Raw genomic sequence first — 56,519 nt, forward strand, 5'->3', positions numbered from 1 at the left:
CTCACCGAAATCTGTGCAGCTATCGGTGTCGCGGAGCGAACGCTTCGCGCCTCCTGCGAAGAGCATCTGGGCATGGGACCGATCCGTTTTCTCACGCTCCGTCGAATGCACCTCGTGCATCGCGCGTTGCTGAGCGCGGTTCCATCGACGTCAACCGTCACTCGGATAGCTACCGACCATGGCTTTTGCGAGCTTGGCCGCTTTGCGGTGGCCTATCGCGCCGCGTTCGGAGAGTCGCCGTCGGAGACCTTGAAGCGCCCCGCGAAGCAGATTGCGATCCGCCTCAATCGCCCATCATCACTCGTGGCGGCCGACGCCAACGCATAATCTTGCAAATGGAGGCCTCGTTGCTGAGTCTGCTTGTGGCCCGGAGCCGTCTGTGAGGGCAGCGCAGAGCACGTCTGCTCTGCCCCCGAAGTCAGACGTCAACTTGTTCTGCTATCGCGAGGGCGTCGTCGACCTCGATGCCGAGATATCGAACGGTACTCTCGATCTTCGTGTGCCCCAGAAGGAGCTGTACGGCTCGTAGGTTGCCGGTTCGGCGATAGATCAAGGTCGCCTTCGTCCGACGAAGGGAATGCGTCCCGAACAGGTGCGGGTCCAGTCCGATGTCGGCGATCCGGTGAGATAGTAGTCGGGCATACTGGCGGGTCGTCATATGTCCAGTCCGCCGCCGGCCAGTGAACAGGTATTCTCCTGACTTCTTGCCAGTAACCCGCATGTAATCATCGATTGCCTGCCGGGCTGATTCCGTCAGTTCAAATCAGCCGCGCAGCTTGCTGTCGATGGCCACGTTGAATAGCGCCAGATCGCGCATTCGGCCTTCGACCTGGAGCTTGGTTCGGATTGACCAGACGTGCTTCGGAGGGAGCGGCGGCTTTGCGCCGACCATCTTCCCCTTGTTCCAAGGAGCGTGTTTCGAGACGGCAGGATAGTGCTTGGGCTATCGGTCATGTTGACCTCCTCAGCTAGTGAGGCTGGTCATTTTCAGCCCGGAGCCCTTCCAATCCCGCGTCCGCTTCGAGATCATTGGAGACGTACTTGCGTCCAATTCGAGCGATGACAGGACCGATTTTGACCCGCACCGGACCTCGTCAAGATTTCAATGCCCGCAGCGGCGGGTCTCCGATACGACACAGGATATAGTTACATTTCTTGTTTGAACTGCTTAACTCTCTAATCAACTAATAAATATTTCAAAAAAATCATAGGAGCCGCAATGTCCTCTCCAGAAGAAGACGATCGGCACGAGTTTTTAAGATCCTGCGGCAGGTTCGCCTACGTAACACCTCCGAAGATCACAGCCTTGCTTTCGACCTCACTTACTAGCAGCGCAATTACCACCTCCGAAGGCCGGGGTCGTGTATGCCTAATAACCGGCGAACTTGCTTCGGCAGAACGATCGGATCAATGCATTGCTGAAGCAAAGCGATACCGCGACAAGGCTGCCGAGGCAGAACAACTGGCTGAACTCGCGGTAACGGCGGCCCGTCGCCAAACACTGACCATCATCGCTCGCACTTATCTCCGGACGGCGGCGCAGCTGGAGAGCGTCGCGGAAGCGGAGCGGTTGCAGAAGTGAAGCGGAGCGATTGCAAAGGTAAAGTCAAGTAGCTGACGATAGCTGCGGGCGCATCTGCGAAGTTGCGTCGCGTCTGGCCGGAAGGCCCGCTCGGCGCGGCAGCGGACCTGTTTGGTCAACCCGAGTCTTCGCCTTTTGACCCATTGCGGAAATTCCGTCGTTCGGCGAATGCGGTCCCTGAGGGAGTTGACATCCCTTGTTTGTGACCCTGAGGGGCCATGGAACCCGACGGGGAACTCTCAACGTCGTATTTGCGTTGATCGGAAGATATTTCGCCCGGAGTGGAGCATGGCAGTCTCGGACATGTCCTCACATCCCGACCTTTATCCAATGATCTATCGGGCGTCAGTATGGCGGGATCGCCTCGCAGTCGAACAAACCAGGGCGGCCCATAATAAGAAGCGCAACAGGTGCTTCGCCAGTGTCCAGAACCGGACACGTTCCTTGGCCGAAAGACCCAAGAACCCTTCCCGCAGGACGAGGAGTGAGCTTGATCCACGTCAAGACAGGTTGCGCAAACCGGTGTAGCGGTCTGGAATGGACCTCGGGATGCAGCTGCGCCATTTGCGGGAGGCCGAACGGCACGTAGCCGAAGGCGAGCGCCATATCGCGGATCAGGAAGAGCGCATCGCTGTCATGGATCGCGCCGGTCATGAGACACAGCTTGCGCTAGAACTGCTAGCCACCTACCAAACCGCCTTGGCTTCGCACATCGCACATCGGGATCTCATCATCTATGAGATCAGTCGACGAAGCTGAGCTAAGAGGGATGGCCCACATCCCTACGAGGAGAGGACGGCAGCTTCACATAATTAAATGCCCGAACGGCTTGGCTGGCTAAGTTTGCGCCATGGAGAGCAAACTTCGGCATCTTGAAGGCGTCGCGCTCGACCAGGCAGCCCAAACGGGCGAGCCGGATTGGGCGCACCGCGCGAACAATGAGGTGCAGCAGAATGACCTTCGCCGTCTCATCGAAGAGTATGCTGCCGACCTCCGCGCGATCATCAGGGAGCTCCGCCAGAAGATGAATTGAGGCCGGCGGTTGCAGCCCTGAGAGGAGCGAACCGTTACCCCGAGGGAGTACCGAAGAGCGAACAACGAGCCGAAAACCTACGGTTTGACGAATTAACAAGTTTAATTTATTTAATTCTATTTAATGTATTTTGATATTTTCGCCTCCCCCGGAGAGCCCCCATACCTGACCAGGACGATGACCGCCGTCCGTGAATTTCTGAAGACCTGCGGAAAGTTCGCCGCCGTGACACCTCCAGCGATCACGCTACTGCTCTCGACCTCCCTCACGTCCAGTGCAATTGCCAAGTCTGGCGCCGGAGCGGTTCACCATCATCACCACGGCAACAATGGCTGGGGCAACGGCGGCGGCGACAGCAGCCCCAACGGCAAGGACGACGGAGGCCGATGAGGCCACAGACCCAAACAGACGCGCGGAACGCTTCGACGATTGCCAGCTCTGCACCCATCTTTCCCTGCTACTCGGCTGCCCTTTGCCCCGGAGGCAGCTTAAGAGGCCCCAGCTCCGCCGCCCTGGAGTTGGGGCCTTTTTGCAAGCTCCGCAGAAGAAGAATGAAGGAGCGATTCCCACAACCTGCGAACGACAACCAGGCCTGTTGGACTTTGCTGGAGCCATTTCCTGACGGATGGTGGGCGTCGCCTTGAAGGCTGTGGAAGAGCGGAGGCGGGTGAACGGCTGCTCTTGGCCCGTACCGAACCTTCACGGTGATGGCTGTTGAGGGCCGCTTGTGACCCATCGCCGACGCAGGCGCGGGCTCTCTGGTTGCCGGTGTAGCCTCAATGGCCGAGTTGAATTCTGCGGCGGCCTAAATCGCTTAGGGAACTTATTAACTTATGATACATTGCTGCCTAATCGACGAAGGCAACAGCTATGTGCGCAAGGTGCGTTCAGCTGGACGAGAAGCTCCAGCACTACCGCAGAATTTCTGACCGGGTAAGCGACAAGCTTACCACCGCAGCCCTCGATAATCTGGCCGAGCAATACGCGGCCCAAAAATTGGCGATGCACCCGAGGGCCAAGGAAGCGACATAACCGTTCTTAGGTAGGCGGAACATTTGGACCGAATGTACATTAATCGACATGAACGGACCAATTCTGGGGATTGGCGTCATGGGTATCAAGCGTATGCACCCGCCGCGCTACTGGCAGATGCGAGCGGAGAAGTTTCGAACCAAGGCGGACAATTGCGAGTATCCTGAGACAAGGAAAAGCTTGCGCAACGTCGCCAAGACCTACGAGGAACTCGCCCGCCGCGCTGCCCAAATCCGCACCGTCCAAGACGCAGTAGAGCAGCCGTTAACGGCCTCGTCGTATTTCAGGCGTTGAGCCAGACCTCAATAACGTTATGAGGCAACATGACACCTGAGGGAATTTTCATTTTCCGGCCGGACGGCCTGACCGACAAGAGAGCCATAGAGGAAGCCCGCCGGGTCATCGCTGAATCACTTAGGGTCCTGAAAGCTCATCCGCCCCCGGACACATTTTTGGGCAGCCAGACCCACGAGCCGGTGCCCTTGCCCGGCGACGAAGAGAAATGAATTTGTAACTGGCATACTTTCATTTCTGAGCGCACGCTGGTTCCAGGCAGGAACCGGCAATGACGCTGGACGAGAAGATCGCCCAAGCACAGCGCCACGTTGAGAGTGGCAGGCTGATCATTGAGCGTCAGCGAGCGATTGTTGCCCGCCACGGAATGCAAACCTCAATCGACCTCCTTAAACTGTTCGAGCAAACACAGCAGATTTTCGAGTTGGACTTAGCCAATTTGCTCGAGAGGAAGTAAGACTGTCTCAGTTGACAGACCCTTTGATATTCGTGCCGAGCAATTCCGACCTGGCCCTTAGCCGAACAAGGCCGAGGCCATTGTGTGTTGGCTATCCGCGGCAGACCGGACGCGGGCCGTGCCCACTTCGAGGGGCCGCTGGTGATCCATATCAGACGTCTCGGCTATTTTTTCTTCGTTCCAACGTCGCGAGCCGGCGAGGCTTGATCCAGCTGGTCTGCTGTACGCCGGTAGCTCTCCACCATACTCATAATAGCTTCACGTCTCGATGCCGTCACTGCCAGTTCGGCTAACTGTTCGGCTTCCTCGGCTTTGGCGCGAAGTCGCCTTGCTTCTCGGGCAGCGTGAGAAGCAGCGTCGCGTCCAGCATTCTGATCTGCCGAGTTAGGGCTGCGCAGGTCGTTCAAGGCAATCTGAACGTGGAGAGCAGCTATTGGGTGACCAGTCTTCTCAATCTCTTCCAACGCCCACGTCAAATATTGCGTGGCGGCTTTTGAATCGGGCTTGGGGCTCTCGGCCATAATGTGCCCTGCACCGCTGCCGGGGGAGGAGCGCGGCAGCTTAATAACCCTTTGATCTTAGCACGGATGAACGATGAATGCTCAAAACCTGACCGGCACAATGTCGGCTCGTGGCCCCGTAGCGGACCTTCACGGTGATGGCCGTTGAGGGCCGCTTGTGACCCAGAGCTGACATCGGCTCACGAGTGCTGAGGGTCTCCACCTTTCTTGCTCCGCTCCCGTCGTAAGGTGCTAATTTGAGTGGTCGATCAGGTTTTCCCGTCAGGGGGGCACATGCGACGGCGTGAGTTCATTACGCTTTTCGTGAGCATGGCGGCGACGCCACTCGCGGCGCAAGCGCAGCAACGGGCGAGAGTAAAGCGGATCGCATTCGTTAGCCCGGCTCTCAAAGTCAGTGAAATGGGCCTGAGCGGTCCACCGCAATACCGCGCCTTTTTCGAGGAGCTGAGCCGCTTTGGCTACGTCAAGGGCCAAAACCTCGTGATTGATCGCTACTCGGGAGAAGGTCGGCCAGAACGCTATTCCGAATTGGTTCGAGATGTGATCAGCACACATCCCGACTTGATTTTAGCAGTGGCCGCGCGTCTATCGCTGGATTTTAAAATGGCGACGACGACAATTCCGATTGTGACAATAGTCAACGACCCGGTTGCCTTGGGACTTGTGGCCAGCATCGCGCGGCCGGCCGGCAACATCACAGGCGTCACCATCGGGACGGAATTGGAGCTCATTGGAAAGCGTATCGAGCTACTGGTCGAGGCGATGCCGGGACTGTCCACCCTCAGTTACCTTGTGTCGCGATCGTACTGGGAAGACATGAGAGGTGCGGCAGCGCGCGAGGCAGCGAAACGAGCGGGTGTTTCGCTGAAGGCAGCCCTTCTGGACAGCGGCTTTTACCTGACAGAGTACCAGCGAGTCTTCAGCTCAATGGAAGGAGCAGATGCGCTCATGGTGTCAGATGAGGCCGAGCATCTCGCCACTGGCGCGGCTATTGTTGAATTAGCGGCGGCGGGCCGCATTCCCACAATGTACGCTTACGGCGAGTACGTGCGACTGGGTGGACTGATGGCTTATTCGATTGATCTACCAGAGACCTTTCGGCGCCTCGCCAACCTCATCGACAAGGTTCTTAAAGGCACCAGTCCCGGAGATATCCCCTTCTACCGACCGACCAAATTCGAGCTGAGTATCAATCTCAAGACTGCGAAGTCGCTCGGGCTCGCACTGCCGGCGATGCTGCTCGTCCGCGCCAATCAAGTTGTCGAGTGACGTCGCCTATTGGCCCTTAGCCGAAGGTCTCGGCAGCCGTCGGCACGTCCGTTGTTGGGGGTAGAGCGGAAGTCGCGAAGATCGGCCGCCATCGGCGGCTTGTGACCCAATCCAGTCTTTAGGCATCCCGCAGTCCGATAAAGCTCCCTTCACGCCACGACCTGCAAAACCTATCTATGGTTTGTCTTGAGTATATCATCGTTGGCGAGGTGTCTTCCGATGACCATCACCCTCAACCACATCATCGTCCCCGCCCGCGACAAGCGCGCAGCGGCGCAGTTTTTTTGCGCGCATTTTTGGCCCCCAGGCCGATCCGAAAGGTGGACATTTCGCGCCGGTATGTATCAACGACACGCTCACGCTCCTTTTCGACGACGACGAGGAGTTCGAGAGCCACCACTACGCCTTCCACGTAAGCGATGCCGAGTTCGATGCCATGTTCGGCCGCATTCGCGAGGCGAAGCTCGCCTATGGCAGCACACCATTGAGTCTCGACGATGGTAAGCTCAACGACTGGAACGGCGGTCGCGGCGTCTATTTTGGCGATCCTGACGGCCATGTGCTCGAACTCATGACCGTACCGCAGTGAGCTTCCCTCCGCTGCAGCCGCACTCGCGGCCGGTCATTCAAGGGCGTCCGACAAGCAATGGCAGCACGTTTGCACCGCCTGCCATGAGGGGGTTCGACGGCTCGAAATGCTCCCGCAATTCTCGCTCCCGGATGAGTGAGCGCGCATCGAGAAACGCCTCCTTTAGGCTGACGGCCTGCCGCAGCGCGACGTTGAAAAAAGCGTCGCCGAAATAGGTCCACTTGGCCTTGTCCTCACAGCCGAAAGATGGATGGCTGGCATCGGCCGCGGTGATGACCAGCACATTGGCATTCGCTAGACGCGGGATGAAGACCCCGGAATAACATGCCGAGATGACCACCACTTTGTGTCGCACACCCGTCTTCGCCAGCATGTCGGCGAGACGAGCTGGCGTGAGCGTTTGTGTGACCCGCCCCGCCTTGATTGCAAGGCCGTCCGGAGAGCCATGCGAGGTAAGAATCAAAAAGAGAACATCTTTCTCGGCATCCAAGCGGTTGGCTGTCACTTGCAACGACCGGGCAAGAGCTTCGATCGTTGCGCTTCCGCCTTTCTTGGAATTGTACTGCACGTTGATCGGGCCAGTCTCGAAACGGCCGGCTACGATCTGAGCTGCGCCAGTCGCCTCGGATCTAAACACGCCTTGATCGCCGAACAGGCCAAAGGACACCACGCCGACCTTTCCAGCATCCTCAACAGCATGTACCGGCGAAAAAGACGGCCCGATGATCAAAACAAAAGCGACGAGCGGCGCGCCGAGCCGCCTGATCCAGGACACGGAGGTCATGGGCGAACCTCGTTTCGAGATCACCGCTGCAGAATTGCAGCTGAATACAAAATAGCGGAACATCAGCGAATTTCCATGCTTCGGAATGACAGTTCGTCAGCGATGCGCACGCTTTGCAGTTTCGGGCTCACCACCATGCCGATGCGCGGCAAAAGTGCCGCGCGATCTCTCCATTCCGTTGCCGCCGCTCGGCCGCGCAGATGAGGTGATCGAATATGACTCTCGTTTGTTGCGGCGCATGAGTCCGGAAATGGCCCTTAGCGCAAATGTCCCGGCCGGTCGCTCGAAGGCAGCCTTTGATCCAAAATCTGACCATAGCAAGCACCAAGGGACAGCACGGCAAGGCCGTCCCGAAGGCCAGGGGAGCCGTCCGAGCGAAGCTACAGGACGCCGGCCCAACGGTCGCGCCAGCGCTCAGGCCGGGTCGTAGAGCGAAGGGCACCGGGGCCGGGCCTGCGCCTGCGCCATTTGAAACTAGGGCCTATTAGGGCCCGGCCGGTTCAGGCGGGCCGTTCGCTAGCCAGGCGGCAGCCGAAATATTCCTTTATTTTCCGTCACTTCCGGCGATTTCAACAGGCCTAAAATAGTGCTTGCAGCAAGGACCACACGGTTTTGCCGTACGCGCTCAGCGCCGCTCGTCCGCACGAAGCCTCGGGCTCACAGGGACTACCCGCCCTGCCCGCGCCTCTCGCGCACGACGCTGCCGCGTCCACCGCAACCCGGCCCGCGTTTCGAACGACTCGCGAACCGCCCCTCTTCGTCGGGCTGGGCTGCTTCGATCTATGCCGCAATTCCGAATTTCGGTAAAGTGGAATATTTTTGCGAGGAGGGGTTGACGGGCTGCGACACAGCCACCTCGTGGGACAAGCTAGCTTCGTAGGATGGGTAGAGCGTAGCGAAACCCATCATCTTGCCGCGCTGGCTGAGGCGCGATGGGTTTCGCTGCGCTCTACCCATCCTACGGCTACTTCAACTGCGCTCTCCGAACTTTGCACCGTCGTCGCATTGCGACAGATCGCCAGCCCAATCTGGCGGATAGTTACCGAGCGCCACGTGGCGATGGAACGACGATGGCGCCCAGTCGCAGACGCGATCGACCAAGCCGTGCTTCACGGGATTGATGTGCACATAGTCGATATGCCGCGCGTAATCCTCTTCGTCGCGGATGGTGTGCTCCCAATAGCGGCGCTGCCAGACGCCGCGCTCCGCTTTACCAGCACGGCTCGGTGAGACTAGCTCGTCGGGCGAGAGCTTCCGGGAGAAGGCTGACTTAATCTGCCTCCAGCGCATGGCGAAATCGGCATCTCCGTTCGGCATTGTCCAGACGGCGTGAAGATGCTCCGGCAGCACGACGATCGCATCGATCGTGAAAGGATGCCGTTGACGCGTTTCACGAAATGCTGCGCGCAACAGGCCGATATTCGCCGTCAAGAGCGATTGCCCACGGTCGAGCAGGTTGACGGTGAAGAAGAAACTTCCGCCCGGGACGAAGTTGCGCCGATAGGAGGTCATACTGCATGATAGCACAACCTCGGAGAATGATCGAGGAAAACACTCAACTAAAAACACAAATCTCATAGGATGGGTAGAGCACAGCGAAACCCATCGCGCCTTTAGAAATTGCGGCACGATGATGGGTTTCGCTGCGCTCTACCCATCCTACGAACTTCGCCCTACGCCACCGCCGCGTCGGGAATACTTGCGGCTTCCATCGGCGCCTTGCCGCGGATCAGGTCGGAGGCGCGGTCGGCGATCATCATGGTCGACGCGTTCAAATTCGCCGAGATCATGCGCGGCATGACGGAGGCATCGATCACGCGCAGTCCTTCCAGCCCATGGACGCGGAGTTGGTCGTCGACCACCGCCCAGGTCGAATCCGCCGGGCCCATGCGGCAGGTGCAGCCGGGGTGGAAGGTGGTGGTGCCGCGCTCGGTGGCGGCGGCGAGGAATTCGTCATCGGTGTTGATGTTGGGACCGGGGAAATCCTCGTAGGCGTAATAGGGCGACAGCGGCGCGGACTTCAAAAGGCGCCGCGCGAGCTTCATGCCGCCGACGATGACGCGGCGGTCGAGCTCGGCGTCGAGATAATTGGTCTGGATAATCGGCGGCGCGAACGGATCGTTGGAGCGGATGCGGACATAGCCGCGGCTCTCCGGGCGTTGCTGCCAGGACGCCACCGTCATGCCGGGCTCGTCCTCGAGCTGGCCCTGCACGCCCTCCTTGTAGGACGCCGGCGTGAAGGTGAGCTGCAGGTCGGAACTGTCGGCGCTCTCGCCTGAATGCCAGAAGCAATAGACCATGGTCGGCGACAGCGAGAGCAGGCCGCGGCGCGCGGTCGCCCATTTCAGCGCCTCGATCCACAGCGAGAAGCCGCGGCGGAGCTCGTTGATGGTCTTGATGTCCTTCACGCGCGCCACGGTGCGCGGGGCGTAATGGTCCTGCAGGCCCTCACCGACGGGCAGCGCGTGGCGCACGGCGATGCCGTGCTGCTGCAGCAGATCGGGCGAACCCACGCCGGAAAGCTGAAGCAGCTGTGGCGAATTATAGGTGCCGCCGGAGAGGATCACCTCCTTGTTGGCGCGCACCTCGATCGGCGTGCCGCCGCGGCCGCCCTTGGTGTAGCGCACGCCGACGGCGCGCTTGCCCTCGAAGATGATCTCGGTCGCGTGCGCATGGGTGTGCACATGCACGTTCGGCCGCTTCATCGCCGGCTTGAGGAACGCGGTCGCGCCGGAGACGCGCAAGCCCCTGTCGATGGTGCGCTGGCAGTAGGAGACGCCCTCTTGCTTGGCGCCGTTGTAATCTGGGTTGCGGGGAATGCCGAGCGAGACAGCGCCTTCCATGAAGGCTTCGCAGAGCGGGTCGCGCCACTCCATCGTGGTGACGGTGAGGCTGCCGTCGCGGCCGCGATAGGTGTCCTCGCCCTCGCCCACGCGCTTCTCCAGCCGGCGGAAGTAGGGCAGCACGTCGGCATAGCCCCAGCCGCGATTGCCCATCTGCGCCCAGGTGTCGAAATCCATCCGCTGGCCGCGATTGTAGATGTGGCCGTTGATCGAGGACGAGCCGCCGAGCGTCTTGCCGCGCGGCGCGTAGATGCTGCGCCCGCCGGTCCAGGGCCCCGGCTCCTGCTGGTAGGCCCAGTTGATGCTCTTCATGTGGAAGGTCTTGATGAAGCCCGCCGGCAGATGGATGTAGGGATGCCAGTCGGACGGGCCGGCTTCCAGCACGCAGACGCTGGTGTTGGGGTCTTCGCTCAGCCGGCTGGTGAGCACGCAACCGGCAGAGCCCGCGCCGACGATCACATAATCAAATCTGTCCATGGTGCCTCGGCCGCTCCTAGCGCGGCTTGTCGTTGAGTTGAAATTCCAGATGCGTTTGCACCGTCGGCCATTCGGCTGCGGTGATGCTGTAGACCACGGTGTCGCGCAGCGTGCCGTTCGGCGCGACCTGGTGGCTGCGCAGGACGCCATCCTGCTTGGCGCCCAGGCGCTCGATGGCGCGGCGGCTCTGGTGATTGAAGAAGTGGGTGCGGAATTCGACCGCAATGCAGTTCAGCGTCTCGAAGGCGTGGCGCAGCAGCAGCAATTTGCACTGCGTGTTGAGCGCGCCGCGCTGCGCGCTCTTGCCGTACCAGGTCGAGCCGATCTCGACGCGGCGGTTGGCGGCATCGATGTTCATGTAGGTCGTCATGCCGACGATGTTGCCGCCGGCATCGAACACGGTGAACGGCAGCATCGAGCCCGCGGCCTGCAGCCCCAGGCGCCGGTCGATCTCCTTGGCCATGTTCTCCGGCAGCGGGATCGCGGTGTACCAGAGTTTTGACAGCTCACCGTCCTTCACGGCCGTCACCAGCCCATCGAGATGCTGATGCGACAGCGGCTCGAGACGGGCGTGCTGTCCACGCAGGGTGATGGGATCGGGCCAGGGCATTTTAGACTTTCTCCGTTGTCATTGTGCGGCGAAGCAACCGGACTGCCAGATCCCCATCCTGAGGAGCGCGGAACTCGCGTCTCGAAGGATGAAGGCCCGGCTGGTGGCCTCGCCCTTCGAGACGCGCGCGAAGGGCGCGCTCCTCAGGGTGAGGGTCTGAGAGTTACCTCGCCTCCCGCACAATGACGGCTTGGCTCACTTGTTCAAAAAATTCAACGGCAATCCGCCACGCGGCCAGTCCATGGCGACCAGCTCGCCCTTGCCTGACAGCGTGATGTAGGCCGTCTTCAGCCCGGGGCCGCCGAAGGCGATGTTGGTGGTGACGCGGTCGCCGGTCGGGATCTGCTCGACCAGCGTGCCGTCCGGTGCGATCACCGAGATGCAGCCGGAGACGAGGGTGGCGACGCAGACATTGCCGCCGGCTTCCACCGCGAGCGAGTCGAACATCTGGTAGCCGCCGAGGCCGCAGATCGGCTTGCCCCGCTCGCCGCGATAGATCACGTCGCGCGGCTTGAGGGTGCCGGGCGCGGAGAGCTCGTAGGCCCACAGCCGCCCGGTCGGCGTCTCCGCGATGTAGACGGTATTCTCATCCGGCGACAGCCCGATGCCGTTCGCCGGCAATATGCCGTGCACGATCTCGACGAGCTCCGTCATGCCGGGCTTGAGGTAGTACATACCGCCGACGTCCATCTCGCGCGCGCGGCGCTTGCCGAGATCGGAGAACCAGAGGCCGCCCTGCTTGTCGAACACCAGATCGTTCGGCCCGCGCAGATCGTGCTCGCCGCATTTGGTGACGATGGTCTCGACCTTGCCGGATTGCAGATCGACGCGCTGGATCGAGCCGCCGAGATAATCGTCGGGCTGCGGGCCCGGCATGATCATGTTGCGGGTCGGGATCCAGGAGAAGCCGCCATTGTTGCAGATGTAGATCTTGCCGTCGGGACCGAGCGCGGCGCCGTTCGGGCCGCCCGGAATCTTCGCGACGATCTCCTTGCGGCCGTCGGGATAAACGCGGGTCAGGCGCTGGCCGCGGATCTCCACCAGCACCACCGAGCCGTCCGGCATCACGACCGGCCCTTCGGGAAATTCGAGGTCGGTGGCGAGAACGCGGACGTCAGACATTGTGGGACCCTCCCGGCTGCTTGTTATGGCTTGCACGGGATGTCCGGCACGGGCCCCACACGCAAGATTTGCCTGCGGTTATGACAAAGTCGCCTCGGCTTGCCAAGCAAGCGGGATGGTATGCCAGCGTTGCGGAAGCCTTAACGCTTCACCGGCAGCCAGATCTCGAAGCCGCCATTGCCGGTTGCGGGATCGAACGCCTCGTCGTAGCGCTCGAAGCTCGGCGCGTCCGCGGCCGTCAAACCCGAGGCGGGCAGCCATCGATTCCAGATCGTGTTGACGGTGCGGCGGATCGAGGCGACGTGCTCGGTATGCGCGAACACCGCATAGCGCTGCTCGGGAATGCGGATGCGGGCGAAGCGTCGCGGCAGATCCGAGAACTCGGCGACCTCGACGCCTGCGATGTAGTCGAAATTGCCGGAATCGTCGCCGTTGCAGCAGACGCCGTAGGCGATCTGTCCGACCCTCGATGGAATATCGGCGACCTCCTGATGAAAGCGGTGCCACAGGCCGGGGATGACGGCGCCGTTGTCGCAGGAGATGCGCTCACCGGGACCGGCGACGAGCAACGCCCGCGCGGTCTCGAAGCGCGGCGGGGCGAGATGGTCGAGCATGGTGGAGTCCATGAGGATCGGCTCCTGAAGCTTGAGGTCATTGGCGCACATTGCCGCCCTGACCGCTTCGGGCGTGGTGCCGAATTGGTCGCGGAACGCGCGGGTGAAAGCTTCGTGCGAGCCGTAATCGGCCTCCAGCGCGACACCGAGGATGTTCGGCGCGCCGTTCGCGAGAAGACGCGCCGCTTCCGTCAGCCGCCGCGCGCGGACGTAGCGCATCACCGGAAGGCCGGTGGCTGCGGCAAACGCGCGCACGATGTGGAACCGCGACACGCCCGAGATCGCAGCGATCTCGTCGAGCGTCATCGGCTCGGCCAGATGGCTCTCGATATACCAGAGCGCGCGCTGGGCAGGGTTCATGGCGGCTCAACCCTCGTTCGAAGCGTGACGATGATGCGCCGTCAGCGCCGGCTTCGCTTGATCGGCATTGCTGTCCTCGCGTGAGGATAGTCCGGGAATGGCCACTGGCAACGCCCTGGCGTTCGCGGCTAGACTGTTTCGAAACCGCTCACGAGAAAGAGGAACCCGCGTCATGGAAATCACCGATGTGCGGGCGCACCAAATCCGCATCCCCTATGACGCCGGCATTGCGAGCTTTCGCCAGGGCGCATCCGCGATCACCGCCCTCGACATGGTGCTGATCGAGGTCACCACCGATGCCGGACTGACCGGTTGGGGCGACGCGTTCGCCTATGTCTGCCCGCGCACCACGCGCAGCGCCGTCGAGGAAATGATCGCACCGCAGGCCCGCGGGCTGAAAGTGCCCGATGCGGCCGGCATCCCCGCCGTGATGGAGCAGATCCAGCGCAATCTGCATCTGTTCGGCCGCTACGGCATCACCATGTTCGCGATCTCAGGGCTCGACATCGCGCTCTGGGATCTTGCTGCCAAGGTCGAGGGCGTGCCCCTGCATCGCCTGCTCGGCGAGACCAGGCGCACGGCCATTCCCGCCTATGCGAGCCTGCTGCGGATCGGCTCGCCCGACAACATCGCGGCCGAATGCAGGAAGGCGCTCGCGCTCGGCTATGGCGCAATCAAGCTGCACGAGACCACGGCGCCGGCGGTGTTCGCCGCGCGGGAGGCGATCGGGCCAGCCATTCCCCTGATGGTCGACATGAACTGCCCGCTGACGGCCGAGCAGGCGATCGCGTTCGCAACGACCTGCCGGGACGCGCGGCCAATGTTTCTGGAGGAGCCGGTGTGGCCGCCGGAAGACTTCGCCGCGCTCGCCGAGGTCCGCAGCAAGGGCGGGCTCGGGATTGCCGCCGGCGAGAATGCCTGCACGGAATATCAGTTCCGCCAGATGATGCAGGCGGGCGCGGTGAGCCACGCCCAGCCGTCGGTGACCAAGGTCGGCGGCATCACGGAGTTTCTGAAGATCTCAGCGCTCGCCGATCAGCTCGGCGTCAAGATCGTTCCGCACTCCCCGTATTTCGGTCCGGGCCTGCTCGCGACACTGCACCTTCTGGCGACACGCGAGGACGGGCTCGTCGAGATGTTTTATCTCAAGCGCGAGGCCTGCCTCTGGGCCGGCCGGGCGGACAGCGATGCCACCGGCCATGTCGCGGTGCCCTCGGGCGCGGGGCTCGGCTATGAGCCTGATCGGGACGTGATGGAGCGATATCGCGTGACGTGATCGGCGCGCTTATTTCGCGTCTTTCGCCGGCGGCGCGTCCTGCTTCTTCTTCAGATCCTCGGCCGTCTTCACCTGGGCGGCCTGGAGATCGCCGAGCGTCTTCTGCAAGCCCGCGAGGTTCGTCTTCAACGCATCGATCTGGCGGTTTGCTGCATCCAGCTTCTGCTGGTGATCGAGCGTGAGCTTGGTGATCGTCTTCTGCAGGAAGTCGACATTGCTCTGCAGGCAGCTGGTGCGCCGCTCCATGGTCTTTTCGACCGTGCAGATCTCGATGCCGGGCACGTCCTGCGCGTGCATCGGCGCATTCGCCAGCGTTGCGAGCAGCAATATCGCGAAACAAACGCCGGCGTTTCGAAGCAGCATGAAGGGTTCCTCGTCCAATCGATCACGGCAATGTGCGCTGTTTGCGCACAGCCACTCAAGGCTACCACACTCGCACCGCATTCTCGCGTTGAGCTTGCATCGTTCCCTTGGACGGGGAACGATGATCCGCACGCGGAAGAAGTGGGCGCTGTTCCGCGGCTTTGTTTAGGGGAGATTTTTGGAATGGCAACGCGCGATAGACGACTGGCGGAATTCGACGGCGCCGGAGAACCACCGCCGGGCCTTGCGCTCGAAGTGCTGTGCGAGGATCACAGCGGGACGTACCAGCTGCCGTTCGCCTGCCGTTATGTCGAGGGCCGCTGGCAGAACAACGAAGCCGGCATCGCGGTCGAAGCGACCGTCATAGGCTGGCGCCTGCCGCGCGTGAGGCAGCGCGGGGCCGCCTGACGCCCATATTTGTTCCAAAATGCAACGGGGCCGCGCTCCGTCTTAACCTTCGGAACGCGGCCCGAACGAATCACGTCCGAATCAGCCGAACGACCGCGTACGCAGCTGTTCACGGCTAGATGTCGATGCGGCTTGGCCGGCGCGTACAATATCTGCGCAGCGCGGCGGACCGCCCGGGACTGGCACGGGCGACAAAGGTTAATCGCAACAAGGGCATAGCTCGCGGGCCGCCTTGGCTGGTCCCCGCCCCCGAAACAGGCAGGGCCAGGCAAGGCCTGCCTAATATTCGACCTCGAGCTCCTCGATCTCGGCCGGCTCCTCCCTCGCCGCCGCGATCCATTCCTTCATCTCATCCATCGCCATGATGGTGTCGGCGTAGGCCTTCAGCTGCGGCTCGAGCTTGACGTCGTAGGTGACGAAGCGCGTCACCACGGGCGCGTACATCGCATCCGCCATGGTGCGCCGCTCGCCGAACAGGAACGGACCGCCGGATTTCTCCAGGCAGTCGCGCCAGATCGACCAGACCCGGTCGATGTCGGCCTGCGCGCGCGACCAGATCTTGAAGCCGGGGAAATGTCCTTTCAGATTCACCGGCAGCGAGGCGCGCAAGGTGGTGAAGCCGGAATGGATTTCGCCGCAGATTGAGCGGCAATGCGCGCGCTGCACGCGATCATCAGGCAGCAGGCAGGCTGACGGCATCGCCTCGTTGAGGTATTCGGCGATCGCCAGCGTATCCCACACCACCGCACCGTCGTGCCGCAGACACGGCACCAGGATCGACGACGACAGCAAGAGGATTTCGGCGCGCGCCGACGGATCGTCCGGCGCGGTGACGATTTCCTCGAAATCGAGCCCGGAGAATTTCGTCAGCAGCCAGCCGCGCAGCGACCAGGACGAGTAGTTCTTGCTGCTGATGGTCAGTGTCGCCTTTGCCATATGGCCCCTTCCCTCACGCCTGGGAGCGCACTGCCGCGCGTGCGTGCCCCGTCCTTCCCGCCCAAAGAGCAGCAAGCGACGTGCCAATTTTCCCGGCGGTCCGGCCCCCATCTGGCTTCGATATTGCATCAAGACGGGGGGACAGGTGGGCACTTCAGTATGATGTCGATGTATTATCAGGCTTTTCAGAACCAGATGGACCTGGCGGCGCCGTGGCGCGCGGGGGCTTCGTCCGCGCTCAGATTCCTCAATCTGGTGCCGCAGGGCATGTCGGACCAGGTCGTCGGCCGGCTGTCGGCGGCGCTGGAGCTGATCTCGCGCTCCACCCTCACCTATCATCGCCCGGCCTACGGCATCGACAGCGTCATGGTCGGCAATCGCGAAGTCGCCGTCACCGAGGAGATCGCCTACGCGACACCGTTCGGCTCGCTGCTGCACTTCAGGAAGGACGGCGTGACGGAGCAGCCGCGCATGCTGCTGGTGGCGCCGATGTCCGGCCATTTCGCAACGCTGCTGCGCGGCACCGTTCAGACGCTGCTGCAGGACCACGACGTCTACATCACCGACTGGCACAATCCGCGCGACATTCCGCGCGGCGAGGGCCGCTTCGGGCTCGACGACTACACCGAGCATCTGATCGATTTCCTCGGACAGCTCGGCCCGCGCCCGCACATGGTGGCGATCTGCCAGCCGTCGGTGTCGGCGCTCGCCGCCGCCGCGATCATGTGCGAGGACAACCATCCCTCGCGCCCGGCGACGCTGACGCTGATGGCGGGGCCGATCGACACCCGCATCCAGCCGACCAGGGTCAACGACTTCGCCAAGAGCAAGCCGATCGAATGGTTCGAGCGGAACCTGATCAACTACGTGCCAATGCAGTGCCGCGGCGCCTTGCGGAAAGTCTATCCCGGCTTCGTGCAGCTCACCGCCTTCGTCTCGATGAACCTCGAGCGCCACATCAAGCAGCACATGGATCTCGCCAACCACATCGCCAAGGGCGAGAAGGACAAGGCCGCGACCATCAAGACCTTCTACGACGAATATTTCGCCGTGATGGACCTGCCGGCCGAGTTCTACATCGAAACCGTGCGCGACGTATTCCAGGAGCATCTGTTGCCGCAAGGCAAATTGATGCATCGGGGCCGCCCCGTGAACATCAAGGCCGTCAGCCGCATGGGGCTGATGACGGTCGAAGGCGAGAAGGACGACATCTGCTCGATCGGCCAGACGCTAGCCGCGCAGGATCTCTGCACCGGCGTGCGCGCCTATCGGCGCGTCCACCACATGCAGGCCGGCGTCGGCCATTACGGCGTATTCTCAGGCCGGCGCTGGAACAACGAGATCTATCCGCTGCTGCGGGATTTCGTGCACGTGAATTCGTGACACCACGTCGCGGCGCGCTGGAATTGGCTCTTCAAGCCCGTATCGAGCCGGGCCACGCGACGACTTGCCCTGACATCACCAGGCGGTTGCGTCCGCCCTCCTTGGCGGCGTAAAGCGCCTTATCCGCAGCCGCTATCAGCGACGTGCAATCCGCCTTGTCGCCGAACGAATTATGTGTGGCGCCACCAATACTGAGGGTGACCTGCCTGGATGACGGGTTGAGCGCGTGCAGGATGCCGAGGTCCTCAATCGCCTGCCGGACTCGCTCGCCGACCTGCTCGCAACCTCCTGCGTCGGTATTCGGTAGCAGCAAGGCGAATTCCTCACCACCGTACCGGGCCGCCACGTCTGCCGGCCGTCTGGCCTGCTGCGCCAGGACCGCCGCGATTGAGCGGAGACATGAATCGCCCGCTTGATGCCCGTACCGGTCGTTGAAGCTCTTGAAATGATCGACGTCCATCAGCAGCAGTGACAGAGGCGTTCCTTCCCGCCTGGCCCGGTCCCATTCCGCCTCCAGCCGCTCGTCGAAGTGTCTGCGGTTTGCCAAGGCCGTCAGTCCGTCCGAACGGGCGAGAGCCGCCAGCCTATCCTCCAGATCCTTGCGTTCGGTCATGTCGCGCGAGATCGCCACCACGCCGTTGATGTGTCCACTCTGCGCACTCCTCGTGACGCGCAGTGCAGTTTCGACCCAGATCTCTTCCTTCTCACGATGACGGGTGCGATATGTGATTCTCGCCTCCTCGGCTTCGCCGTTCATCAATGCGGAGAGCGTTTGCTCAACTCGGGCCAGATCCGCGGGATTGATGCCGGCGAGGGCTGATGTATCCACCAATTCGTTCGGAGCCCAGCCAAGGATTCGAGCGGTGGACGGCGACGCATAGAGGATCCGTCCATCGACTGCGACGCGCATGACCATGTCTCCCGACTGCTCTGCAAGGAGGCGAAAATCCGCCTCCTTGGCGACCAGGGCAGCGGCCATCTTCTGCCGCAGGTGCAACTGGCGCACCAGAATCAGCCCGGCAACACCGAGCCCACCTGTCAGCGCCAGGACTGCGGCAATGCGCGTCAGCGCGGCTCTGCGCCAGGGGGCCAAGACGTCATCTTCCGATTCCGTAGCAACGAGGAGAACGGAGTAGCGGCTGCTGAGTTGATAGAAGCTCAGACGCCGAACGCCGTCGAGAGGCGACGTGAAGTAGTAGACGCCCGCAGCCGGCCGCTCGCGAATAGTCTTGAAAAGCGGAGCACTCGACAGATCGCGGCCCGTGTATCCGTTGTCCGGGGTACGCGCGAGGACAATGCCTCCCGCGGTCGCTAGAGCGATTGAACCGTTCTGGCCAACGTCGAACCCGCGATAAAACTTTAGAAAATAGTCGACATCGATCGTCGTAAGGGCAACTCCGGCAAAACTGCCGTCAGGATGATTGAAGCGCCTTGACGCGGTGATGATCCATTGACCGCCCGATCTACTCTTCACCGGATTCCCAATGAAGGTCCCCCGGTCCGCCACGGCACGATGATGCTGGAAATAATCTCGGTCGCTGTTGTTGAGACGGGCGAAATCCACTGGCTCGCTGGTTGCGAGCCAGCGGCCGGTCTCGTCGTAGATAAATACGGCGCGGATCCGGTTCGCGGCTTTGCGTCGGGTCAAAAAGGTCTGAATCTTGGCGATTGCCGTTGGCCCGGCTCCCTCCAGTTCGAGTTGACCAACCAGCACATTCAGAACGGTATCCGCGAGTTCGAACGTGTCGTCCGCGTGTTGCGTCAGCGACCGGGCCAGATTGGCCATGTCCGTTTCGGAACCCTTCAGCACCGCCAGTCGCGAGGACCATTCCCGCCAGCCGCTGAGCGCGACAATCGCCATACAGGCGACCGCCACGAATGCCGAGACCCAGAACGTCAGACGCCCCTGGCGAACATCACTCCGGTGATCGATCAAGAGATGTTCCCTCCACCCCAACCCTGTAAACGCCTTGGGCTAAGGGATAGTTGCTCGTTCCGGTTGAGTTTCTGGCAGGGCTCCGAAAGACTGGCGGCATCGATGAGCGGCTAATCCATCGACCGGTCGGGCGAGAAGGACACCACCGCAATCAGCCCGACTTGACGGCCTCGCTCAACGTGCCGGCCACTCGGCCAAAGTGAGGCTCAGTGAAACTGGCGGGATGCAGGTTTCGGACTCCGGCAAGATGTGCCAGATCGTCGATCCGCGGTTGAGGCCGAATGACCAGGCTCTCTGCCGGCAAACGCATCGGCGGCGAAAGCGATGCGGGCTTCGCGCCAGTTGTAACAATTTGAGGCGACGGCATGGCCATTAACCAGATGTTCTTGAGCATCGCCCTGTTCACGGAGCATGCGACGACACCGTTCCCCTTCAAACGGGCGACGGTAAAGAGCTTGCGAATCAGCAGGTCTCGTTCAAGCGATTGCGGCAAATGGAACTGCATCCCGACCAGCCGGCCTCGTTGCTGTACAATCATCGCGTCGATCCAGCCCACCTGCATGATGTGCACGCGCAGCGGTTCTCCAGCGCCGGGACAGTCAATGCCGGAGCCGAGCAGAACGCCAGCGCCAGAGAGGGAGATGTTGCTCACGCGCCCAGAAAGCCGTTCGCCGGCCCCAGTCTCGATCAAGACCGATTCATCGACGTCGAAACGCTCCTCGGCGCGTCCCATCCGAGCCTGCAGCGAGGTCATGCAGACGAAGAAGAGCACGACGACGTTCACCACCGACCAGAAGGCGACCATCGGTAAAGCGGCCGGATGATCGATCATCCGCCATTCCGGGATGGTGTTCAGAACCAGGCCGATAACCGTCAACGCCATCAGCGCCGCCGACGGCCAGAATATCTCCGCGGCGTAGCTTGCGCACCGCGCGGCAGCTCCCTTGGGCGTCACCTTGAACGCATGTCCCGTCGGCTTGACGAGAGTCCCGAGCACCGTCGGCAGAATCTTGAAGCTCTGGATCGTCGCCGACACCTGAGCGGCGAGCGGAAAGTGCACGTGCGGCGCAAACCAAGAGATGCCGCCGTTGAGCGCCAGGATCGCGGGGAACAAGTAAAAGAAGACCGACTCGGGGGTGACGTCGACGACAGGCGCTAAACCGGTCCACATGAACACGATCGGAACCACCACGACCATGAGCGCCCGCAAGCCCAATGAGAGCCAGTGAGTCGGAAAGAACAGGAGCCGATGCATCAAGCCCAGTCCGGGGCCGAGCGGGCCGGCGGAGAGATACAGAGTCTGGATCGCACCACGCGCCCAGCGTTGCCGTTGCACGAAAAACGCGTCAAGGCTTTCCGGCGCCAATCCAATCGCCATGGGCTCGTTGAGATAACGGGTGATGTACCCTTTGCGCAGCAGGACCAGCGTCAGCAGAATGTCTTCGGTAATGGACTGGGTTGGCAAGGCATCCCCAACCACGCGAAGTGCTGCACGACGCGTGACGGAGTTGGAACCACAACAAAAGGCACCATCCCAGCCGTCGCGCGCGGGCATGATGGAATCGAAGAAGAACCGTTGTTCGTCCGGCAATCCCCTGTGCAGGCCGAGATTCGCCTGCATCGGATCCTCGTTGTAAAAGGTGTGCGGGATCTGAACGATTCCGATCTTTGGATCCGCGAAGAAGCCGATCGTGCGCATCAGGAATTTGCACTGCGGCACGAAGTCCGCGTCAAAAATCGCAAAGAACTCGCCGCTCGTCTGCGTCAGCGCATGATTGATATTGCCGGCCTTGGCATTCAAATTGTCGGCGCGCGTGAGATACCCGGCACCCTTTTCCTCGCAGAGTTTCTTGAGCCAAGGCCGGCGACCATCATCCAGAACCCAGACCTGGAAGTTTGGATAGTCCAGACACAACGCGCCGGTGATCGTCTTTTCCAACACCTCGAACGGCTCGTCAAAGGTTGGAATAAGGACGTCGACCGATGGCAGCTCATCATGCGGCAGGCTGCGAAGCCGACGCTCGTGCTGATCTGCCTCGCTGCGGCGATCGGTCCTGCGAAGGAAAATCAGATAAAGAATAAACTGATCCGTGAAGGTCAGTAGCTCAACGAAGAGACAGAACCAGATCCAGTAAACCTGATACCAAGTCCCGGTTGCAGGCAGCACCGTGGTAAAAATGCGCCATTCGAGATAGCGAGCCACGACAAGCCAAACCGCGACAAAGACCGCGACACGTGCCCAAGGGCGCGCGACTGGAAAGGTCGGCGCCAACAGGTACATCGCCGCAAAAATCCCCACCATCGGCGCGAACAGCTGAGAGAGAGACAGAGTCATGGCCTGCATGGAACACCTCGCTCACAGGGACGACTGGTCGAGCTCCAGGCGCGCCGTCAGCCATTTCAACTTCGAGCTGACCAATCGTAGCAAGCCGTCGGCTCTGCGCTCGAAGCGCACTTCGGCCAGTCGTCCGATATCGCAGGAGCCATTGCGCTCGGCCCACGTTTCGTTGGGGGGAAGCGATATCTCAACGGTAATGTTGCCCGGATCAGGCCGCGGCACCCGAGCCGCAAGCAGTCGATCGTCGGCGTAAGCAGCCGATCCGCGGACTTGCCGGACCAGGCCGGTCTTCCATTCGCCGCTCCCAATCAGGCGGACGGTAGCCGCATCTCCGGCCTTGATCTTCTCGAAATCGCGCTCGGGCAGTTCAACGACAATGAATCGGCGTTGGCAGTCTGCAAAATCGAGGACCGATTGCCCTTCCGTGACCATCGAGCCCGGGCTGGCCGCGACCGACCAGACGACATGGGCGGCAGGCAACGACAGATCGTAGTGATCGAGACGATCAAGCCGAGCGCGCTCCTCGACGATTTCCGCGGCCAGTTGCGCAGAACGTGAGCTGTTTTGCAACTCGTCCGTCTCGAGCTCCTGGCGGCGGAGAACCAGTCGCTCGCGTTGCTGCTGCGAGTAGGGCACGTCATTGGCATCGCCACGAAGATAAAGACCTTTCTCGGCCGCCCCCAACTCGGTCTTGAGGCGCTGCAGGCGTTCATCGGCCATCCGGCACCGCGTTGCGGTTGCCTCCTGCGAGGCTTGGGCCTCGCCGGAGCGGATCTGCGAACTGATGCCGAGCTTCACGAGCCTCTCCATCCGGCCCGCGACATCGTTCCGCTGCCGCGCCTCGGCGAGACAGCCGCCTTTTTCAACCTCCGTTTCGCCGATTTCGTGGCTCAGGCGCGCGACCATCCCCAAACGATAGTCCTCGCTGCGCTCGCGGAGCTTGCCATCGAGCCCGGCGATTTCCTCGAGTTGCCGACGTGCGAGCTCGGCGCGTTTGGTGGACACGGCAAGCTGCTGATCGAGGTCCATGAGGTGTCGGCGATCCGGCGAACGCGCCCCGACCATCGGCACCACCCGACTCTGCTGGAAATATTCGCCCTTGCGTGGAAGATCAGGCGAGAGCTGACCCGCGAACGGTGCAGTCACCCGCATGAGCTCGGCATTGACAAAGGCGGAGGGAGCGATTCGGTAGGTCACATACGGCAACAGGGCCCATCCGCTCAGCGCGATGATCCCTAGCGCCAGGGCTCGACGAACAACCCGGCTGCGAATGAAACGTTCGACGTGCAAACGAACCACGACTGGATCTCCAATGGGCTTTGGTCGCTGCGCCTGCCGCAGCGAAGGCAAGCCAATCGCCGGGCGTTGGGATGAAGTCTGCGCCTTGAGGCAAGGAGCAATCCAACAACATTGCCGCCAGCCGAAATCAGGATTCGCCGCCGCGGCAGACTCGCCTTCGCAACCACGAGAAGCATACCTAGGATTCACCACAACAGGTTAAGCCGTGTCAAAACCGGATAACTACGGCTGCCGAATAAAGGATCGAGATATCGCCCCATTCCGGCTGAAGCCGGCGCGGCGCTTGCGCCGATCGAATGACGGCGCGGCTAACGCCTATTCCCAAGCAGCTCTCTCGCTGCCAGGACTTCGGGAAGATTTCGCTCCGCATCGAATTCAGCGAGCACAGGAGTGAGCACTTCAGAGACCGCACCAGCTCGGCCATTTGTCTTGTACAGGCGTGCAAGTTCAAGGGCGCCGCGCAGCTCGAAAGTCCTGGTCTGCTGGTGTCGCGCGATGTCCAGCGCTCGCTTGAAGGCTTCTTCGGCACTGGATTCGTCCGAAGGATCATGGCGCGATACAAGTTTACCGCGGACACGATGCAGCTCAGCATCGAGCCAATGCTGGCCAGATTGTCCCGTCCCGGCGATCGATTCGTCCAGGATTTCCAGCCCGGTCCCGACTTCGCCCACCTCTGCATTCGCCAGGGCGACATGCATCCCCCAGAACGGTTCGCAGAGGTAGCAGTCGTTCTCGTGCAGGAAGGCCCAGCCGTGACGCATGTCCGCCAGTCCGGCCATTCGGTCGCCGGCACGCCACTTGGCGAGGCCATTCAGGTAGGTGCCCGCGGCCACGTACAGCGGCATCGTGTGGTCGCGCGCGAGACCGAGCGCCAGGATCGTCTCTGTTTGCTGCAACATGCCCCCGCATACCCCGTCGAACACAGCGCGATGAACCAGTGCATTGGCCTGGGACAACGCCCGTTTTTCGCCCGGAGCACCCACCGCTTCCGCGGCCAGCTTGCGCGCACGAGCGGTGCTACCGAGCGGCCAGAGCACCAGGGCAAGAAATCTCATGATCACGAACGGCAGATCCAGCGCAGACGCCCTGAAGGTCGCGGGATCCGGTTCGGCACCATAGATCCCCAGCGCCCGCTCGAGATGCGTTCTCGCATTCAAGTAATCGCCCTCGAACCAGCAGGTGACGCCGCCCGTCCAATGGGCGACGACGGCGGCCACCGGCGAGTCCGGTCGTCGGTCAGCGGCGCTCCTGATGGCGTCCGCCAGCTCCCGCATCGGAGCGAGTTCGCCGTGGGTCAGGCAGGCATTGAAGAGCCCCGACTGCACCGGCGCAAGTTCAACGGGATCATCGATGTCGGCTGCGAACTGGCGCGCACGCGTCCATGCCGCGACCGTCTCTGGAGCGCTGTGGCCGAGGCTGCCCCGCAAGGCACGGCCATATGCGATTTGGAGATGCAGCCTGCTCATGATCCGGCGGGAATCATCAGGCAACTGATCGGCGGTCGCAATGGCCTTGCCGAGATGCGCGATCGCCTCGGAATAGGCCGAGCGTTTCAACGCCTGCTGGCCCGCCTTACGCCACCATTCGAGGGCCACCTCGCTCAGCCCCGCCTCAGTGAAGTGGTGCGCCAGAACTTCCGGTTCGGTCTCGGCGACGGCTGGAAACTTCTCGCGCAGGACATCGCCAATGCGGGTATGAAGCAGCTGCCGTTTGCTCTTGAGCAGACTCTCGTAGGCCGCCTCCTGAACAAGGGCGTGCTTGAAACTGTAATTTGCTTCGGGCGGCGTGCCACGACGCAACAGCAGTTCGGCCTCTTCAAGTTGTCCCAACGCAGCGTTCAGCGTCAGATCGTCGCGTCCCGCCACGGTTTTCAGCAGTGCGTACGAGAAGTCACGGCCAATGGCGGCGCCTATCTGCGCCACCTCCTTGACCGGAGCGAGCCGGTCGAGCCGCGCCATCAGCGAATCCTGCAGCGTCGCGGGGATAGCAAGCGGCGGGAGCGGACTATTCAGGCGGTAGCGCCCGGCATCTTCGACGAGCAGCCCGGACTCCAGCACCATCTTGGTCAACTCTTCGACGAATAGCGGTATGCCATCGGTCTTGTCGATGATTTGCTTCATCATTTCGCGTGGCAGCTCGCGACCGACGACCACCTGCTCGACCAGCGCGCGCGTGTCCTGCCGATCGAGCCGGTCGAGCCGCAACAGACTGACATTGGCAAGGCCCGACCAGGAGGGCTCGAACTCCGGCCGGGACGTCAAGAGCACGAGTATCTGCAGGCCCCTGATCCGATCGACCGCGAGATCGAACAGTTCAAGTGTCGTCGCATCGGCCCAATGCATATCCTCGCAGATGATCAGCAGAGGCTGGTCTCGCGCCAATCCCTCGAGCTGATCGAGAAGGGCGGCAAATGTCTGTCGCCTCTGCTGGGCCGGGCTCAAGCCGAGTGGCGGGCAATGGTCGCCGATCGGAATCGAGAGCAGAGCCGCAATGAGCGGCGTGGCCCGGGCGACTTGCCGGGTTCCTATTGCCAGCATCGCCTCGAGCTTGTCGAGCTTTTGTTCTGGCGTGTCGTGCGAGCGAATTCCGGCGGCGCGCTCGAGCTGCGCGACAAAGGGATGAAGTGCGCTGTTGGTGTGGTAAGGCGAACACTGATATCGCACGCGACGGTGTGTCCCCAACGAGGGGCTCTCGGACAGCATTGCCACGATGCGCGACTTGCCGATGCCCGCTTCGCCGGAAATCAATACGATCTGGCCCTGGCCCTGCCATGCCTCCCGCTGGCGCGAGAGAATGAACTCGATCTCGTCCTTGCGGCCGACAAAGCCGATCGAGCGCGCGGCGCGGACCGCCTCGAAGCGACTTTCCGATGAGGTCGCTCCTTCCACCGCCCAGACCGCGATCGGTTCGGCTATCCCCTTGACCTCGCGGCGGCCGAGATTGCGAAACGTGAAGAATCGCCAAGCAGCCGCCGCGTCGACGAAGCAACGACGACCGCCCCCGGTTCCGCCAGGCTCTGGAGCCGGGCAGCGAGGTTCGGTGTATCGCCGACGGTTGCGTGCTCCTCTGACGCATCTCCGCTGATGAGGTCGCCGACCACCACAAGCCCGGTCGCGATTGCGATCCGCAGTTCAACCCGTTCGCCGGCGCCCGTCTTGAGCTGGCGAATCGCAGCGATAATATCGAGGCCCGCTCGCACTGCCCGCTCCGCATCATCTTCGTGGGCGCGCGGATACCCGAAATAGACGAGTATTCCGTCACCAACGAACCTGGCTATCCTGCCGTCATAAGCGGCAATGACGCGCCCGCAGGCGGCGCGGTACGCCCGGATCACTTCCCACAGATCCTCGGGATCGAGACGCGCCGAGAGCGCTGTCGAGCCGACCAGATCGCAAAACATGACGGTGAGGTGGCGCCGCTCGGCGTCGTGAGGAGGAGCCGGCGATGCGATCAATGCGGCGGGATCAAGGTCGGCAATCGCACGCAGCATTTTGCGGCGATGCCCGAGCAGGACTCCGAGCTTGTCGAAGTCCTCGACCATCAGCTCGGGAAGGACGCCCATGTCGATCCCATTTTGGGCAAAACGCTCTGCGTATTGCCCAAGCCCCAGCTTCTCGAGCCACTCCGCAATCTGCATTGGCTCCACCGATCGTGTGGTTGGCGGTTAGCAGAATTTTGGACCACGGCGCGCAGGGACAATATCCCAATGCCACCATGATGGCACGTCTTGTTTGTTGCGCGATAACTTAGGTTGCTCAGTACCGATACCGCTTCCACGCTGGGACATTGTTTGATGCGAGCGGCTGCGCTACCAAAAATCGTCTGCACGCCGCATTGGACGACAGAAGTTGCGATGAGTCGTCAGTCACTCGCCTTCAGGCCTGACGCCTAATCCCGGTACCGGGCTTGTGCTCACGTCACGACGCCAAGCAGACGTTTTTCCGTGAGCACATTTGTCTTTAGTCCTTGTTGTCGGGCACTTCGTAGTTTCGCGCCATCGTTCCCGCCGCGACTTGAAGCGAAGAGCCAACCACCCAGCAGCCGGCGACAAAGGCCACCAAGCCATTGGGGAGGGTTTGATCAAGGACAAGGATGCTGACGGACAGAGCTGCTGCAATCGCTGCGCCGAACGTTCCGGCCGCACTCATGATCTCAACCATCTCGGAGCCATCGTATTCTTCGGAGGTACTCGAAATCGACCTCCGAGCGATCGTGCGAGACAAATCAATTCCGACATAATAGCTGAGAGCTCCGTAGAGCACCGTCAGCAGCACGATCCAGCCGCTTTCAAAAAGTCCGCCCTTCTGACGCAACAGGGCCGCACCCACATAGAGGCCGCAGGAGGCCCCGACGGCTGCAAGCCCAATTCTTTCAAGAAGATGGGCCGACTTGATCAGACTGGAACGGGCGATCCGAAGATGGCCGGCGTACCTTGTCAGGGAAAATGCGCTGGGTGCTGCGTTGCTTGTCTTCATTGGGTACTCCTTACTAAGTAGCAGCCTACCGGCCGACCCCGAATAGGAGCTGCGTGGACGCGTTTCGCGATGTCCTCGATTCCAATTTCTGAAAGATCTGTGCTGAGTGATGGGGGTTGGCTTGCTCGTGACCAAAACGAGAGCCAATCCAAAGCTGCGAGCACGCGGCTTCGCAGGCATTTGCATCTCACCCGTGTCTGTCAGTTGGCTCCGGGTGCGGCAATTTCTTGCAGGAGTGATAGCTCGAAAAGAGAGTGATGGAATATGAGGCGGTTCACATGCCGCAGTTCCCTCTCGCTCCATCCAGTCACGATTTCAGGAGGACAAGTCCTCATCGTCGCGCCAACCCTCCCCCGCCCCCCCAAGAGGAGAGAACCCTCACCCGACGCTGCGCGCCGACCTCTCCCGCATGCGGGAGAGGTAAGAGGAGCTCGTGGCTACACCGATGTTCTCAACACCATCACGCCCTCAGTAACCGCGGCTGCGATCGACACGCCCCGGCAACTCCTCGCCGCGGCGGTGACGGTCGATGACATCGAGCACGAAGTCGACGGCCGTGTCCGGCGTCGTCATGCTGGCATTGTGCGGCGTCAGCAGGATGCGGGGATGGCGCCAGAACGGATGTCCCTCAGGCAGCGGCTCGGGCTCGGTGACATCGAGCACCGCGCCTGATAGCGCACCGCTGTCGAGGGCCGCGAGGAAGTCGGCTTCAACGAGATGCGGGCCGCGTCCGACATTGACGAGGGACGCGCCGCGCGGCAGGCGCGCGAACAAATCGGCGTTGAGGATGCCGCGCGTCTCGTCGGTCAACGGCAGCAGGCAGACGAGAATGTCGGCCTGCGAAAGAAACGCCGGAAGCGCGTCTGCACCTGCGTAACAGGTCACGCCCTCGATCCCCCGCGCCGAGCGATTCCACCCCGACAGCGGAAAGCCGAACACCTTGAGGCGTTCGAGCACGGCCTGGCCGAGCTGGCCAAGCCCCATCACGCCGACACGCCGCCGTTTCGCCGGCGTGATCCGGATCTCGCGCCAGACCTGCTGCTTCTGCTGATCGATGAAGTTCAGGAGGTCGCGATGCAGACCGAGCACGGCCATGGTGACATACTCCACCATGGTCTCGGCGATGCCGGGCTCCAGCATGCGGACCAGGGGAATGTTCGCCGGGACCTTTGTGGCGTCGAACTGATCCACTCCCGCGCCGACCGAGAAGACCAGCTCGAGATTGGGGAACCTCGTCGCGATGTCGTCGGGCGGCACCCACGCCACGAGATAGCGGATATCAGCGGGGTCGCCGATGTCAGGCCAGAGCCGGAACGGGATGTCGGGCGCGCGCTCCGCGAAGAAGCGCGCCCATTCGGCACCGCGAACCATGTTGGCCTTGTAGAGAACCGTCATGCGAGCCCTCAGAACGGACTGACCGGCGCGAGCCGGCGGCCGTCGATCATGCGCTTGTGGCTGTAGGCGGCGGGATCGACCAGCGGCGTGGTGCCGGTCACGATGTCGGCGGCGAGCTTGCCGGCGGCGGGGCCGATGCCAAAGCCGTGGCCGGAAAATCCGGTGGCGAGGAAGAAGCCCGGCAGCGCGTCGACCGGCGAGATCACGGGAATCGTGTCCGGCGTGCAGTCGATCGTGCCGCCCCAGGCTTCCGCGATCTCGATGTCCTTGAGTTCAGGGTTGGCCTTGATCAGCGAGGCCAGCGCCGCATTGACCAGTGACATGTCAGGCTCTGGATCGCGCACGCGCTCGGTCTCGAATGGCGACGGCTTGTCAAAGCTCCAGCTGGTGCCGCGCACGATCTGGTCGAAGAAGGACTTGCCCAACGACAGCTTCAGTCCATTCTTGCGATGCAGATAGGTCGGCCAGAACGTGCGCGCATAGCGGAACAAATCGGGCGACAGCTCCACCGTGCCGCGGTTGCGCAACGCCAGCGTAAAGCCGCCGTCAAGGCGGCGGCGGACGCAGTAGAGATCGGTGCCCAGCGCGCCCGAGGTGATCTCCGGTCCCGGCGTGGTCCGGCAGGCCGTCGCATTGACGAGACCGATCGGCAGCTCGATGCCGTGACGGCGACAGAACAGCGACGACCACGCGCCGCCCGACAGCAGCACGGACTGGGTGCGGATGGTGCCCTTCTCGGTGACGACGGCGCTGACGCGACCGGCTGAAGTCTCCAGCCCGCGCGCGGCGCAGTCCTGATGGATGGTGACGCCGTGTTTTCGCGCGGCGGTGGCGAGCGCAGGCACGGCCATCGACGGTTCGGCGCGGCCGTCGCTCGGCGTATGCAGCCCGCCGACCCAGGTGTCGGTATTGCCCGGCATGCGCTCGGCGACCTCGGCCGGCGTCAGGACGGTCGAGTGGACCTGCATCTCGCGCGCGACCGCGGCCCAGCGCTCCCAGCTCGCAAGCTCGTCCTTGCTCTTGGTCAGGAACAACACGCCGGTGCGGCGGAAGCCTGCATCGACGCCGGCGTCGTTCTGCATGTCCTCCCACAGAAGCAGCGCCTCGCGGGCGAGCGGGATCTCCTCACGCGCGCGGCCCTGCTGGCGGCACCAGCCCCAATTGCGGCTCGACTGTTCGCCGCCGACATGGCCCTTCTCGACCAGCGCGACCGAAAGGCCCTTCTTCGCCAGATGATAGGCCGCGGAGACACCGATGACGCCGCCGCCGATGACGACGACATCGACCTGCTGCGGCAGGCGTTCGTCGCTGTTGATACGGTTGAGTGGCGGGGACATGGGGCACTCCTGGAGTTCAGTTCGAACGATCACGCCTCAGTACAGCTGTCAATCGCATTGCTTGTATGCGCGCCCTTCGCGCCAGACCGATTCGCCCGCAGGTTGAGGCCGAAGAAAGGCTAATACCACCGCAAATTGCCCCTCGACGCCGCCGCGCGGAGTCTGTAGCTCACATCAAAGCGGCACCCGGGACCGGGCGGCCGATGCGGTAGTCTTCTTTGGTGGGAGACCATGAAACTCAGGGGGCTTCTGACACTCGCGATGGCCGCACAGGTCGTGGTGACCGCGGCGGCCCTCCTCGCCTCCTATGCCGTGGCCGGACCCGGGTTCGGCATGGCCCAGATCGCAGCCCTAATCGCAAGCGCCGCCGTTGCCGCGCTGCTCGTGCACCTCTGCACGCGCGCGATCGAGACCTCGGAGGACAAGCGCGCCGCCGGACGATCGGCGGAAGACGCGCGAGCACGCAGCGACAGCGCGCAGATGATGCAAGCCGTCATCAAGACCGCGCTCGATGCCTTCATCCAGATCGACGACAGCGGCGCCGTGCTGAAGTGGAGCTTTCAGGCCGAGGCCCTGACCGGATGGACGCGCCAGGAGGCGCTCGGCGCCGACGTCGTCGATCTCATCGTCGCCGAGCCGCTGCGCGCCGCCTTCAGGCAGCGGATGGCGCGGCTCGTTCCGGAATTGTCGGATGCGCCGGCCGGCCTGCGCTTCGAGCTCACCCTGATCCACCGGAACGGTGACCGGATCCTGGCCGAGGCCTCCAGCACGGTCATGCGGCTCGCAGGGCGCACCCTCATCAACACCTTCGTCCGGGACATCACCCAGAAGCGTGCGGCCGAGGAGCAACTGGTCCAGTCCCAGAAGATGGAGGCGGTCGGGCAGCTCACCGGCGGCATCGCGCATGAATTCAACAACATGCTCACGGTGATCACAGGCACGATCGAGATCCTGGCCGACGCCGTCAGGGACAACCCGCCGCTTGCGACCATCACCAAGCTGATCAGCGAGGCCGCCGACCGCGGCGCCGCGCTGACCTCGAGCCTGTTGTCCTTTGCCCGCAAGCAGGCGCTGCAGCCGGCCGAGATAGACGTCAACGAGCTGCTGGAAGAGCTCGCAAAGCTGCTGCTGGCGACCTTCGACAAGAAGATCGAGATCGTGACCAGGCTCGACCGCAACGTCTGGCTCGCCTACGCCGACCGCGGCCAGCTGAGCTCGGCCCTGCTCAACCTCGCGATCAACGCGCGCGATGCCATGCTGGACGGCGGCAGGCTGACGCTGACGACGCGCAACGTCGTGTTCGGCGTGCGCGAGGCGGTCGCGGTCGGCGCCGGCTATGCGGGCGACTATGTCGAGATCGAGATTGCTGACACCGGCACCGGCATTCCCCAGGCCATCCTGGAGCGGATCTTCGATCCGTTCTTCTCCACCAAGGAGGTCGGCAAGGGCACGGGGCTCGGCCTGAGCATGGTGTTCGGTTTCGTCAAGCAGTCCGGCGGCGGCATCAAGGTCGCCTCCGAAGAAGGCCGCGGCACGATCTTCACGCTCTATTTGCCGAAGGCGGAGGCGAGCGCGCTGCGCCCGACCGGCTATGACGACCGCAAGATCGTGGGGGGCAAGGAAACCGTCCTCTGCGTCGAAGACGACCGCGACGTCCGCCAATACGTCACGGTCCAGCTCGAAGGCCTCGGCTACAAGGTCATCCCGGCCGCCAATGCGACCGAGGCGCTCGCGATTGCGGCCGAAGGCAAGCCGTTCGACCTGCTCTTCACCGACATCGTGATGGCTGGCGGCATGAACGGACGCGAGCTCGCCGAGCAGATGGTGGCGGCGCGCCCTTCCCTGCGGGTTCTGTTCACGTCGGGCTACGCCTACGATTCGCTGCATGCGCAGGGACGCGCGACGATGGGCGCCCCGCTGCTGAGAAAGCCCTACCGCAAGGCCGAGCTCGCCCGCATGCTGCGTCGCTGCCTCGACACTGCCGTCGATTCCGTCGGCGACGCGATCCCGACGCCCTATTCGGTGCAGGCCGACGTCCAGGCGTTCCTGCGCACGCAGGCGACCGACGACAACGGCACGCCGCGGTCGCGGAAATAGCTCTCTCGCGCTAGCTCATCCTTCGCCGCAGCGTCGCCGACGGCGTCTCGCCGAATTTCTCGCGATAGGCGCCGGCCATGCGGCTGAGATGGGTGAAGCCGAGATCGAAGGCGATGTCGGTGATGGAGGCATCGGGCGCGGCCTGCGCCAGGCGGGCGTGCAGACCGGCGAGGCGCATGTCGAGCAGCATCCGCGAGATCGACAGGCCGAAGTGACGGCGGAAGCCGAGCTGGAGCGCGCGGATGCCGATGCCGGAGGCGCAGGCGAGCTGCACGAGGTCGAGCGGCTCGCCGGCATTGTCCGCCAGGTGGTCGCGCGCAGCGCGGAGCGCGCGCGGCAGACGCTCGGCCCGGCCGGAGAAGTTCTGAATCGCATCCGACAGGCCATGGCGTTGGCCGTTGAGCAGATGATCCAGCAGCAGCTCGCGCCAATCGGCCATTGCGACCGCCGACAGCCTGCCGGAGGGACCGAGACGCTCGGCAAGCTTCATCAGCTCGGCAAGGCTGCCTCGCAAAGCCCGCCCGGACGGCGCCTCCAAATCGATCACGGGATCGAACTCGACCGTGCCTGACGCCCCGCCCGACAGCGCCGCGGCGCGCTGCTCGACCATGCGGCGGTCAAACAGCAGGATCGCCTGCGCGCAGTCGCGCCACATCATCCGGGTCGGGATCGTCGGCGACAGCAGCGACGCCGCCCGCTCCGGCGCGGCGTCGAGCTCGGTCGTGCCGGCGCGAATGTAGGCCGCGCCCGTGAGCGGGACCTGCACCAGGAAGAAGCGCTCGAGGCAGCCGGGATCGATGCCGACCGATCCGCCATAGGCGACGTAATTGATGGAAAAGCCGTCGAAGGCGGCGCAATTGTGCCGGGCGGAGAAGCCGGTGGCGCGCGCCTGTGCCGGCTTGAGATCGTGCGGGCAGAAGATGCGCCCGATCTGCTCGGCCGCTTCGTCGACATCGTCGGTGGTGACGCGGGCGAAGTCCGCGAGCCGATCGGCCGCGGGCATCCTTGCGCTCATTTCCAGCACGGCTGCGGACATGGTCGACCACGCTTCGCGTCAGGGAATTGCTTTAAGCCTATAATAGTTCCCCGGACGCGAAAAGGGCGGCGTCGGCAAAAATCGTCATGCTGCACGGCAACAGGCGCTTCGCGGATTCGTTTAGCGGATAGACAGGCGACCCATTGTTGACTGAAGCTCCATCCTCGCCGGAATCCATTGGGAGCGCGCCATGACTGCACCTGAAAAGACTGCACTCGAAAAGGGCATTACCACCGCTGGCACGGGCTACGGCGGCAAGAGCTGGAACATTCTGGGCCAGGTCTACTTCCCCAAGGCCGTCACCGACTCCACCTTCGCGTTCGAGACCAACAGCGATCCTGGCCAGTTCGTACCGGTGCACATCCATCCGACCCAGGACGAGTTCATCCTGGTGCAGGAGGGCACGCTCGACCTCAAGCTCGACGGCAAATGGGTCAAGGCCCATGCCGGCGACCTCGTGCGCATGCCGCGCGGCATCCCGCACGGCTATTTCAACAAGTCCGACAAGCCGTGCCGCGCGCTGTTCTGGGTCTCGCCGATGCAGAAGCTGGAGGCGCTGTTCAACCAGCTGCACAATCTGACCGACCCTGCCGAAGTTGTGCGCATCTCGGCGCTGCATGAGGTCGACTTCCTGCCGCCCGAGGCTAACGACTAGGCAACCCGCCTCCCCGTCCACTTTCACCTGCTTGCAGGTCCGCCGGCCGCGCCTTGCGGCCGAACGAGGCCGCTTGCGCGCGGAAAACACATTGATTGCGAGCAAACCCATGGTCAGCCCCAAGCATGTCTGCGTAATCGGCGCCGGCGTCTCCGGCCTTGCTGCCGGCAAGGCGTTCGCCAGCCGCGGCCACCGCGTCACCATCGTCGAGCGCAGCGCCGATCTCGGCGGCGTCTGGGAGCCGGCGCGCTCCTACCCGGACGTGCAGACGCAGAGCCCGAAGGAGCTCTATCGCTACACCGACCGCGCCATGCCGGACGCCTATCCGGAATGGCCGACCGGGCCGCAGGTGCATGCTTATCTTGCCGACTACGCCAAGAGTTTCGGTCTCGACCGCATGCTGCGCCTCGGCACCGAGGTCGCCGGCATGGCGCGCCGCACCGACGGCAAGCCCGGCTGGACGCTCGCGCTGAAGGACAAGCCCGGCGCGACCACGAACGAGGATTTCGATTTCGTCGCGGTCTGCACCGGCCAGTTCAACGAGCCGCGCGAGCTGCATTGCCCGGGCGAGGACGGCTTCCTGGCGCAGGGCGGGCAGATCCTGCATTCGTCGAAATACGGCGATCCCACGCTGGCGAAAGGACGCCGAATCGTCGTGCTCGGCGGCTCGAAATCGGCGACCGACATCGCGGTGAACGCCGTGAAATCGGGCGCGCGGGAGGTCACCATCGTGATGCGCGAGCCGGTCTGGCGCATTCCCTATTTCATCGGCGGGCTCGTGAACTTCAAGCGCATCCTCTACATCCGCGCGCAGGAGGAGATGTTTCCGGGCTGGGGCATCGGCGCGATGACGCGGCTCGCGCACCGCATCGCCGCGCCGCTGGTCTGGGCGAACTGGCGCGGGCTGGAGAGTCTGCTCAAGGCGCAGCTCAAGCTCGGCCGCTGCAAGATGGTGCCGAAGGAGCGGATCGAGGACGGCGTCAATTGCTCGGTGCCGATCGCAACGCCGGGCTTCTATCCGATGGTCGCCGACGGCCGCATCAAGGCGGTGTTCGGCACGTTCGACCATTATAACGGCGACAGCATCGTGATGAGCGGCGGCGAGCGCATCAGTGCCGACGTCGCGGTGCTCGCGATCGGCTACAAGCTCGGCGTGCCGTTCCTGCCCGCGGCTTACAAGCAGAAGCTGGTCGATGCCGACGGGCAATACCGGCTCTACCGCCTGATCGCCAACCCTGACCTACCCGAACTCGGCTTCGTCGGCTTCAACTCGTCGTTCTGCACCGTGCTCTGCGCCGACCTCGCCGCGAACTGGCTGGTACGCTATGCCGACGGCCAGCTCGCCAACCAGCCGACGGCGCAGGCGATGCACGACAACATCGAGATGATGCTGCACTTCAAACGCGTCGAGCGGCCGGCCGCGGGCGTCTATGGCGGCCTCTGCGTCGCGCCCTATCACTACCGCCATTTCGACGAGCTGATGGCCGACATCGGCGCGAAGAACCAGAAGCGTGTCGGGGTCGCCGGACATTTCCAGCCGCCGGATGCGGATGCCTATGCGAAATTCCTGGCGACGGCGCCGGACTACCGGGCGGCATAAGAATTCCGGCTGAGCGGGATTTGCATCTCGCCAGCCCATCCCTCCAATGCTTACGATCTCCCTGGCCATCGAATCGACAGGAACCGGCCATGGGATCCAGACGTCTTGCCGCCCTTGCGGCTGTTGCCTTCTTCGTCGCGGCGCCCGCCGTCGGACAACAGCGCGCGCTCACGCCTCGGCAATCCGAGGCGGTCGCCACCTATGACAAGGCGCTCGCCGAGTTCAAATCGATTCTCGCCGAGCGGCGGCGCCAGATCGAGGCGAAGCAGCCGCTGCCCAACCTGCCGGGACAGGCGCTCTACCTCGCCCGCGTCGCCGTGATCAGTTCTTACAAGGATCTCACCGACGCCATGCCGTCACGGATCGGCCGGCCCAACAAGTTCGAGATTCCTCCGGCCTATTTCGATGCCGAGATCGAGCCGCTGATCGACGAATATTCAAAACTGTTCGACGTCATGGAGGCGCCGCCCGCTGATGCGCAGAACTCGCCGACGCCGTTCAAGGACGTCGTCGATCTCGCGACAGTGATCGCGCGCGCCAAGGGGCTTGCGCCCGCCCACGCGGACGCCGCCGGGCGCATCAGTCTTGGGCTGTTCTTTGCCGAGACCAACGGCAAGCAGAACGTCCGCAACGGACGCTCGAATACCTATATGGGCAGCTTCCAGACGGGCCCGTCCGAGGACCGCAACGGCCGCAGGAAGTGGGAGACCATCAAGGGCGAAATCGCGGCGATCGATCCCGCCTTAAGCGCGCGCGACGACAAGGAAGAGGCGCGGGGCCACGGCACCGATCACCGCTTCAATCACTGGACCAACGTGCGCGACGGCCTGATGAACGCACATGCGGATGTGTTCCGTGAGATCCCACAAATCGTGAAGACGCTGCCCGACCCGATCGACCAGATGAAGCTGTTCGAGCTGATCCAGATCGTGCCCACCCCGACGAGATCGGCGCTGAAGTCGGGCGACCTCCTGAACTACAGGGTGTCGAGCCCGACGATTATGAAGCATCTGCGCAACAACAGCATCTTTGCTTTCGGACAGGCCGACCGGGCGCGCACCTCGGCGAGCTTCCGCGAGATCCTCGCCGCGATGTGGCTGTTCAACCGCAAGTTCGAGAAGGCGATGGCGAAATACGCGGAGATCAAGCCGCGCTGACGATCGGTTGCAAATGCTACCGGACGTCGTAGGCTCCCGGCGTCAGATCGGCAGAAGGGCGATCGCATGCGCATTTTAATCCTCGGCGGCAGCCAGTTTCTCGGGCGAGCGATTGCGGCCCATGCCTGTGCTGCCGGCCACGACGTGACCTGCGCGGCCCGCGGTCTTGCGGGGCCGATCGCACCGGGCGCGCGCTTTGTGCGGATCGATCGCGACGTTGCTGATGGTCTTGCGCCACTGACCGGCGCGACGTTCGACGCTGTCGTCGACGTCTCGCGTCATCCCGGCCAGGTTCGCCGCGCGGTCGCAGCGCTGAAGCGACCAAATGTGCATTGGACCTTCGTCTCCACGATCAGTGTGTATGCGGACAATCGCATACCGGGACAACGCGCCGACACGGCGCCATTGCGCGAGCCTGCGGCCGAGGATTTGGAGCACAGCACCGATGCCATTTACGGCGCGGCCAAGGTCGCCTGCGAACAGGCGGTCGGCGGCGATGCCTTCATCTGCCGTGCCGGCCTGATCGCGGGGCCGGAGGACCCGACCGGGCGCTTCGCCTATTGGCCGGCGCGGCTCGCGCGTGGCGGCGAGGTGCTGGCGCCGGGGTCGCCTGATGATGCCGTCCAGTTCATCGATGTCCGCGACCTCGCGCAATGGATCGTGCATGCGGCGGAAGTTCGCCTCACCGGCATCTATGACGGGATTGGACCAGTGCGCTCGCGCGGCGAATTCATGGCCGAATGCGCATCGGCGCTGAACGCATCCTGCACATTCACCTGGGTCGATCGGGCGTTTCTCGAGGCACACGACGTTCGGCGTTGGGCTGGTCCGCGGTCATTGCCGATATGGTTGCCTTTGCCCGACTTCGCGGGCTTCCTGACACGCGACACCTCGCCGGCGCGCGAGGCCGGACTGACCTCGCGACCACCGGGAAACACCGCGCGCGACACGCTGCATTGGCTTCACGTCAGTGGCGGCCCGGTCGTCGGGCTTACTGGCGATGAAGAGAAGGACGTGCTCGCCGCGTGGCACGCGGAAAGAGTGACCTAAGTCTCCGGCCTGTAGCTGTCTGTCAGCGTCTTCGGGAAGGCGAAGAAATCCGCCTCAAAGTCGCTTGGTGAAATGGTAGCGGCGAACGCCGCCGCCCAGTGTCTTGTTGCTGGAGGCATCGGCGATCTCTTCGCGCACGTTCTCGTATCCCGCATTACGATACAGCGCCAGCGCATCCTCCTGGAGCTCAGACGTACTCAGCTGCAATTGCAGACGAACGCGGCGACGGCACTCCTGCTCGGCAAACGCCAGCATCTTTCGCGCGATACCGCGGCGCCGCGCGGCGGGAGCAACGTACATGCGCCGTAACTCCATCGCATGCTCGCCAAGGGCCTCTAGTCCAAACATGCCCGTCGCCATCAACAGCGACCCAAAAACCGCCATTCCGGCTCGAATAATAATCGGAGAGCCTATCTATCTCCTCTGCGAGCGAGCGGCTAATGTATCTTTCAAACGCCTCCTCCAAGCGCGCTGGCGCCAACAGGCGATTTACCCGGATGAACAGCTCCCGCACAGGAACTGCATCGGGCGGTGAGAAGGCGCGAATCTGAATCTCTCTTGTCATGGAGCCGCGCGCATTATTCCGTCCGGATCTGCGAATCCTTCAGGCCGTTGTCGTCATAGGCCTTGCGCAGCGTGCCGTTGGTCGTGGCCTCGGTCATGAATTTGGTGACGAAGGCCAGCGCCTGCTGATGGCCGAGCGGCACGGCGACGGCGGTCACCGTCTTCTTGAACGTCTCGTCCAGCACCTTCGTCCCCGAAATCTTCTGCGCCATCTTGTTGAGCTGATCGCGGGACAGCGCGAAGGCGTCGATCTCGCCGCTCCTGAGCAGGCCGAAGATCTCGTCATAGGTCTGATAGCCGGTGACCTTCGCATGCTTCAGATGCGCGATCGCGCCGCGCATGGTGGTGGTGGCGTTGACGGCGGCGACCTTGATGCCTGGTTGGTCGAGCGTGGCAAAGTTTGTGACGGCGGAGCCGGGCTTGACGATATAGGTGGCGTCCGCGACCTCGTAGATCGGACCGAACAACATCTTGGTCTCGCGCTCGGGATCCCTAGGGAGCCAGGTGACATCCCACGTACCTTTTGACGCCGCATCGGTGATCTGCCCGGAGTTCTGGTGCACGACATATTCGACGGGGACGCCGAGCTGGGCGGCCATCGCCTTGCCGAGGTCGACGGGAACGCCGGCATAGCCGCCTTCGGTCTTGGTCGACCAGAATGCGCCGCCTGCGGGGCTGATTGCGATCGCGACCCGCAGCTTGCCGGTCGGTGTGATCTCGTCCTTCAGACCGTCTGCTAGCGCCGGCATCGCGACCATCGCTGCGAGAACGAGGCCGGCAAGGCCCGAGCGCAGGGACGTGGACATATCATGTTCTCCTCACCTTTTCTTCTTGGCTTCTACCCGGCTGGCTCGCCCAGCGTCACACGGTCTTTGACACAATTCTGGTCGATCGTGCGCTCGGTGAAAAGCGGTTTGTCATGACAAATCTGTCAAAGGCCACACCGCCCTGTGCAGCGCAAGGCCGGCGACTGCCATGGCTATGGTGTTCCACGGCCGGACATTTATTGATAGCCTGCCGCACCGACAGACGATACTCGGGGGCTACCGAATGACCTCATCCAATCCCGCATCTGCTGCACGGCGCAATGAAGCGTGGAGACAGGCCGGGCGGACACTGGCCGCCGCTGCGGCCGTGGTCGCACTGGTGGGTTGCGAGGACAAGAACACGTTCGTGGCACCGCCGCCGCCCAAGGTGGACGTGGCAACGCCGGTGCAGCGTCCGGTGACGCGCTACATCGAGGCCACCGGCAACACCGCGCCGATCAAGAGCGTCGATCTCGTGGCGCGGGTGCAGGGCTTCCTGCAATCGATCGACTATCAGGACGGCACCTTCGTCAAGCAGGGCACCCAGCTGTTCACGATCGAGCCCGAGACCTACAAGCTCAAGGTCGAGCAAGCGCAGGCGGCCGAGGTCGGCGCGCAAGCCACGGTCAAGCAGGCCGAAGCCGATTTCAAGCGGCAGGTCGAGCTCGTGCAGCGCCAGGCGGTCTCGCAATCCACCCTGGACACCTCGACATCGACCCGCGACAACGCTCAGGCCAACCTCCAGCAGGCCCAGGTCAATACGAGGCTGGCCGAGGTCAATTACGGCTACACCAGGGTGACAGCGCCGTTCGACGGCATCGTCAGCGCCCACCTGGTCTCGGTCGGCGAGCTCGTCGGCGTCTCCTCGCCGACCCAGCTCGCCTCCATCGTCGCGATGGATCCGATCTGGGTGAACTTCACGGTCAACGAGCAGGACGTGCTGCGCATCCGCGCCGAAGCGGCCCGCCGCGGGCTGACCGTCGCCGACCTCAAACAGTTGCCGGTCCAGGTGGGCCTGCAGACCGAGGCCGGCTATCCGCATGAAGGCCACCTCGACTACGTCTCGCCGACCCTCAATACGTCGACAGGCACGCTCGCGGTACGCGGCGTCATACCCAACGACAAGCGGGCGCTGCTGCCCGGTTATTTCGTGCGCGTCCGCGTGCCCTTCGACCAGGAGAAGAGCGCCCTACTCGTCCCCGACACGGCGCTGGGCAGCGATCAGGGCGGTCGCTATCTGCTGGTGGTCAACGGCGACAACGTCGTCGAGCAGCGCAAGGTGCAGATCGGCCCGGTCGACAACGGGCTGCGCGTCATCGAAAGCGGCTTGAAGCCGGACGACCGCGTCGTCATCGCGGGGCTGCTGCGGGTGATCCCGGGCCAGAAGATCGATCCGCAAACAACGAAGATCGAGCAACCGCAGGCGTCTGCCAAGTAGGAGCGCCAGCCATGATCTCAAAATTCTTCATCGAGCGGCCGGTCCTGTCGAACGTCATCGCGCTGTTGATGATCTTGATCGGCGGCGTCGCGCTGTTCAACCTGGCGATCGCGCAATACCCCGACGTGGTGCCGCCGACGGTGCAGGTCACCACGCGCTATCCCGGCGCCAGCGCCAAGACCGTGATCGACACCGTTGCCTTGCCGATCGAGCAGCAGGTCAACGGCGTCGAGGACATGCTCTACATGCAGTCCTATAGCGGCTCCGACGGCAGCTACACGCTGACCGTCACCTTCAAGATCGGCACCGACCTGAACTTCGCGCAGGTGCTGGTGCAGAATCGCGTCTCCAGCGCATTGTCGCAGCTGCCGCAGTCGGTACAGAACCAGGGCGTCACCGTGCAGAAGCGATCGACCTCGATCCTGCTGTTCGTGACGCTGACCTCGCCGGACTCCAGGTACGACAGCCTTTACCTGAGCAATTACGCCACCATCAACATCCGCGACGAGCTCTCGCGCCTGCCCGGCGTGGGCAACGTCACCGTGTTCGGCGCCGGCCAGTATTCGATGCGGGTCTGGCTCGATCCCAACAAGCTGCAGGTCCTTGGCCTCGTGCCGCAGGACGTCATCAACGCGATCCAGCAACAGAGCCAGCAGGTCTCCGCCGGCCAGGTCGGCGCGCCGCCGACGCCGCCGGGCCAGGCGTTCCAGTACACGCTCAACGTCAACGGACGGCTCGACGACACCAGCCAGTTCGAGAACATCATCGTCAAGTCGGGGACCAGCGGCGACGTCACGCGCGTGCGCGACGTCGGCTGGGTCGAGCTGGGGGCGCAGACCTACAGCCAGATCTTTTCGCTCAACAAGCAGCCCGCCACCGGCATCGGCGTATTCCAGTCGCCCGGCGCCAACGCGCTCCAGGTCGAGCAGGCCGTCGAGAAGAAGATGGCGGACCTCGCCAAGCGATTCCCGGAAGGCATCAAATACGACACGCCGTTCGACACCACCAAATTCGTCGAGGCCTCGGTGCACGAGGTCTACATGACGCTGATCGAGGCCGGCCTGCTGGTGCTGGTCGTGATCCTGGTGTTCCTGCAGGACTGGCGTGCGATGCTGGTGCCTGCGACGACCGTGCCGGTCACCATCATCGGCGCCTTCGCGGCGATGGCGGCGCTCGGCTTCACCATCAACATGTCGACGCTGTTCGCGATCGTGCTCGCGATCGGCATCGTGGTCGACGACGCCATCGTCGTGGTGGAAGGCGCCGCCCACAACATCGAGCAGGGCATGAACGGCCACGACGCCGCGATCAAGGCGATGGACCAGCTGTTCGCGCCGATCGTCGGCATCACGCTGGTGCTGATCTCGGTGTTTTTGCCGGCCTCGTTCCTCGCGGGGCTCACCGGGCGCATCTATTCGCAATTCGCGCTGGTGATCGCGGCGACTGCGCTGCTCTCCGCCATCAACGCGGCGACGCTGAAGCCGACGCAATGCGCGCTGTGGCTGCGGCCGACGGTGCCGCCGGAGCAGCGCAATTTCTTCTACAGAGGTTTCAACGCGGTCTATGACCGCGTTGAGCGCGGCTACACAAGGCTGATCACCTTCCTGTGCCGGCACGCCACCGTCTCGGTCGCGTTCGCGCTGCTGGTCATCGGAGCCAGCGGCTACGGCCTGTCGCGGGTGCCGACCGGCTTCCTGCCGATCGAGGACCAGGGCTATCTGATCGCCGCCGTGCAGCTGCCCGACGGCGCCGCGCTGGAGCGGACCCAAGCCGTGCTCGACAAAGCGAGCGGGCTGATCAAGGAGACGCCCGGCGTGGCGCAGGTCATCACCATCGCCGGCATCTCCGCGCTCGACAACAGCGCCAGCCTTGCCAATGCCGGCGTCGCCTACATCATCCTGAAGGATTGGGACGCGCGCAAAGGGCCCGGCGAGGATCTGCGCTCACTGGTGTACGGGCTCAACGACAAGCTCGCCACCATCATGGAGGCGCGCACGCTCGTGCTGCCGCCGCCGCCGATCCAGGGCATCGGCAACGCCGCCGGCTTCTCGATGCAGGTCGAGCTGCGCGACGGCAACAGCGATTTCGCCAAGCTGCAGGCGATCACCGGCGCGATGGTCAGCAATGGGCAGAGCCAGAGCGCGCTGCAGCGCGTGCAGTCCTCGTTCCGCTCGTCGGTGCCGCAATTCAACATCGAGATCGACCGGGTCAAGACCCAGACACTGCACGTCACGACGGACCAGGTGTTCTCGGCGCTGTCGACCTATCTCGGCTCGTCCTATGTCAACCAGTTCAACAAGTTCGGCCGCGTGTTCCAGGTCTATACCCAGGCCGATCCGGCCTTCCGCGTCACCGAGCGCGACATCGCCAACATGCAGGTGCGCAACTCGAACGGCGACATGATCCCGATCGGCACCGTCGCCAAGATCACGCCGGCCACCGGACCGTCGCTGATCAGCCTCTACAATCTCTATCCATCCTCGACCGTGATCGGCCTGCCGGCGCAGGGCTACTCATCGGGTCAGTCGCTGAAGCTGATGGAGGAGATCGCCGACAAGACGCTGCCGCCGGGCACCGGCTATGAGTGGACCGCGATGTCCTATCAGGAGAAGGCGGTCTCGAACCAGATCTACTGGGTGTTCGGCCTTGCCATGCTGCTGGTCTATCTCGTGCTCGCCGGCCAATATGAGAGCTGGTACGCGCCGATCTCGGTGATCCTCGCGGTGCCGCTGTCGCTACTCGGGCCGATGCTGATCCTCTCCGGGCTCAAGATCGACAACAACCTCTATTGCCAGATCGGCCTGATCCTGCTGATCGCGCTGTCGGCCAAGAACGCGATCCTGATCGTCGAGGTCGGGCTCGAGCTGCACGGCCGCGACGGCAAGCCAGTGCTGGAGGCTGCGATCGAGGCGGCGCGCGCCCGCTTCCGACCGATCCTGATGACCTCGTTCGCCTTCATCCTCGGCGTCGTGCCCTTGGTGCTCGCGACCGGCGCCGGCGCAAGTGCGCGCAAGTCGATCGGCATCACGGTGTTCTCGGGCATGCTGGCCTCGACCTGCCTCGCCGTGCTGTTCGTGCCGGCCTTCTTCGTGGTGGTGCAGCGCTTCGAGAACTGGCGGGCGAGCAAGAAGGCGCCGAAGGTGGAGACTGTGGCAGTGAAGTAGGCAACGGCTGCCAACCACAATCGTCATTGCGAGCGCAGCGAAGCAATCCAGAGCCTTTCCGGGGAGAGAGTCTGGATTGCTGCGTCGCTTCGTTGCGCTCGCAATGACGGCGGAGAGGGAATGCACCGTAGTTCACGCCTTCTCCGCCGGAGCCTGCCTTGCCTCGCCGCTCGACACCAACAGCACCGACACCTTCGACTGCCGCAGCACGGCGTCGGCGACGCCGCCGAAGGAGAGGTGGTCGGCCTGGATGCGGTCGACGCCCATGACGACGAGATCGGCGTCGGTGGTGTCGATCTCGCGCAGGATCGCGGCCTCCGGAGCCCGGTTCACCCGCAGCGTGGTGGTGATGTCAACGTCGTAGCGGGCGGCGAGATCGCTGGCGTCCTTGAGGATGCCCGCTTCCTGGCCGAGGCCACGGGAGGCGCCGCGCTGCGCGCCCTTGTCACGCGTCGTCGCGACATAGATCACCCGCAGCGAGCCTGATCCTCCTTGCGCGAGCGCGACCGCCACCTCGGCGCCGCGCTTGGAGATGCCGCTGCCGGAGACGGGAACGAGGATGTTGAGCGCCTCGGGCGCCGGCTGCTTCAGGTGCTTGCCCTTGGCCACGACGATCGCGAGCGGTCCTTCGAACTTCGCGGCGATGTCGTCGATCCTCCGGTCGAAACGGTCCTTGGCCGTCACGACCTTGTCGACGCCGACGACGAGAAGATCAAAACCCTTGCGCGCCTCGTCGGCGATGGTCTCGCCGAGCTCCGCTTGCCTCGCGCGGGTGACGACATCGACGTTGCCGGCCCCGCCGTCGCCATGGGCGGACACGACTTCGGCCGCCTTCTTCACCACCGCTTCGTGGCTCTCCTCCTGGTCGCGGCCCTTCTCCTGCTCCTTGGCGCTCTTGCCGATATGCAGCACGGTGATCGGCAGCCCGCGCATGCCGGCGATCAGGCCGGCGATGTGGGCGGCAAAGGTGGCGTTGACGCTTTCGTCCACCGCCAGCAACGGGCGCTCGAGATTGGCGAGGAAACCGCGCTTCTCGAACTCCTCCCGCTCCAGCCGCTCCTTCTCGTCCTTGTTCATCGGCAACCTTGCCAGCGCCGCGCGCAGCATCGGCGGCATCGCCATCGTGGTCACGATCGCCATGGTCACGATCATCGTGAACAGGTTCTGGCTCAGCACGCCGATGGACAGGCCAATGGTCGCGATGATCACCTCGGTCGAGCCGCGGGCATTCATGCCGCTTGCCAGCGCCAGCGACTCCCGATTGTTCAGGCCGCCCAATGTGCCGCCGACGAAGGCGCCGCCGAACTTGCCGACGCTGGCGATCACGACCAGGAGGCCGGTGAGCATCAGCAGATTGGGATCGCGCAGCACCGAGAGATCGGCGCTGAGGCCGGCGAGGCCGAAGAACACCGGCATGAAGAAGCTGGAGATCAACCCGCGCAGGCGTTCGTCGATCTGCCGCGTCAGGATCGGGGATTCCCCGACCAGGATGCCGGCGACGAAGGCACCTAACACGGTGTGCACGCCGATCAGATGCGTGATCAGCGCCATCACGCTCATCAACAGCAAGATCACCGTGATCACCGCGGCCGCGCTGACGAGATTGTCGTTGGCCCAGCGGATCAGCTGGAACACCAGGCGGCGCCCTATGGTGAAGCTGACGGCGAGGAAGGCGAGCGTGCCCAGCACGGCCTTCGCCACCGAGGCGATATCCAGCGTACCGTGCGAGGCCAGGCTGAAGATGACGGCGATGATGATCCAGCCGATGGTGTCGTCGATCACGGCGGTCGCGACGATGATCTGACCGACATTGCGGCGCATGAAATTCATCTCGCGCACGACCACCGCGACGATCTTCACCGAGGAGATCGACAGCGCCGTGCCCATGAACAGCGAAGCGACCAGGCGCTGTTGCGGATTGGGCAGCAGCGCATCGGGCAGGAACTCGCCGAGCGCAAAGCCGCAGGCGAAGGGCACGAGGATGCCGGCGATCGAGATCGCGATCGCGGCCCTGCCCACCTTCCTGACCAGCTTAAGGTCGGTCTCCATGCCGGTGAGCAGCAGCAGGAGCAGGATGCCGAACTGGGCAATGCCGTCGAGCATCGCCTTCTGCTCGGGTGCCTTCGGGAAGATCGCGTGCTGCGCTTCGGGCCAGATCCAGCCGAACAGCGACGGTCCCAGGATGATGCCGGCGAGCAACTCGCCGATCACCGAGGGCTGGCCGACGCGCTGCATGATCTCGCCGAGACCGCGACCGACCGCGATCAACAGCACGATCTGCGCCACCAACAGGAATTCGGATGGGCCGGCCGCTTTGCCGCCCTCGGCACCGGCCGCAATGGTGGTGAGGACAAGCGCCGCGGGGACGAGGCCGACCGGTCGGAGCAGGCGCCATGGCATGCTGGTGTCTTCCCCCTTTGCCCGCCCCGAGGTCGGGGCCACGGGGATAGAACCCGCCGGAGGTGGAGCGGGTTCCCGGTTCACGGGGCGGGATATTCGCCGTCATTGCGAGCGCAGCGACTTGTCCGCCGAAGCCTTGGCGAACGGGACTCGCAGTCCTGGGTCCCGGCTCGGCGCCGCAACGCTCACGCGTTGCGGCTTGTCCGGGACACGAGACGTCACACCGGCTGCGGCGTCCTGATCTCGCGGGGCAGGATGATCGCCGCTGCGATCGCCAGCAGGCAGAGCGCGGCGAAGGCGTGCAGCATGGTGACGAAGCCGCCCTGCTCGTAGAGCCAGGCGACCAGGCCGACCGAGGCGCCGGCTGCGGTGAAGCCGATGAAATAGCGAACCGCGTAGGCGCGCGAGCGCCATTCCTCGCTGGTGTACTTGCCGACCATGGCATCGTTCACCGTGACCTGTCCGAACGCACCCATGACGATGCCGATCGAGACCAGGATCAGCGGCAGATTGTTCAGGCTGGCGGCGAGATAGAGGAACGGCGCCAGCATGAAGGACAGCGGCAACGCCACCGTCTTCAGCGAGTAGCGGTCGAGCAACCGGCCGATCGTGTATTGCGTCATCGCGCCGAACACGTAGACGCAGGCCGCGATGACGCCGAGCAGCGCCGGGCTCTTCGTCAAATCGGCGAGACGCTCCGCGAACAGTTTTGGCAGCGCGACGGTGACGGCGTTGAAGGTCGTGGAGATCGCGATCACGACGATCAGCAGCGACAGCACCACGCGCCACATGTCCTGTTTTGCCACCCGCGCCTGCGCCGCCGCCTGCTTCGAGCCCTTGCGGTCCTCGTGCACGACCATCATCGCAAAGGCGACGCCGATCAGGATCGTGACAATGCCGGGAACGATGAAGGCGAAACGCCAGCCGAGATATTGGCCGATCACGCCTGTCACCAGCGCGGAGGAGGCAACGCCGAGATTGCCCCAGACGCCGTTGATGCCCATCTCGCGGCCGAGCCGATCGGCATAGGACACAATCATGGCGGTGCCGACGGGATGGTAGATCGAGGCAAAGATGCCGATCGCCAGCAGCGCCGCGCCGAGCTGCGCCGGGGTCTGCACGAAGCCGACTGCGATCATGGACGCTCCGATGCCGACGAAGAAGATCAGCATCATGTGGCGGCGGCTCCAGCGGTCGCCGAGCCATCCGGTGAGCAGCGAGCCGGCGCCGAAAGCCACAAAGCCGGGTGTCGCGTAGGGCAAAAGTTCCGAATAGGCCATGCCGAGCGCCGGCCCCATGATGATGACGGCGGCGGCGAAGATCAGCATCGCATAATGGTCGATGAAATGGCCTGCGTTGACGAAACTGATGACCCGGCTGGGGCTGTTCATACGAATCCTCTCCTGCTCCGAAATGAGTTATATGTCCTCCCCATGACGGGATGCTGCCAATGACTGTCTTGGAAACGCCAATCTTGGAAACGCCAATCCTGAGGGAGGTCCGGAGCAACCACCGCTCGCCCGCGGGGGTGCACCTGGTCGCGCGCGACTATCCCAAGGGCATGCGGATCGATCCGCATTTGCACCGCGAGGCGCAGCTGATCTATGCGGCCAAGGGCACGATGCAGGTGACGACGCCCGGGGGGCGATGGCTGGTGCCGCCGGACCGCGCCGTCTGGGTCCCGGCCGGGCTCGAGCATGCCATCGATCTGCTCGCCGACATCGAGATGCGCACGCTGTATTTCGACCTGTCCTGGCTGAAGCGCGAGCAGCGCTATGACGGCCTGACCCGGGAATTCGTGGTGCGGGTGTCGCCGCTGCTCAATCAGGCGATCCTGGCGCTGTTCGACGCGCGCAACACGGAGGAGCGTACCGAGCTGCTGGTTCGCCTCGTGATGCTGGAATTGCACCAGGCTGAGGATTCCGCGACTTTCGTGCCACTGCCGCGCGAAGTGCGCTGCCGCCGCGCCGCCCTGATTGTGCTGGACGACCCCACCGGCCTGCACGACATCGACACGCTCGCGCGCGAGGTCGGAACTTCCGCGCGGACGCTGTCGCGGCTGTTCTCGATGGAAACGCAGCTGAGCTTCAAGAGCTGGTGCCAGCGCGCGCGGATCGCCGCGGCGATCCAGCGGCTCTCGACGGATGCCAGCGTGTCGGTGAAGCAGCTTGCCACCCAGCTCGGCTATGCCAGCGTGCCCGCGTTCTCGGCCGCGTTCCGCCAGGTGACGGGGCGGACGCCGACGGAGTTTGCCACACACTCGGTGTCGTCGCCCGGCTTGACCGGGCGACCCAGTACGCCGAGCCGGCGCGGCTAGAATCGAGAAGCTGCGGCGTACTGGATGCCCCGGTCAAGCCGGGGCATGACGGCGCGTTGTGTCGGCTCCCACCTCCACCCGCCATCCCTTATTTCCAGACGCACGGCCCAACTAAAGTTGCCGCATTCCTCCGCTTGATTGTGATCGGTTTCTGCCCAAATCCCGTGTAAGCTTCCGCAACGCACAAACCCGACACGAAAGTCCCGATGGCCAACGCCTTCTTCTCCGATCTGCTCGCCACGATCTCCGAGCGCGGCCGCACGCTGCTTCGTCGGGGGGATTCCGCCGACACCAGACGGGATGCCGACGGCCTGATCGATCTCTGCGACGCGCTGCTGTCGGGCCGGGGCGAGGCATCGGGCATCGCCATCGCGCGTGAGGTGCTCGACATCTACCGGGAGCTGGATGCGGCGGGACGCCGCGCCTTCTTCGACGGACTGGTGCGCGATTTCGGCCCGGACCGGGAGCGCCTGTCCAAGGCGATCGAGAAATGGCGCGCCGCGCCGAGCGACGAGGACGCGAGCTCGCTGCATTTCGCCTCGGAGCCGCGGCGGCAGGAGCTGATCCGCCGCCTCAACCGCGCGCCCGGCGGCACCGGCGATCTCGTCAACATGCGCGCCGATCTGCTCGGCATGATGAACGGCCACTCCGATCTCGCCGCGCTCGATCGCGACGTCTCGCATCTTCTCTCTTCATGGTTCAACAGGGGGTTTCTCGTGCTGCGCAGGATTGACTGGTCGACCCCGGCCAACATCCTCGAAAAGATCATCCGCTACGAGGCCGTGCACGAGATCTCCGACTGGGACGATCTGCGCCGCCGCATCGATCCGGTCGACCGCCGCTGCTACGCCTTCTTCCATCCCGCGATGGTCGACGAGCCCTTGATTTTCGTCGAGGTGGCGCTGACCGAGACGATCCCGGGCGCGATTGCGCCGCTGCTCGCGGTCGACCGCCAGTATCTGCCGATCGAGCGCGCGCGCACCGCCGTGTTCTATTCGATCTCCAACACCCAGCGCGGTCTCGGCGGCATCTCCTTCGGCAGCTTCCTGATCAAGCAGGTCGTCGAAGAGCTGCGCCGCGAAACGCCCAAGCTCGACACTTTCGTGACGCTGTCGCCGGTGCCGGGTTTCATGCCATGGCTGAAGCAGGACAAGGACCTGCCGCTGTCGGACGAGGACCGCGAGGTGCTGAAGCGCCTCGACGATCCCAAATGGTTCGAGAGCCCCGAGACGACGGCACAGCTCCGCGCCGTGATCGAGCCGCTCGCGGCGCACTACTTCCTCAAGGCGCGCACGCCGAAGGGCAAGCTTATCGATTCCGTCGCCCGCTTCCATCTCGGCAACGGCGCCAGGCTGGAGCGCATCAACTGGCTGGGGGACCTCTCGCCGAAGGGCGTGCGGGAATCCGCCGGCGTGATGGTCAACTACCTCTACCGTCTCGACGACATCGAGAAGAACCACGAAGCCTATGCCAATGACGGCGAGGTCGTGGCGTCCAGCGCTGTGAAGAAGCTGCTGAAGGGCGAAGGAAGGCGGCTGCTGGATATGCGGTTGTCGTAGGCCACACACTCGCTGTCATCGTCCGCGCAGGCGGACGATCCAGTGTTCCAGAGGCCGACATTGGAGAGTTCGCTCTCGCCGCATCCGCCGCGGCGTACTGGATGCCCCGATCAAGCCGGAGCATGACAGCGGAGGGCGTGGCGGAGTCGCGGGGCTCAAGGGCCCAGCAACACACTCAGTCGTCGTCCCGGACAAGCGAAGCGCAGATCCGGGACCCATAACCACAGGATTGGGTTTGGCGAAGACTCGGAGTTACCAGCTCGCTCCATAACCTCTCCCTGGGGTTATGGGTCCCTGCTTTCGCAGGGACGACAGCGAGTTGTTGGAGACGCCGTCGCCCGTTACTCCGCCAGCGCCCTCATTTCCTTGTAGAGATCGGACTTGCCTTCGAAGCCGATGCCCGGAAGGTCCGGCATGGTGATGTGGCCGTTCTCGACGCGCACACCATCCGGGAAGCCGCCGTAGGGCTGGAACAGGTCGGGATAGCTCTCGTTGCCGCCGAGGCCTAAGCCGGCGGCGATGTTGAGCGACATCTGGTGGCCGCCGTGCGGGATGCAGCGGCTGGGGGACCAGCCGTGGGTCTTCAGCACTTCCAGCGTGCGCTGGTATTCGCAGAGGCCGTAGGACAGCGCGCAGTCGAATTGCAGCCAGTCGCGATCGGGGCGCATGCCGCCGTAGCGGATCAGATTGCGGGCGTCCTGGTGGCTGAAGAGATTCTCGCCTGTGGCCATCGGGCCCGGATAGAATTCGGCGAGCGCGGCCTGCAGCGCGTAGTCGAGGGGATCGCCGACTTCCTCGTACCAGAACAAGGGATAGTCGCGCAGCATCTTGGCATAGGCGATGCCGGTCTCGAGGTTGAAGCGGCCGTTGGCGTCGACGGCGAGCTGCGCGTCCTTGCCGATCTCCTTCAGCACTGCCTCGATGCGGGTGCGGTCCTCGTCGATATCAGCGCCGCCGATCTTCATCTTCACGACGTTGTAGCCGCGATCGAGATAGCCGCGCATCTCACCGCGCAGCATCGAGAGGTCCTTACCGGGATAGTAATAGCCGCCGGCGGCGTAGACGAACACGCGCGGATTGGCTTTGACGCCGTGGCGTTCGGCGAGCAGGCGAAACAGCGGCTTGCCCGCGATCTTCGCCACCGCATCCCACACCGCCATGTCGATGGTGCCGACTGCGACCGAACGCTCGCCGTGGCCGCCGGGCTTCTCGTTGGTCATCATCGCGCCCCAGACCTTGTCGGGGTCGAGATTGTCGCCGGCCGCATTCAGCAGCGACTTCGGATCGGCCTCGGTGATGCGCGAGGCAAAACGCTCGCGGATCAGGCCGCCCTGCCCGTAACGGCCGTTGGAGTTGAAGCCGTAGCCGATCACGCGCTTGCCGTCGCGCACCACGTCGGTGACGACGGCGACGAGGCTCGTCGTCATCTTGGTGAAGTCGATATAGGCGTTGCGGATCGGCGATGAGATCGGCTTGGTGATCTCGCGGACGTCGACGATGCGGACGGACATGGGGCTTGGCTTTCTCGCGGACTCTCTCGTCTCGTCATGGCCGGGCTTGACCCGGCCATCCACGTCTTGCCGCACGAAGAACGTGGATGCCCGGGACAAGCCCGGGCATGACGGCTCAACTATTTCTTATCCCTGAAATACGGCTCTACGGGCCCGTGCACCTTGATGGTCAGCGGGTTGCCGTGGCGGTCCTTGGCATTGCCGGCGGTGACGCGAACCCAGCCTTCGCTAATGCAGTATTCCTCGACATTGGTCTTCTCGACGCCCTTGAAGCGGATGCCGACGTCGCGCCCCAGGATGTCTGCGTTGTAATAGGGGCTGTTCGGATCGACCGACAGGCGGTCCGGAAATTCGTCGCTCATGATTGTCTCGCTCACAACAGGGTCTCGATTTGATTCCGCAATCCTTCGGGCCGTGCGGTCGGCGCGTAGCGCGCGATCACGCGGCCCTCACGGTCCACCAGGAATTTGGTGAAATTCCATTTGATGGAGGCCCCTAACAGGCCCGATTGCTGGTGTTTCAGGTACTCATACAGAGGGTGCGCATGGGCGCCGTTGACGTCGATCTTCTCGAACAGGGGAAAGGTGACGTCGTAATTGGTCGAGCAGAACGCCTGGATCTCGCTCGCCTGTCCCGGCTCCTGCGCGCCGAACTGGTTGCAGGGGAAGCCGAGCACCGAGAAGCCGCGCGGCGAGAGATCGCGATGCAGATCCTCCAGACCGCGATATTGCGGCGTGAAGCCGCATTTGCTCGCGGTGTTGACGATCAGGAGCACCTGCCCCTCGAAGCGGCGGAGCGCAACCTCCTCACCCGCAAGCGAGTTGGCCTTGAAACCGTAAATCGCGGACATCGCTAACCCACGGGATCGATCGGCGACGGCGGCACGCCGCCAGCCTCGATCGCTTCGCCGGCGAGCAGGCACAGATCCTCGCGATAGCGGCCGGAGACGATGTGCACGCCGACCGGCGCCTTGCCGACCAGACCGGTGGAGACCACGAGGCCCGGCAGACCCATGAAGGGAATGGCGATCTGCGGCAGCTGCGCTTCCCAGACCCGCTTGAAGGACTCATCGTCCTTGCGATCGAGATGATCGGGGAACGGCAGCTCGCCGGACACCGGCGTCAGCAGCACCGCGTATTTTTCGAAGAACAGCATCCAGTCGCGGGTCAGCGTGGCTCTTCGGGTCAGCGCCTTGGCGTAATTCGCCTGGTCCATCGGCGTGACCCTGCCGCGATTGCCGCGCAGGCACGCCAGCGCACCGGGATCGCCCTCGCGCTCGGCCATCTCCAGCTGGGCTTCATAGCCGTCGCCGAGCCAGAGCTTGATCTGCCACTCGACCGCCTCGCGCATCGACGGCGTGTTTTCGATCGTCTCGACCGTCCAGCCGGCACGCTCGAGCCGCTTGCCCGCATCGATCACCGCCGCATTCACTTCGGGCGTGGTAGCAAGGCCGTCCGGATTGAGACAAAGCGCCGCGCGCTTGTCCCGCGCAGGGCCTTCCAGCGGCACTGGTGCGAACCAGGGATCGCGGATGTCGCGGGCCGACATCGCGGCCAGTGAAATCCTGAGGTCGTTGACGGTGCGCGCCAGCGGACCCGAGACCGCCATGATCTGCGGCCCGATCGGGCGCTCCGGCAGTGCCGGATTGAAGGCGGGGATGCGGCCCAGCGTCGGGCGCAGGCCGTGCACACCGCAGGCATAGGCGGGGTAGCGGATCGAGCCGGCAATGTCGGTGCCGTGGGCGATGTGGCCAATGCCGGCCGCGACCGCCGAACCGGCGCCGCCGGACGAGCCGCCCGGGGTCAGAGAGGCGTCACGCGGGTTCTTGGTGTCGCCATGGACGAGGTTGGTGGTGAACCAGCGATAGGAGAAGGCCGGGCAATTGGTGCGGCCGAGCAGGATGGCGCCCGATTTCCGGAAATTGGCGACCACCGGATTGTCCTCGCGCGCGATCAAATCGCGCTGGAGCTTCAGGCCGTTGGTGGTGGCAAAGCCCTCCTGGTCGACATTGGCCTTGATGGTGACGGGCACGCCGGCGAGCACGCCGGGGTCCTCGCCCCGCGCGATGGTGGCATCGACGGCGTCGGCCTGCTTGAGCACGTCGTCCGGCCGGTGGTCGATCACCGCGTTGAGCTGGGGATTGACGGCATCCAGGCGGGCGAGGCCGGCCTTGGCCGCCTCCCTGGCAGACACCTTTTTGGACTTGACGAGGGTGGCGAGGTCGGCAGCCGACAGGCGCCAGAGATCTTGCATGGCTTGCTCCGTGTAACCGGCGTCTTTTAGCGCCGGGAACGCGGCAAAGCCATGCGGATTTCGCAGGGGCGAAGGCGCCGGGGCGCCGGGTGGTGCCTCATTCTCCGTCGTCTTTGCGAGGAGCTTTGCGACGAAGCAATCCAGACTGCCTCCGCGGAGAGTCTCTGGATTGCTTCGCTGCGCTCGCAATGACGGGGAAAGAGTGGCTAATGCCGCGTCGCGGAAGCGTCCGGGATGTCCAGCAGCGCCTCGGTGAAGGGAAACTCCAGCACGATCTCGCCTTCGGCGTCGGTCACCTCGATCACGGCATCCAGCAGGGCGCGCTGGGTGCCCTCGGATTTCACCACCTCCAGGATCATCTGGCGGGCGACCTCCCAGGCGCGGTCGGGGTTGCGCAGGTCCTCGCCTTCGGGATCCACGATCAGTTCGTCGCCGATACGGGTGTTGAAGTAGTATCTGGGCATCATCGAGATCCAGTTGGGTCGCCTGTACCGGATTGAAAGCTGCACTGCACTCACAACTGCTTTATCAGGACAGGGTTCGCGACCGAATGCGCCGAACGCAAGGCAGCGCCTCAGAAGTGAGTGTTCCCGAGGGATTTTTTCGCGGCGCAACATGGGCTTCTCGGGAAAATTTCACTGGCGAACTTCTCAGCGCGCACTAATTTAACGGGTGGGCGATACGTCCGAATTCGCGAAAATGGAGTGCCAAAATGGCTTGGAAAGCCCCGAAGATCGTCGAAGTGCCCTGCGGCATGGAAATCAACATGTATGTGAGCGCCACCCGCAAGTAAGCGGTTGGTGATCTGCGTTCAGCGCAGGTGGGTCTTTCGGTCACGACCGGTTTCCGAATGAGGGAAATCGTGTCGGCCTGAGATCCACCTCGTGACGTTGCTTCCAGGAGACGGATCATGCTTCGCGTCGTCGTCCTGGGCGCCGCAGCCGGCGGCGGAGTGCCGCAATGGAATTGCGGCTGCGAGGGCTGCCGGGCGGCCCGTACGAGTGGCCATGAGCTTTATCGAACCCAGGCCTCGGTCGCCTTCAGCGGCGACGGCGAGCACTGGTTCCTGATCAACGCCTCCCCCGACCTGCGCCAGCAATTGAATGCCACGCCGCAGCTGCACCCCAAAGCGGGCGCGCTGCGCCATACGCCGATCGCGGGCGTCATCCTGACCAACAGCGAGGTGGATGCGGTGGCAGGCCTGCTCTCGATGCGCGAGGGCTCGCCCTTCACGGTCTATGCGCACGAGAAGGTGCTGGCGATCCTGAAGAGCAACAGCATCTTCAACGTGCTGAACGAAAAGAACGTGCGGCGCCAGCCGATCGACATCAGCGAGCCGTTCGAGCCGCGGCTACCGGACGGCGCGCGATCGGGGCTGGAAGTGCTGGCTTTCGCAGTCCCCGGCAAATCGGCCTGGTATCTGGAAGGCAAGGCGCATCCGGGCGGCGCGAGCGGCGACGGCGATACGCTGGGCCTGAAGATCACCGACAAGGCGACGGGCAAGTGTTTCTACTTCATCGCGGCCTGCGCGGAGGTGACCGACGCGCTCAAGGCCGAGATCGACGGCGCCGCTTTGGTGTTCTTCGACGGCACGGTCTGGCAGGACGACGAGATGATCAAATGCGGGCTCGGCCACAAGACCGGCAAGAGCATGGGACACGTCGCCATGTCCGGCGAGGACGGCGCCATCGCGCGGCTGGCCGACCTCGCTATCGACAGGAAGATATTTCTGCATATCAATAACTCGAACCCGGCGCTGCTACCTACCTCATCCGAGCGCAAGGCCGTCGAGGCGGCGGGCTGGCAGATACCGGCGGATGGAACGGAGATCGTGCTGTGAATGCGGCGTCAATGACTGGAATGACTGCGCTCTCGATCGGCAAGGATCTGAGGCTCAACTCGGCCGAGGAGCTCGAGGCGACGCTGCGCCATATCGGGGCGACGCGCTATCACAGCCTGCATCCGTTCCATAAGCTGCTGCACGGCGGCAAGCTGAACAAGGGCCAGGTGCAGGCCTGGGCGCTGAACCGCTACTATTACCAGAGCACGATCCCGATCAAGGACGCGGTGGTGATCTCGCGTTTCCGCGACCGCGCCACGCGCCTGGAATGGCGCCACCGCATCGAGGATCATGACGGTGACGTCGGCTCCGAGGGCGGCATCGAGCGCTGGCTGAAGC

General features: G+C 63.6%; 50 protein-coding genes and 2 pseudogenes (1 of these 52 running past the window's edge). 24 read left to right on the top strand and 28 right to left on the bottom strand.

The window, feature by feature from the left end:
* Positions 1–327 (top strand): helix-turn-helix domain-containing protein (locus tag GA0061098_RS37180; RefSeq protein WP_129591041.1); only part of this gene is annotated, 327 nt, incomplete at its 5' end.
* A gap of 91 nt (positions 328–418) precedes the next feature.
* On the opposite strand, the pseudogene GA0061098_RS37185 reads toward GA0061098_RS37180, so the two are convergent.
* Positions 419–892: pseudogene (locus tag GA0061098_RS37185) on the bottom strand (tyrosine-type recombinase/integrase).
* Between the two features lie 327 nt (positions 893–1,219).
* On the opposite strand from GA0061098_RS37185, the gene GA0061098_RS37190 reads away from it, so the two are divergent.
* The 7 genes from GA0061098_RS37190 (at position 1,220) to GA0061098_RS37215 (ending at position 4,398) form a co-directional block, all read left to right on the top strand.
* Positions 1,220–1,582, top strand: a complete 363-nt coding sequence (locus GA0061098_RS37190; RefSeq protein ID WP_091966308.1) for a hypothetical protein — start codon at positions 1,220–1,222, stop codon at positions 1,580–1,582.
* Positions 1,583–2,131: 549 nt separating this feature from the next.
* Positions 2,132–2,341, top strand: coding sequence for a hypothetical protein (locus GA0061098_RS37195; protein ID WP_245323855.1), 210 nt, complete (start codon positions 2,132–2,134; stop codon positions 2,339–2,341).
* Positions 2,342–2,432: 91 nt separating this feature from the next.
* Positions 2,433–2,615 (top strand): hypothetical protein, encoded by a 183-nt coding sequence (locus GA0061098_RS37200; RefSeq protein ID WP_091966310.1) that lies wholly within the window; start codon positions 2,433–2,435, stop codon positions 2,613–2,615.
* Between the two features lie 177 nt (positions 2,616–2,792).
* A complete protein-coding gene (locus GA0061098_RS37205; protein WP_165637848.1) occupies positions 2,793–3,005 on the top strand; it encodes a hypothetical protein in 213 nt (70 codons plus the stop codon).
* 720 nt (positions 3,006–3,725) lie between these two features.
* Positions 3,726–3,941, top strand: coding sequence for a hypothetical protein (locus GA0061098_RS37210; RefSeq protein WP_091966357.1), 216 nt, complete (start codon positions 3,726–3,728; stop codon positions 3,939–3,941).
* 29 nt (positions 3,942–3,970) lie between these two features.
* Complete coding sequence (locus GA0061098_RS44290; RefSeq protein ID WP_129591042.1) at positions 3,971–4,153, top strand: hypothetical protein; 183 nt, start codon at positions 3,971–3,973, stop codon at positions 4,151–4,153.
* A gap of 59 nt (positions 4,154–4,212) precedes the next feature.
* Positions 4,213–4,398: a hypothetical protein gene (locus GA0061098_RS37215; RefSeq protein ID WP_091966311.1), complete on the top strand. Its 186-nt coding sequence runs from the start codon at positions 4,213–4,215 to the stop codon at positions 4,396–4,398.
* A gap of 164 nt (positions 4,399–4,562) precedes the next feature.
* On the opposite strand, the gene GA0061098_RS44295 is transcribed toward GA0061098_RS37215, so the two are convergent.
* A complete protein-coding gene (locus tag GA0061098_RS44295) occupies positions 4,563–4,919 on the bottom strand; it encodes a hypothetical protein (protein ID WP_129591043.1) in 357 nt (118 codons plus the stop codon).
* Positions 4,920–5,192: 273 nt separating this feature from the next.
* On the opposite strand from GA0061098_RS44295, the gene GA0061098_RS37220 reads away from it, so the two are divergent.
* Positions 5,193–6,188 carry an ABC transporter substrate-binding protein gene (locus GA0061098_RS37220; protein WP_091966312.1) on the top strand — a complete coding sequence of 332 codons (996 nt, stop codon included), beginning with the start codon at positions 5,193–5,195 and terminating at the stop codon, positions 6,186–6,188.
* Positions 6,189–6,429: 241 nt separating this feature from the next.
* Here GA0061098_RS37220 and GA0061098_RS45725 read toward each other — a convergent pair whose 3' ends face one another.
* The 7 genes from GA0061098_RS45725 to GA0061098_RS37260 form a co-directional block, all read right to left on the bottom strand.
* Positions 6,430–6,747: a hypothetical protein gene (locus GA0061098_RS45725; RefSeq protein ID WP_208610718.1), complete on the bottom strand. Its 318-nt coding sequence runs from the start codon at positions 6,745–6,747 to the stop codon at positions 6,430–6,432.
* A 67-nt stretch (positions 6,748–6,814) separates the two neighbouring features.
* Entirely contained in the window at positions 6,815–7,624 is an 810-nt protein-coding gene (locus GA0061098_RS37230) for a C13 family peptidase (RefSeq protein ID WP_245323857.1), read from the bottom strand.
* A 906-nt stretch (positions 7,625–8,530) separates the two neighbouring features.
* A complete protein-coding gene (locus GA0061098_RS37235) occupies positions 8,531–9,073 on the bottom strand; it encodes an REP-associated tyrosine transposase (RefSeq protein ID WP_091966313.1) in 543 nt (180 codons plus the stop codon).
* Positions 9,074–9,234: 161 nt separating this feature from the next.
* On the bottom strand, positions 9,235–10,881 hold the full coding sequence (locus GA0061098_RS37240) for a GMC family oxidoreductase (RefSeq protein ID WP_091966314.1): 1,647 nt from the start codon (positions 10,879–10,881) through the stop codon (positions 9,235–9,237).
* Positions 10,882–10,897: 16 nt separating this feature from the next.
* Positions 10,898–11,491 (bottom strand): GNAT family N-acetyltransferase, encoded by a 594-nt coding sequence (locus GA0061098_RS37245; RefSeq protein WP_091966315.1) that lies wholly within the window; start codon positions 11,489–11,491, stop codon positions 10,898–10,900.
* A 195-nt stretch (positions 11,492–11,686) separates the two neighbouring features.
* On the bottom strand, positions 11,687–12,613 hold the full coding sequence (locus GA0061098_RS37255) for an SMP-30/gluconolactonase/LRE family protein (protein ID WP_091966317.1): 927 nt from the start codon (positions 12,611–12,613) through the stop codon (positions 11,687–11,689).
* 140 nt (positions 12,614–12,753) lie between these two features.
* Positions 12,754–13,587: an AraC family transcriptional regulator gene (locus GA0061098_RS37260; RefSeq protein WP_091966318.1), complete on the bottom strand. Its 834-nt coding sequence runs from the start codon at positions 13,585–13,587 to the stop codon at positions 12,754–12,756.
* Between the two features lie 172 nt (positions 13,588–13,759).
* On the opposite strand from GA0061098_RS37260, the gene GA0061098_RS37265 reads away from it, so the two are divergent.
* Positions 13,760–14,863, top strand: coding sequence for a mandelate racemase/muconate lactonizing enzyme family protein (locus GA0061098_RS37265; RefSeq protein ID WP_091966319.1), 1,104 nt, complete (start codon positions 13,760–13,762; stop codon positions 14,861–14,863).
* A gap of 9 nt (positions 14,864–14,872) precedes the next feature.
* On the opposite strand, the gene GA0061098_RS37270 is transcribed toward GA0061098_RS37265, so the two are convergent.
* Positions 14,873–15,226: a hypothetical protein gene (locus GA0061098_RS37270; protein WP_091966359.1), complete on the bottom strand. Its 354-nt coding sequence runs from the start codon at positions 15,224–15,226 to the stop codon at positions 14,873–14,875.
* Between the two features lie 183 nt (positions 15,227–15,409).
* Here GA0061098_RS37270 and GA0061098_RS37275 point away from each other — a divergent pair, with 183 nt between their 5' ends.
* Positions 15,410–15,634, top strand: a complete 225-nt coding sequence (locus GA0061098_RS37275; RefSeq protein ID WP_091966320.1) for a hypothetical protein — start codon at positions 15,410–15,412, stop codon at positions 15,632–15,634.
* A gap of 279 nt (positions 15,635–15,913) precedes the next feature.
* On the opposite strand, the gene GA0061098_RS37280 is transcribed toward GA0061098_RS37275, so the two are convergent.
* Positions 15,914–16,570, bottom strand: a complete 657-nt coding sequence (locus GA0061098_RS37280) for a glutathione S-transferase family protein (protein WP_091966321.1) — start codon at positions 16,568–16,570, stop codon at positions 15,914–15,916.
* Between the two features lie 159 nt (positions 16,571–16,729).
* Here GA0061098_RS37280 and GA0061098_RS37285 point away from each other — a divergent pair, with 159 nt between their 5' ends.
* On the top strand, positions 16,730–17,953 hold the full coding sequence (locus tag GA0061098_RS37285; RefSeq protein WP_091966322.1) for a polyhydroxyalkanoate depolymerase: 1,224 nt from the start codon (positions 16,730–16,732) through the stop codon (positions 17,951–17,953).
* A 31-nt stretch (positions 17,954–17,984) separates the two neighbouring features.
* Here the strand turns inward: GA0061098_RS37285 and GA0061098_RS37290 are convergent, their stop codons facing one another.
* From GA0061098_RS37290 to GA0061098_RS37320, 7 genes and pseudogenes are all read right to left on the bottom strand, one after another.
* Positions 17,985–19,814 carry a sensor domain-containing diguanylate cyclase gene (locus GA0061098_RS37290; protein WP_430649290.1) on the bottom strand — a complete coding sequence of 610 codons (1,830 nt, stop codon included), beginning with the start codon at positions 19,812–19,814 and terminating at the stop codon, positions 17,985–17,987.
* A 226-nt stretch (positions 19,815–20,040) separates the two neighbouring features.
* A complete protein-coding gene (locus GA0061098_RS37295) occupies positions 20,041–22,233 on the bottom strand; it encodes a glycosyltransferase (protein WP_091966323.1) in 2,193 nt (730 codons plus the stop codon).
* A gap of 12 nt (positions 22,234–22,245) precedes the next feature.
* Positions 22,246–23,526 (bottom strand): HlyD family secretion protein, encoded by a 1,281-nt coding sequence (locus GA0061098_RS37300; RefSeq protein ID WP_245323858.1) that lies wholly within the window; start codon positions 23,524–23,526, stop codon positions 22,246–22,248.
* A 308-nt stretch (positions 23,527–23,834) separates the two neighbouring features.
* Positions 23,835–27,163, bottom strand: a pseudogene (locus GA0061098_RS37305) (adenylate/guanylate cyclase domain-containing protein).
* A gap of 322 nt (positions 27,164–27,485) precedes the next feature.
* Complete coding sequence (locus tag GA0061098_RS37310) at positions 27,486–28,001, bottom strand: hypothetical protein (protein WP_091966324.1); 516 nt, start codon at positions 27,999–28,001, stop codon at positions 27,486–27,488.
* A 468-nt stretch (positions 28,002–28,469) separates the two neighbouring features.
* Entirely contained in the window at positions 28,470–29,396 is a 927-nt protein-coding gene (locus GA0061098_RS37315) for a 2-hydroxyacid dehydrogenase (protein WP_091966325.1), read from the bottom strand.
* 8 nt (positions 29,397–29,404) lie between these two features.
* Complete coding sequence (locus tag GA0061098_RS37320; RefSeq protein WP_091966326.1) at positions 29,405–30,733, bottom strand: NAD(P)/FAD-dependent oxidoreductase; 1,329 nt, start codon at positions 30,731–30,733, stop codon at positions 29,405–29,407.
* 231 nt (positions 30,734–30,964) lie between these two features.
* Between GA0061098_RS37320 and GA0061098_RS37325 the strand changes: the two genes are divergently transcribed.
* Positions 30,965–32,830 carry an ATP-binding protein gene (locus GA0061098_RS37325; protein ID WP_091966327.1) on the top strand — a complete coding sequence of 622 codons (1,866 nt, stop codon included), beginning with the start codon at positions 30,965–30,967 and terminating at the stop codon, positions 32,828–32,830.
* A gap of 10 nt (positions 32,831–32,840) precedes the next feature.
* On the opposite strand, the gene GA0061098_RS37330 is transcribed toward GA0061098_RS37325, so the two are convergent.
* Complete coding sequence (locus tag GA0061098_RS37330) at positions 32,841–33,866, bottom strand: AraC family transcriptional regulator (RefSeq protein ID WP_091966328.1); 1,026 nt, start codon at positions 33,864–33,866, stop codon at positions 32,841–32,843.
* Positions 33,867–34,056: 190 nt separating this feature from the next.
* On the opposite strand from GA0061098_RS37330, the gene GA0061098_RS37335 reads away from it, so the two are divergent.
* The 4 genes from GA0061098_RS37335 to GA0061098_RS37350 all read left to right on the top strand — a co-directional run bounded on the left by GA0061098_RS37335 (position 34,057) and on the right by GA0061098_RS37350 (position 38,328).
* Positions 34,057–34,521: a cupin domain-containing protein gene (locus GA0061098_RS37335; protein ID WP_091966329.1), complete on the top strand. Its 465-nt coding sequence runs from the start codon at positions 34,057–34,059 to the stop codon at positions 34,519–34,521.
* A gap of 109 nt (positions 34,522–34,630) precedes the next feature.
* Positions 34,631–36,121, top strand: coding sequence for a flavin-containing monooxygenase (locus GA0061098_RS37340; RefSeq protein WP_091966330.1), 1,491 nt, complete (start codon positions 34,631–34,633; stop codon positions 36,119–36,121).
* 89 nt (positions 36,122–36,210) lie between these two features.
* Positions 36,211–37,278 (top strand): hypothetical protein, encoded by a 1,068-nt coding sequence (locus GA0061098_RS37345; protein WP_091966331.1) that lies wholly within the window; start codon positions 36,211–36,213, stop codon positions 37,276–37,278.
* 66 nt (positions 37,279–37,344) lie between these two features.
* Positions 37,345–38,328, top strand: a complete 984-nt coding sequence (locus tag GA0061098_RS37350; protein ID WP_091966332.1) for an NAD-dependent epimerase/dehydratase family protein — start codon at positions 37,345–37,347, stop codon at positions 38,326–38,328.
* Positions 38,329–38,382: 54 nt separating this feature from the next.
* On the opposite strand, the gene GA0061098_RS46520 is transcribed toward GA0061098_RS37350, so the two are convergent.
* Positions 38,383–38,712, bottom strand: a complete 330-nt coding sequence (locus GA0061098_RS46520; RefSeq protein WP_245323863.1) for a GNAT family N-acetyltransferase — start codon at positions 38,710–38,712, stop codon at positions 38,383–38,385.
* Between the two features lie 194 nt (positions 38,713–38,906).
* The gene (locus GA0061098_RS37360; RefSeq protein ID WP_091966333.1) at positions 38,907–39,698 is read right to left on the bottom strand and encodes a transporter substrate-binding domain-containing protein; all 792 of its coding nucleotides are present in this window, start codon (positions 39,696–39,698) and stop codon (positions 38,907–38,909) included.
* A 244-nt stretch (positions 39,699–39,942) separates the two neighbouring features.
* On the opposite strand from GA0061098_RS37360, the gene GA0061098_RS37365 reads away from it, so the two are divergent.
* Positions 39,943–41,136 (top strand): efflux RND transporter periplasmic adaptor subunit, encoded by a 1,194-nt coding sequence (locus GA0061098_RS37365; RefSeq protein WP_165637850.1) that lies wholly within the window; start codon positions 39,943–39,945, stop codon positions 41,134–41,136.
* 11 nt (positions 41,137–41,147) lie between these two features.
* Positions 41,148–44,300 (top strand): efflux RND transporter permease subunit, encoded by a 3,153-nt coding sequence (locus GA0061098_RS37370; RefSeq protein ID WP_091966334.1) that lies wholly within the window; start codon positions 41,148–41,150, stop codon positions 44,298–44,300.
* 132 nt (positions 44,301–44,432) lie between these two features.
* On the opposite strand, the gene GA0061098_RS37375 is transcribed toward GA0061098_RS37370, so the two are convergent.
* Complete coding sequence (locus GA0061098_RS37375; RefSeq protein ID WP_091966335.1) at positions 44,433–46,700, bottom strand: cation:proton antiporter domain-containing protein; 2,268 nt, start codon at positions 46,698–46,700, stop codon at positions 44,433–44,435.
* A gap of 218 nt (positions 46,701–46,918) precedes the next feature.
* Entirely contained in the window at positions 46,919–48,091 is a 1,173-nt protein-coding gene (locus GA0061098_RS37380) for an MFS transporter (RefSeq protein WP_091966336.1), read from the bottom strand.
* A gap of 50 nt (positions 48,092–48,141) precedes the next feature.
* On the opposite strand from GA0061098_RS37380, the gene GA0061098_RS37385 reads away from it, so the two are divergent.
* Together GA0061098_RS37385 and GA0061098_RS37390 are read left to right on the top strand one after the other, a co-directional pair.
* Positions 48,142–49,017, top strand: a complete 876-nt coding sequence (locus GA0061098_RS37385) for an AraC family transcriptional regulator (protein WP_091966337.1) — start codon at positions 48,142–48,144, stop codon at positions 49,015–49,017.
* A gap of 206 nt (positions 49,018–49,223) precedes the next feature.
* Positions 49,224–50,576: a malonyl-CoA decarboxylase gene (locus GA0061098_RS37390; RefSeq protein WP_091966338.1), complete on the top strand. Its 1,353-nt coding sequence runs from the start codon at positions 49,224–49,226 to the stop codon at positions 50,574–50,576.
* A gap of 341 nt (positions 50,577–50,917) precedes the next feature.
* Here GA0061098_RS37390 and tarD read toward each other — a convergent pair whose 3' ends face one another.
* The 5 genes from tarD to GA0061098_RS37415 form a co-directional block, all read right to left on the bottom strand.
* Positions 50,918–52,087 (bottom strand): D(-)-tartrate dehydratase, encoded by a 1,170-nt coding sequence (gene tarD / locus GA0061098_RS37395; protein ID WP_091966339.1) that lies wholly within the window; start codon positions 52,085–52,087, stop codon positions 50,918–50,920.
* A gap of 119 nt (positions 52,088–52,206) precedes the next feature.
* Positions 52,207–52,449 carry a DUF3297 family protein gene (locus tag GA0061098_RS37400; protein WP_165637851.1) on the bottom strand — a complete coding sequence of 81 codons (243 nt, stop codon included), beginning with the start codon at positions 52,447–52,449 and terminating at the stop codon, positions 52,207–52,209.
* Between the two features lie 11 nt (positions 52,450–52,460).
* A complete protein-coding gene (locus GA0061098_RS37405; RefSeq protein ID WP_091966341.1) occupies positions 52,461–52,937 on the bottom strand; it encodes a glutathione peroxidase in 477 nt (158 codons plus the stop codon).
* A gap of 2 nt (positions 52,938–52,939) precedes the next feature.
* The gene (locus GA0061098_RS37410) at positions 52,940–54,340 is read right to left on the bottom strand and encodes an amidase family protein (protein WP_091966342.1); all 1,401 of its coding nucleotides are present in this window, start codon (positions 54,338–54,340) and stop codon (positions 52,940–52,942) included.
* A gap of 206 nt (positions 54,341–54,546) precedes the next feature.
* A complete protein-coding gene (locus tag GA0061098_RS37415; protein WP_026202038.1) occupies positions 54,547–54,804 on the bottom strand; it encodes a DUF6894 family protein in 258 nt (85 codons plus the stop codon).
* 248 nt (positions 54,805–55,052) lie between these two features.
* On the opposite strand from GA0061098_RS37415, the gene pqqA reads away from it, so the two are divergent.
* The 3 genes from pqqA to pqqC all read left to right on the top strand — a co-directional run.
* Positions 55,053–55,133 (top strand): pyrroloquinoline quinone precursor peptide PqqA, encoded by an 81-nt coding sequence (pqqA, locus tag GA0061098_RS37420; RefSeq protein WP_007595659.1) that lies wholly within the window; start codon positions 55,053–55,055, stop codon positions 55,131–55,133.
* Between the two features lie 117 nt (positions 55,134–55,250).
* The gene (gene pqqB / locus GA0061098_RS37425; protein ID WP_091966343.1) at positions 55,251–56,180 is read left to right on the top strand and encodes a pyrroloquinoline quinone biosynthesis protein PqqB; all 930 of its coding nucleotides are present in this window, start codon (positions 55,251–55,253) and stop codon (positions 56,178–56,180) included.
* 20 nt (positions 56,181–56,200) lie between these two features.
* Positions 56,201–56,519: the 5' portion of a pyrroloquinoline-quinone synthase PqqC gene (gene pqqC / locus GA0061098_RS37430; RefSeq protein ID WP_210317904.1), read on the top strand. It continues 437 nt past the right edge of the window; only the first 319 of its 756 coding nucleotides appear in the window; the start codon lies at positions 56,201–56,203; its stop codon lies beyond the right edge, outside the window.

The sequence above is a fragment of the Bradyrhizobium shewense genome, assembly GCF_900094605.1.
In the GTDB taxonomy this organism is placed as follows: domain Bacteria; phylum Pseudomonadota; class Alphaproteobacteria; order Rhizobiales; family Xanthobacteraceae; genus Bradyrhizobium; species Bradyrhizobium shewense.

What these genes read in the sequence shown, in the direction of transcription:
- GA0061098_RS37220 (WP_091966312.1), top strand. Translation starts at nt 5,193, where the DNA reads ATGCGACGGCGTGAGTTCATTACGCTTTTCGTGAGCATGGCGGCGACG.
- GA0061098_RS37380 (WP_091966336.1), bottom strand. Translation starts at nt 48,091, where the DNA reads ATGAACAGCCCCAGCCGGGTCATCAGTTTCGTCAACGCAGGCCATTTC.
- GA0061098_RS37400 (WP_165637851.1), bottom strand. Translation starts at nt 52,449, where the DNA reads ATGAGCGACGAATTTCCGGACCGCCTGTCGGTCGATCCGAACAGCCCC.
- tarD (WP_091966339.1), bottom strand. Translation starts at nt 52,087, where the DNA reads ATGTCCGTCCGCATCGTCGACGTCCGCGAGATCACCAAGCCGATCTCA.
- GA0061098_RS37410 (WP_091966342.1), bottom strand. Translation starts at nt 54,340, where the DNA reads ATGCAAGATCTCTGGCGCCTGTCGGCTGCCGACCTCGCCACCCTCGTC.
- GA0061098_RS37270 (WP_091966359.1), bottom strand. Translation starts at nt 15,226, where the DNA reads ATGCTGCTTCGAAACGCCGGCGTTTGTTTCGCGATATTGCTGCTCGCA.
- GA0061098_RS37245 (WP_091966315.1), bottom strand. Translation starts at nt 11,491, where the DNA reads ATGCCCTGGCCCGATCCCATCACCCTGCGTGGACAGCACGCCCGTCTC.
- GA0061098_RS37415 (WP_026202038.1), bottom strand. Translation starts at nt 54,804, where the DNA reads ATGCCCAGATACTACTTCAACACCCGTATCGGCGACGAACTGATCGTG.
- GA0061098_RS37330 (WP_091966328.1), bottom strand. Translation starts at nt 33,866, where the DNA reads ATGTCCGCAGCCGTGCTGGAAATGAGCGCAAGGATGCCCGCGGCCGAT.
- GA0061098_RS37195 (WP_245323855.1), top strand. Translation starts at nt 2,132, where the DNA reads ATGCAGCTGCGCCATTTGCGGGAGGCCGAACGGCACGTAGCCGAAGGC.
- pqqA (WP_007595659.1), top strand. Translation starts at nt 55,053, where the DNA reads ATGGCTTGGAAAGCCCCGAAGATCGTCGAAGTGCCCTGCGGCATGGAA.
- GA0061098_RS37335 (WP_091966329.1), top strand. Translation starts at nt 34,057, where the DNA reads ATGACTGCACCTGAAAAGACTGCACTCGAAAAGGGCATTACCACCGCT.
- GA0061098_RS37315 (WP_091966325.1), bottom strand. Translation starts at nt 29,396, where the DNA reads ATGACGGTTCTCTACAAGGCCAACATGGTTCGCGGTGCCGAATGGGCG.
- GA0061098_RS37260 (WP_091966318.1), bottom strand. Translation starts at nt 13,587, where the DNA reads ATGAACCCTGCCCAGCGCGCGCTCTGGTATATCGAGAGCCATCTGGCC.
- GA0061098_RS37200 (WP_091966310.1), top strand. Translation starts at nt 2,433, where the DNA reads ATGGAGAGCAAACTTCGGCATCTTGAAGGCGTCGCGCTCGACCAGGCA.
- GA0061098_RS37205 (WP_165637848.1), top strand. Translation starts at nt 2,793, where the DNA reads ATGACCGCCGTCCGTGAATTTCTGAAGACCTGCGGAAAGTTCGCCGCC.
- GA0061098_RS37285 (WP_091966322.1), top strand. Translation starts at nt 16,730, where the DNA reads ATGATGTCGATGTATTATCAGGCTTTTCAGAACCAGATGGACCTGGCG.
- GA0061098_RS37345 (WP_091966331.1), top strand. Translation starts at nt 36,211, where the DNA reads ATGGGATCCAGACGTCTTGCCGCCCTTGCGGCTGTTGCCTTCTTCGTC.
- GA0061098_RS37375 (WP_091966335.1), bottom strand. Translation starts at nt 46,700, where the DNA reads ATGCCATGGCGCCTGCTCCGACCGGTCGGCCTCGTCCCCGCGGCGCTT.
- GA0061098_RS37365 (WP_165637850.1), top strand. Translation starts at nt 39,943, where the DNA reads ATGACCTCATCCAATCCCGCATCTGCTGCACGGCGCAATGAAGCGTGG.
- GA0061098_RS37405 (WP_091966341.1), bottom strand. Translation starts at nt 52,937, where the DNA reads ATGTCCGCGATTTACGGTTTCAAGGCCAACTCGCTTGCGGGTGAGGAG.
- GA0061098_RS37295 (WP_091966323.1), bottom strand. Translation starts at nt 22,233, where the DNA reads ATGCAGGCCATGACTCTGTCTCTCTCTCAGCTGTTCGCGCCGATGGTG.
- GA0061098_RS37280 (WP_091966321.1), bottom strand. Translation starts at nt 16,570, where the DNA reads ATGGCAAAGGCGACACTGACCATCAGCAGCAAGAACTACTCGTCCTGG.
- GA0061098_RS44295 (WP_129591043.1), bottom strand. Translation starts at nt 4,919, where the DNA reads ATGGCCGAGAGCCCCAAGCCCGATTCAAAAGCCGCCACGCAATATTTG.
- GA0061098_RS37325 (WP_091966327.1), top strand. Translation starts at nt 30,965, where the DNA reads ATGAAACTCAGGGGGCTTCTGACACTCGCGATGGCCGCACAGGTCGTG.
- GA0061098_RS37215 (WP_091966311.1), top strand. Translation starts at nt 4,213, where the DNA reads ATGACGCTGGACGAGAAGATCGCCCAAGCACAGCGCCACGTTGAGAGT.
- GA0061098_RS37350 (WP_091966332.1), top strand. Translation starts at nt 37,345, where the DNA reads ATGCGCATTTTAATCCTCGGCGGCAGCCAGTTTCTCGGGCGAGCGATT.
- GA0061098_RS37360 (WP_091966333.1), bottom strand. Translation starts at nt 39,698, where the DNA reads ATGTCCACGTCCCTGCGCTCGGGCCTTGCCGGCCTCGTTCTCGCAGCG.
- GA0061098_RS37390 (WP_091966338.1), top strand. Translation starts at nt 49,224, where the DNA reads ATGGCCAACGCCTTCTTCTCCGATCTGCTCGCCACGATCTCCGAGCGC.
- GA0061098_RS37255 (WP_091966317.1), bottom strand. Translation starts at nt 12,613, where the DNA reads ATGTCTGACGTCCGCGTTCTCGCCACCGACCTCGAATTTCCCGAAGGG.
- GA0061098_RS37385 (WP_091966337.1), top strand. Translation starts at nt 48,142, where the DNA reads ATGCTGCCAATGACTGTCTTGGAAACGCCAATCTTGGAAACGCCAATC.
- GA0061098_RS37240 (WP_091966314.1), bottom strand. Translation starts at nt 10,881, where the DNA reads ATGGACAGATTTGATTATGTGATCGTCGGCGCGGGCTCTGCCGGTTGC.
- GA0061098_RS46520 (WP_245323863.1), bottom strand. Translation starts at nt 38,712, where the DNA reads ATGGCGGTTTTTGGGTCGCTGTTGATGGCGACGGGCATGTTTGGACTA.
- GA0061098_RS37370 (WP_091966334.1), top strand. Translation starts at nt 41,148, where the DNA reads ATGATCTCAAAATTCTTCATCGAGCGGCCGGTCCTGTCGAACGTCATC.
- GA0061098_RS37235 (WP_091966313.1), bottom strand. Translation starts at nt 9,073, where the DNA reads ATGACCTCCTATCGGCGCAACTTCGTCCCGGGCGGAAGTTTCTTCTTC.
- GA0061098_RS37320 (WP_091966326.1), bottom strand. Translation starts at nt 30,733, where the DNA reads ATGTCCCCGCCACTCAACCGTATCAACAGCGACGAACGCCTGCCGCAG.
- pqqB (WP_091966343.1), top strand. Translation starts at nt 55,251, where the DNA reads ATGCTTCGCGTCGTCGTCCTGGGCGCCGCAGCCGGCGGCGGAGTGCCG.
- GA0061098_RS44290 (WP_129591042.1), top strand. Translation starts at nt 3,971, where the DNA reads ATGACACCTGAGGGAATTTTCATTTTCCGGCCGGACGGCCTGACCGAC.
- GA0061098_RS37340 (WP_091966330.1), top strand. Translation starts at nt 34,631, where the DNA reads ATGGTCAGCCCCAAGCATGTCTGCGTAATCGGCGCCGGCGTCTCCGGC.
- GA0061098_RS45725 (WP_208610718.1), bottom strand. Translation starts at nt 6,747, where the DNA reads ATGGCCGTCAGGATCGCCAAAATAGACGCCGCGACCGCCGTTCCAGTC.
- GA0061098_RS37275 (WP_091966320.1), top strand. Translation starts at nt 15,410, where the DNA reads ATGGCAACGCGCGATAGACGACTGGCGGAATTCGACGGCGCCGGAGAA.
- GA0061098_RS37190 (WP_091966308.1), top strand. Translation starts at nt 1,220, where the DNA reads ATGTCCTCTCCAGAAGAAGACGATCGGCACGAGTTTTTAAGATCCTGC.
- GA0061098_RS37210 (WP_091966357.1), top strand. Translation starts at nt 3,726, where the DNA reads ATGGGTATCAAGCGTATGCACCCGCCGCGCTACTGGCAGATGCGAGCG.
- GA0061098_RS37265 (WP_091966319.1), top strand. Translation starts at nt 13,760, where the DNA reads ATGGAAATCACCGATGTGCGGGCGCACCAAATCCGCATCCCCTATGAC.
- GA0061098_RS37310 (WP_091966324.1), bottom strand. Translation starts at nt 28,001, where the DNA reads ATGAAGACAAGCAACGCAGCACCCAGCGCATTTTCCCTGACAAGGTAC.
- GA0061098_RS37290 (WP_430649290.1), bottom strand. Translation starts at nt 19,814, where the DNA reads ATGGCGATTGTCGCGCTCAGCGGCTGGCGGGAATGGTCCTCGCGACTG.
- GA0061098_RS37230 (WP_245323857.1), bottom strand. Translation starts at nt 7,624, where the DNA reads ATGTTCCGCTATTTTGTATTCAGCTGCAATTCTGCAGCGGTGATCTCG.